The following is a 55,917-nucleotide window of genomic DNA, read 5'->3' on the forward strand; positions in this document are numbered from 1 at the left end:
CGCATGTGGATGCGGGCGCTTACCAAGTATTGTTCGCCTTGAAATCCTTGAGCGCCGCGTGCAGACCCTGCTGGATCTCGTCGTTGAAGCCGCCGGTCGAGTCGATCTTGCTGAGCAGCTCGGCCTGCTGGGACTTCATGTAGCCCTGCAGCGCCGCCTCGAAGTCGACGACCTTCTTGACGTCGACGTCGTCGAGGTAGCCCTCGTTGGCGGCGAACAGCGAGACGGCCATCTGGCCGACGCTCATCGGCGAGTACTGCGCCTGCTTCATCAGCTCGGTGACGCGCTCACCGCGCTCGAGCTGCTTGCGGGTGGTCTCGTCGAGGTCGGAGGCGAACTGCGAGAAGGCTGCCAGCTCACGATACTGCGCGAGTGCCAGACGGATACCACCGCCGAGCTTCTTGATCGCCTTGGTCTGGGCCGCGCCACCGACTCGCGACACCGACAGACCGGCGTTGATGGCCGGACGGATACCCGAGTTGAAGAGGTCGGTCTCGAGGAAGATCTGACCGTCGGTGATCGAGATCACGTTGGTCGGAACGAATGCCGAGACGTCACCGGCCTGGGTCTCGATGATCGGCAGCGCGGTGAGCGAGCCGGTCTTGCCCTTGACCGCACCGTTGGTCGCCTTCTCCACGTAGTCGGGATTGACGCGCGCGGCGCGCTCGAGCAGACGCGAGTGCAGGTAGAAGACGTCACCGGGGTAGGCTTCGCGACCCGGCGGACGACGCAGCAGCAGCGACACCTGACGGTAGGCCCAGGCCTGCTTGGTGAGGTCGTCGTAGACGATCAGCGCGTCCTCGCCCTTGTCACGGAAGTACTCACCCATCGAGCAGCCAGCATAGGGCGCGATGAACTGCATCGCGGCCGAGTCGGAGGCGCTGGCGGAGACGATGATGGTGTGATCCATCGCGCCGTGCTCTTCGAGCTTGCGCACCAGTGCCGCGATGGTCGAGTTCTTCTGACCGACCGCGACGTAGATGCACTTAACGCCGGTGTCCTTCTGGTTGATGATCGCGTCGAGCGCCACCGCGGTCTTACCGGTCTGGCGGTCGCCGATGATCAGCTCACGCTGGCCACGACCGACCGGCACCATGGCGTCGATCGCCTTGAGACCGGTCTGCATCGGCTCATCGACCGACTGACGGGCGATGACGCCGGGGGCCTGCTTCTCGATCGGCGAGGTGGCTGCGGCCTCGATCGGGCCCTTGCCGTCGATCGGGTTGCCGAGCGCGTCGACCACGCGGCCGAGCAGGCCTTCACCGACCGGCACCTCGAGCACGCGCCCGGTGCAGCGCACCCAGTCGCCCTCGGAGAGGTTGGTGTAGTCGCCGAGCACCACCGCGCCGACCGAGTCGCGCTCGAGGTTCAGCGCCAGGCCGTAGGTGTTGCCGGGGAACTCCAGCATCTCGTAGTACTGAGCGTCGGACAGGCCGTGGATACGCACGATGCCGTCGGTCAGGCTGACGATGGTGCCCTCGGTACGGGCCTCGGTTTGAAGATCGTATTTCTCGATCTTCTGCTTGATGAGATCACTGATCTCGGATGGATTCAGTTGCATGGCGGTGTCCCGTTCAGAATTGCAATGCGTTGGCGAGTCGGTCGATCTTGCCGCGGACCGTGTCGTCGATCACCAGGTCCCCGGCACGGATCTCCAGCCCACCAATCAGCGCGCTGTCGGTCTCGACCGTGAGCTCCACCTGCCCGCCAAGACGCGAGGACAGTGCAGTGGCGAGCGCCGCGCGTTGCGCCTCGTCGATCTCGAACGCACTGCGTACGGTCACGCGCCGCATGCCCTCGTCGGCGCTGCGGCTGACTTCGAACAGTCGGGCGATCTCGGGGACGGCCGCCAGGCGTGCGTTGTCGGCGAGCAACCGGAGCAGGTTGGCAACCTCCTCCGGCAGGTCCTCGCCACAGACTTCGAGGGTGATGTCGCGGATGGTCTCGCGGGACACGTTGGGGTTGGCGATCAGCGCGACCATCTGCGGGTCGCCGGCCACCGCGGCCAACCGCCCGAGTGCGTCGGACCATGCCTCGACCTGTCCGGTTTCCTTCGCGCGCTCGAAGGCCGCTTCGGCATAAGGCCGTGCGATGGTGGTGATGTCTCCGGCCATGGGTATTCCCTAGAGCTGCTTTGCGAACGAGTCGACGATCGACTTGTGGGCGTCGACGTTGATCTCCTTCTGGAGGATCTTCTCCGCTGCCGCGACGGCGAGCGTGGAGACGCGCTCACGCAGCTCTTCGCGTGCGCGGTTGGTCTCCTGATCGATCTCGGCGCGCGCCGCGGCGAGCAGCCGATCGCCCTCGGTCCGGGCGTCGCTCTTGGCCTCCTCGACGATGTCGGTGGCCCGCTTCTGGGCCTGACCGACGATCTCGGCGGCGGAGACCTTGGCCTCCTTCATCAGCTCGAGTGCGCGTTGCTCCCCGAGGGCCTGCTCCTGATGGCCACGTTCGGCGGCGGCGAGGCCTTCGGCGATCTTGGCCTTGCGCTCCGCCAACGCGTTGACGATGGGCGGCCACACATACTTCATACAGAACCCGACGAACACCGCGAAGGTGATCATCTGGGCAAACAGAGTCAGATTGATATTCATACCTATGCCTCTTGCCTGAGCCTCATGTGGGCGAGGAGTCTTCTCGGCCCGCGGGAGGGAGCAGGATGCGCGCTAGGCAGCGAACATCAGGAACAGACCCATGGCGATCGCGATGACGGGCAGTGCGTCGACCAGGCCCATGACGATGAAGAACTGGGTGCGCAGCATCGGGATGAGCTCGGGCTGACGGGCAGCGCCCTCCAGGAAGCGACCGCCGAGGACGCCGATGCCGACGCCGGCGCCGACTGCGCCCAGACCCAGCATCAGGCCAGCGCCGATGTACTTGATGACCTCTGCGAATGCTTGTGCGACTTCGAGTTCCATAGTTCTCTCCAGGATTGAAGGTCAGAGCCTTGATTGAAGGTCAGAGCCTTGAAAAACGGGGTTTAGTGATGCTCCTGGTGTGCCATGTCGAGATAGACGATGGTCAGCACCATGAAGATGAACGCCTGCAGCGTGATGATCAGGATGTGGAACACGGCCCACACGAACTGCAGAACGCCGCCGGTGGCGTTGAGCACGAAGCTGCCACCGTAGAGCAAGGCGATCAGGATGAAGATCATCTCGCCGGCGTACATGTTGCCGAACAGTCGCAGGGCGAGCGAGATCGGCTTGGAGATCAGACTGATCCCTTCGAGCACCAGGTTCGCGGGCATGCCCCACTTGCCGAACGGCTGCAGGGTCAGCTCGCCGAGGAAGCCACCGACGCCTTTCATCTTGACGCTGTAGTAGAGCACCATGATGAAGACCATCAGGGCCATGCCGAAGGTGGCGTTGGGATCGGTGGTCGGCACGATCTTGAGATAGACATGGTGCGGATCGGCGCCGAACAGGGCCATGAACTGGCCGAACAGATAGGGCACCAGATCGACCGGCAGCAGGTCCATCAGGTTCATCAGGAAGACCCAGGCGAAGATGGTCAGCGCCAGCGGGGCGACCATCGGGTTCTTGCCACTGAAGGAACCGCGGACGTTGTCCTCGACGAAGTCGACGATCCACTCGACGAAGTTCTGCGCCGCACCCGGCACGCCGGCGCTGACGCGTTCGGCCACACCCTTGAAGAACCAGAGGAACAGGCCGCCGAGCAGGATCGAAAAGAACATGGTGTCCAGATTGATCGCCCAGAAGCCCATCTCCGCGGCCTCCGCGCTGTTGTGCGCGAGCCCCAAGCCGTGCTCGGGGTGTAGACCGAAGGTGAGGTTGGTCAGATGGTGTTGAATGTATTGTTCAGCGGTGAGCGTTTCGGTAGCAGCCATCGATCATTCTCACTTCGTGTTTCGTTTGGCCTGTTGGGCCGCGATCAGGATCGGCATCACTTGCATGAGGAAGTAGGCCCCCAGCAATGCCGGTATGTTCAGGTCGTCGAATGTTGCGAAGGCAACGACGAACAAACCCAGGACCAACGCGATCTTTGCGACTTCGGCACGATAAAAACGCATGACCAAACGCTCAGGCGCCTGGGCGCGATAGGCGCGAAAGACCCAGGCCGCGAGCATGGCGTTGGCCAGCAGGCAGGATCCAGAACCTATGAGGACCGATAGTGCAACGGAGCGACCGAACGGCAGGGCGAGTAGCACCGACACCAGGCTGAGGATCGTCTGTATTTTCAGGACGTTCCCGGCCTGAAGCGCATCCGGCTGTTGCATCAGATCATCGTGGTTTGGTTGAGCGCGTCGCTCACCGGACGCGAAGTATAGGGGATCGCTAATATCGGGTCAATGTAACCGCGGGGTGCCCGGAGCCTTGCGCGGCGCGGGTTTCGGGCCGATGACGAAGGTCTCGACGAACCCGTTCCCGGGGCTGGATCCCTTTGATCGAGCCGGTGTTTCAGCATCCTTCTCGGGGGGGCGGCCTCGCCCGGCACACTGCTCAACGGATATGGCCGAGGATGCCGTCGAGCTCGTCGAGGCTGGTGTAGCTGATCACCAGCTTGCCGCTGCCGCGGCTGCCGTGCTGGATCCGCACCTCGGCGCCGAGCCGGTCGGTGAGATCGTTCTGCAGTCGGCGGATGTCGGGGTCGGTCACTCCCTTCCGATCCGCTGCCGCCACCGGGCTCTCGCCCTGCTGTTGCCGTCGCACCAGTCGCTCGGTGTCGCGCACCGAGAGACCGCCGGCGACCACCTGTCGGGCGAGCGCGCACTGCATCTGGCCCTTGACCCCGAGCAGGGCGCGGGCGTGGCCCATCTCCAAGCGGCCATGATCGAGCTGGTCCTTGACCTCGGGCTCGAGTTCGAGCAGGCGCAGCAGGTTGGAGATGGTGGTGCGCGACTTGCCGACCGCCTCGGCCACCTCCTGATGGGTGAGCTCGAACTCCTCGACCAGACGGTGCAGCGCGGTGGCCTCTTCCAGCGGATTGAGATCGGCGCGCTGGATGTTCTCGATCAGCGCGATGGCCAGCGCGCTGGTGGCGTCGAGTTCGCGCACCAGTGCCGGGATCTCGCTGAGGCCGGCCTGCTGACAGGCGCGCCAGCGCCGCTCGCCGGCGACGATCTCGTAGCGCCCCTCGGCCAGCGGTCGCGCCAGGATCGGCTGCAGCACGCCCTGGGCGCGGATCGACTCGGCCAGCTCGCGCAGCGCCTCGGGGTCGAAGTCGCGGCGTGGCTGATAGCGCCCGCGCTGCAGCTGCTCGAGCGGCAGGCGCACGATGCGATCGCCGGGCTGAGCGGTGGCGACGGCCCCGGACTGGGAGGCGGTCTCGGCACCGCCACGGGTGGCGCCGAGCAGGGCGTCGAGTCCGCGCCCCAGCCCCTTCTTCTTGTTCGGTCGGGTGGTTTCCTGGTCCATGTCAGGCGGCGTTGCGGCCCTTCTGCTGGCGGCGCAGCACCTCGCTGGCCAGCGCCATGTAGGCGATCGCGCCCTTGGAGGACGGATCATAGAGCTGGGCCGGCATGCCGTGGCTGGGGGCCTCGGCGAGGCGCACGTTGCGCGGGATGATGGTGCGGTAGACCTTGTCCTTGAAGTGCGCGATGAGCTGGGTCGAGACCTGGTTGGCGAGGTTGTTGCGCGGGTCGTGCATGGTGCGCAGGATGCCCTCGACACGCAGCGTCTCGTTGCGGTTGGCACGGATCTGCTCGATGGTGTCGAGCAGCGCCGAGAGCCCCTCGAGGGCGTAGTACTCGCACTGGATCGGGATCAGCACCCCGCGCGCGGCGACCAGGGCGTTGACGGTGAGCATGTTGAGCGAGGGCGGGCAGTCGACGATCACCAGCTCATAGGCCTGGGCGGCGCGCTCGAGCACCCGCGCCAGACGGTGCTCGCGGTCGGGCGAGTCGATCAGCCCGACCTCGGCGGCGGTGAGATCGGCGTTGGCCGGCAGCAGGTCGAAACCGGGCGAGGGCTCGGTGATGCGCTGCAGACAGTCGGCGATGGGGATGTCGCTGAGCAGCAGGTCGCAGCTCGAGTGCTCGAGCGCGTGCTTGTCGACGCCACAGCCCATGGTGGCGTTGCCCTGGGGGTCGAGATCGACCAGCAGCACGCGTCGCTTCATCGCCGCCAGACAGGCGGCGAGGTTGACCGCGGTCGTCGTCTTGCCGACTCCGCCCTTCTGATTGGCGATGGCGATGATGTTGACCATGCTCGACTCAGTCGCTCCGAAATTTCGATCCGTTAGCCAGCCGTTGCGATGAGTGCGCGCCCCATGGTGGCGGTCGGATCAAGGCTCGTGCCGCGTTTGCGGTAGATGCGAGGCAATGGTACTGAATTTTCAGCTCGCCCGGTATCCGGGCTTGGAACGCACTTCAAGTCATCGCCACCTCCGCCGCCTGGCCGAGGGGGGAGGGCTAGGAGTTCGTGTGTCGGCGCCCGGCCTAGTGTGGTGCCGTGGCGGGATGCTGGCGATACCACTCAGCGAAGGCGCCTCCGGTCATCGGCTTGCCGAGGCGGAAGCCCTGAAGATGGTCGCAACCCATCGCGTGGAAGAACCGCTGATCGGCCTCGCTCTCGATGCCGACGACGGTAACGTCGAGTCCTAGGGCCCGCCCGAACTGGATGATGGTGTCGATGATGGCTGGCATGCCGCGCGCCGTGTGTAGCTGTCGTACCAGCGCTTGGTTGATCTGGAGTCCGGTCAAGGGTAGTTGATCGAGCTTGCTGAGGCTTGAGCAGCCCAGGCCGAAGTCGTCAATCACTAGCTTGACACCGAGAGCCCTGAGAGCGGCGAGTTGATCTGCGCTGCCGTCTGGGTAATCGAACAAGGTAGATTCACTTAGGTGTAGCACTAGCGCGGAGGGCTCTGTCCCCGCGTCTCGGCAAGCGTCGCATAGTCCTTGAATGAAGTGCGGATGAAGAAACTCTCGTGTCGAAACATTTACTGAGATTGGTATCGGGGGTAACCCCGCAACTCGCCATGACTGATGTTGTCGGCACACTTCCCGGATGACCCAAAGTCCGATCTCATGGGTGAGGTGGAGTGATTCGGCTACAGGTAGAAAGGTTGAGGGTGGGATTGGTTCCTGGTCGTGCTGCGGCCATCGCAGTAGCGCTTCAGCCCCATGCAGACACCCTTGCTTCAAGTCCAGGACCGGTTGATAGACGACACGAAACTCTTCCTTGGCGATTCCTTGACGCAGCTGTCTTTCCAGCGTGGCACTGCTCATTACCTGCTCGTTGAGCGCAGCAGTGACGAATTGATAGTGTCCCGGGCGGATTTGTTTTGCGTGGTACATGGCCAAATCGGCGCTTTGCATGAGCTGCTCGATCGTCTCGCCATCTTGTGGATATAGGCTGATACCGAGGCTGGGTGCGCAGTGTAGTTGCAGCTGACCGATAGTATACGGAGGCGCCAGGGTCGCGATGGCCTTGCCCGCTGTGCGAGCGACGTCCGTGGCGTCGTCGATCTTGCTTAGTACGGCGACGAACTCATCGCCCCCCAGGCGGGCGACGATATCCTCTGCTCGGAACAGTGTCAGCAGTCTCTGGGCCACCGCTTGCAACAACAGGTCGCCGACCGCGTGACCGTACATGTCGTTAACCGCTTTGAAATCGTCTAGGTCGAAGAACAGTACCGCCAGTTGGCGCTTGCTGCGCCTTGCGCTCACTAGCATTTGATTGGCCAATTGGTCGAGTAGTCGACGTGTCGGCAGGCCGGTCAGTGGATCGTGCTGGGCCAGGCGGAGTGCGTGTAGTTCAGCCTCCTTGCGGCGGGTGATGTCCTGCTGCGCCAACAGGATACGCTGATATGTGTTGTTGGCGTCCTGGATGACCTCGGGTCTGGCCTGGAGCCAGCGGTAGGCACCATCCTTGCGGCGTAGCCGATATTGTACTTCGCACGATTCTCGGTTGGCAGCGAAGCCACGCAGCTTTGCAAGGCTGGGCTCGCGATCATCAGGGTGTAGCAGTTCGGCCCAGTCGTCGAAGTTCTTCGGCAAGGCGCCCTGGTCGTACCCCATCTGCCGCTGCCACTCTAAAGGAAATATCACTTGGTTGGTGTGCGGCGTCCATTCCCAGAACGCCAGCTCGGCGAGTGTTGCTACCAAGTGCAGCCGTGCCTGGCTATCGATGATCTTTTGTTCATCACGCTTGCGGATGGTGATGTCCGTCATGATCAGGCGCCAGTCGTGATGAGCCGTGTCGGTGGTCGTCTCTGGCACCAAGCACGCATCCAGGCTGACCCAGATGATCGGTGTGGCTGTTGATGGGCGAAGGCGAAGCTCGTAGTGCTGAGTCCTTCCTGTCGACCACAGCGCACGCCGGTGCTGATAGTGGATGTCTTGGTCTTCGGGGAGGATGAATTGCGACAAGGGTTTTCCGACCAAGCCGGCGCGTGATAGTCCCAGCAGGGTTTCTGCGGCAAGGTTTGCCTGCTGGATAATACCTGTCTCACTCAGGGTGAGATAGCCGACGGGGGCGAGGTCGTAGAGGTCGAAGTAGCGGGCGCGGGACAACTCTAGGGCTTCTTGCGTCCGTCGCAGTTCTTCGTTCTGCAGCTCGAGTTCGATCTGATGGACCCGTAACTCGTGATTGCTTTGATTGTCGGTTACAAGTGCTGCGTCACGGATAGCGCAGAGCTGCGCTTCGGCGCGTTGACGCAGCTCTTTGAGGGGAATCGGTACCTCTGGTGGAGGGCGCGCCGGCTGTTCTCGATCTGTTCGATCAGGCATGGATGCAACTCCCTCGAATTAAGCAAAAGACTGGAATCCTCTTTTATCTACGTGTTTGATGCTTAGAAATATAAGGTTGTGCTTGATGGTGCGGTGAGTTGGCGCCAGGTCTTGATGGAGACGGGCCTGACTTCTGCCCTCAACACACGACCAAGAGAGCTGTCGTCGCTGCGTTCGGACTCTTTCCTGTCTATGGCGATTTGGGCGTGTCCACTCGGGGCGAGGTGTCCTTGATGGTGATCAAGACGTTGTCGTGATCGGCGTCTGGATGGACGATCCGTCTAGCGTTGAGGCTGAGAGAGCACGACCCGGTTGCCGCCGACTCATAACCAATCACATGGTCTTCTAGTGCCTTTCCTTTAGCGATAGTCTCCAAGAGTTGCCGACGCAATTCAGGATCGTTCCAGCGGTGCTCGTCAAGGTCGCTTAGTGGTTGATCGATGATCTCGGACTGGGGCAGTTGGAAGAATTGCTGAAACGCATGATTGGCCGAGATCACGTGAAGGTCTCCGCTCAATACCAGTAATGGTTCGCGCACGGCGTCTACGATCCCTTCGGCAAAGGCGCGTGCCTCCTTCAGACTCTCCTCCATTTTTCTGCGTGCGGAGATGTCCATGAAGGTGATAACTGCCCCCTCGATGACATTGTTAAGAGTGCGATATGGACCGATCCTTAGGACATACCAGTCTCCCTGCCTGGTGCGGACCTCTTTTTCCGCAGGCTGCAGGGTATTGAGGACCTGTGCTAAATCCTCTGTCAAATCATCGTAGTTTGTCAGATTGGAGACAATATCCCCCACCGGTCGCCCAACATCGGACTGGATCAGGTTGATCAGCCTGGTTGTTGCCGGTGTGAAGCGGGTGATCCTGAGCTGATGATCGACGAACAGGGTGGCAACACCCGTGCCGGCGAGCAGATTGTTCATGTCGTTGTTGACCCGGGACAGGTCGGCCACCTTGGCTTGAAGCTCCGTGTTGACCGTTGCCAGTTCCTCGTTGACCGATTGCAGCTCTTCTTTTGACGTCTCCAGTTCCTCATTGGTCGATTGCAACTCCTCGTTGACCGACTGCATCTCTTCGTTGGTCGACTTCAATTCCTCGTTTGATGTCTCCATCTCCTCCAGCGTGGTCTGGAGGTATTCCTCCTTGGTCCGCAACTCTTGCTCCAACTCGGCGATTCGCGAATCGGATTCTCCTGTTTTCGACCTTTTTTCAATGTTTTGGCCGGTTCCGTCCTCGACGGAGCCTGTGATCTCCAGGATCGCAAGATACAACGGTTCTGTATCAACGTGGCCTGTCCGTTGCTCGGGATGCACGCTCAGATCGGCCAGGGTGAAGTCGCCGTTTGTCTTGACTCTCAGTCCCTTCAACCGTACTGAATCCCCGGTCGTGACGACGCGCTGTAGGGCGTTCCTCATGGCATGACATAACCCTTCTCGAGCCATGCTGAAGACATTCATTGTTGGATCCCCCGGTGCCGGCTCGAGGAATTGCCCTGTGCGACCGTAGATATAGCGGATGTCGCCGCGCCCGGTGACCAACAGGGCCGTTGGGTCATAGTGACGAAGCAGCGCCTGCTCGGTTCGTTTCCGTAGATCGGACTTGCCTTTGCTGCGTGACATGCTTTCAGGATCGGAGGAGGGTGTATGGGGGCTGGAGATGGAAAGCATGTGCCTCTGAGGCAACAGGGGCGTCAGGGTAACGTCTTGCTGTTCCTTGGTGGCGAAAAGCTTCCATTTGCGGTCGACCGGCGTGAACAGTGGATGAGCGTCACCGATGGTTTCAGAGTTTCCCAGGAACAGGAAGCCGCTGCTTTTCAGTGCATAGTGAAAGAGAGGTATCAGGCGTCGCTGTAGATCTCCGTTTAGATAAATCAGCAGGTTTCTGCAGCTGATCAGGTCAAGCCTGGAGAAGGGGGGGTCCTTGATCAGATCCTGCTCGGAGAATACCAGTAGATCGCGGATTTCCTTGTTGATGCGGTAGCAGCCTTGCTCTTGGCTCATGACAAAGAAGCGTGCTAGCCGTTCGGGAGAGATATCGGTCGCAATATTAGCGGGGTAGATACCGGAACGTGCCCGCTCGATCGCATTGGCGTCGATGTCGGTGGCGAAGATCTGGAGCCGATAGTCTTGCTTCAGGGTCTCCAGATGCTCCTTGAGCAGGATTGCGATGGAGTAGGCCTCTTCGCCGGTGGAACAGCCGCAGATCCATACCCTGACTGGTGACCCGGCCGGTTTCTCATGGAACAGCCGAGGGATAACCTCGTGCTCTAAGATGGCGAAAGCCTCGGGGTCACGGAAGAAGCTGGTGACCCCGATCAGCAGGTCATGGAATAGCGCATCGATCTCCAGCGGATTGTGTTGGAGATATCGTACGTAATCGCGTTGTTGCTCGATCTGGTGTAACGCCATGCGCCGTTCGATGCGCCGTATTAGCGTACTCTGCTTGTATTGCGAGAAATCGTGGCTGCTCTTGTCTCGCAGCAGCAGGCAGATCTTCGTCAGCGTATCCACGCTTTTGGATGAAGGCTCAGAGGTATGCGCTTCCCTGCCGAAGGCATGGGTCACATAGGCCATGAGCTGTGCCGGCATTTCCGCGGGTGGGAGCACGAAATCGACCAATCCGGTGGCGATGGCACTACGTGGCATGCCGTCGTAAGCGGCGGTCTTGGGCGCCTGGGCCATGACCATCCCGCCCTCGCCCTTGATCGCTCTGGCACCGAGCGTGCCGTCACTGCCGGTGCCAGAGAGCACCACACACAAAGCCCGCTCGTGTTGATCCTGCGCCAGTGAGCGGAAGAAGAAGTCGATCGGTAGTCGCTGTCCGCGTGGCGCCGCTGGCTCCAGTAAATGGAGGAGGCCATTGAACAGAGCCATGTCGACATTGGGTGGGATGATGTAGACGCAATCGGGCTTGATGCGCAAGCCGTCAACGATTTCATGCACCTGCATGCAGGTGTGGCGCTTGATTAGTTCGGCGAGGATGCTCTTGTGGTTGGGGTCCAGGTGCTGAACGAGTACGAAGGCCATACCGGTCTGTGTGTCCGGTGGAATGGCGGAGAAAAATGCCTCGAATGCCGCCAGTCCCCCAGCCGATGCGCCGATGCCGACGACCGGAAAGCTCAACTCCGCGGGCGATGCGGACTGTTCCGCCTCGGGTTGTGGTGACTGGGCGGCTGGATCGTCCGCCGTCTGGGGTGCTCCTGCGGGGGGTATGTTCATCATCGATCCTTGGTGGCCGATTGGGCGGAGTACTCGATCGAAGGGATCGGTCGCGTTATGTCGATCGGCGTTCCTTGGTGACGAGACGCGGAGCATGCTGCGACGTGTCGTCTGATCTCAGATCAGCATGGCACATGTCGTCGCATCTCGCGTTGCGGCTTGTGGCGGCGCGGGCGAATGATGGTGGGTTGATCGTCGAGCGTCGTTGCCTGTTTGTGCGGTGTCTGCGGCGGGTCGCCGTCTTGGCTGGGACGCTCAATTAATCGTTACGGATCTCGACCAAGTGACGCGGTTCATCGAGGAAGGGGACGCGCAAGACATGCACGTGGCTGTCTCCGGTCGCGTGCGTGGCCGGGAGTGGGGCCTCTTCGGGGTGGCGTCCGCGCATCAGCAGCATCCGTCCGGGTTGTTCGAGCAGGCATCTCTCCGTGGCGAGCAGTACGTCTGCAGCCGTCACCGCGCGGCTCACGATCGTTTTGAAGCCGTGGCCGGGCCGATAGTCGTCGCTGCGGGCCTGAACCGGTTCGACGTTGGTGAGTCCGAGCTCGAGCACCGCCTGACGCACGAAGCGCACCTTCTTGCCGTTGCTGTCGAGCAGCCAGAAACGGCGCCTGGGCTCCATGATCGCCAGTGGTATCCCCGGTAGACCAGCTCCGGTGCCGATGTCGAGCAGGGTGTCGCCGAACAGGAAGGGGCGGATTGCCAGGCTGTCGAGCAGGTGACGCACCACCATCTCGTCGGGGTCGCGCACCGCGGTGAGGTTGTAGGCGCGGTTCCAGCGCAGCAGCAGCTGCAGATAGTCGATCAGTTGCTGGTGCTGGGCCGCCGTCGGCCCGATCCCCAGCGCCGCGCAGCCGGCCTGCAGCCGCTCGCCGAGATGGGTGCGCTGGTCCGGGGTGAGTTCGGTGGTCGCGGTGTTCATGCCGGGTGTCGCTTGAGGTGGATCAGCAGCAGCGACACCGCCGCCGGGGTCACCCCGGGGATGCGCGCGGCCTGGCCGACGGTGGTGGGGCGGGTGCGGCAGAGCTTCTCGCGCACCTCGGCGGAGAGACCGCGCACCGCGGCGAAGTCGAAGGTCTCGGGCAAGGGCTTGTCCTCCTGGGCGCGCTGACGGGCGATCTCGTCGCGCTGGCGAGCGATGTAGCCGGCATAGCGGGTCTGGATCTCGACCTGCTCGGCGACCTCGGGAGCGACCGGGTGATCCGCGGTATCGATCAGGACGTTGACCCCGGCGTGATCGACGCCGGGACGGGCGAGCAGGTCGAGCGCGCGCGCCTCGCGCCGCAGCGGCTCGCCGAGCACCGCCTGCATGGCCGCCGGGTCGGCCCGGTCGGGACGGACGATGGCCGCGGCGAGGCGCTCGCGTTCGCGCTCGATCGCCTCGCGCTTGGCCGCGAAGCGCGCCCAGCGTTCGTCGTCGACCAACCCGAGCGCGCGCCCGGTCTCGGTCAGGCGCAGATCGGCGTTGTCCTCGCGCAGCATCAGCCGGTACTCGGCGCGGCTGGTGAACATGCGATAGGGCTCGTTGGTGCCGCGGGTGACCAGATCATCGACCATCACCCCGATGTAGGCCTCGTCGCGACGCGGCACCCAGGGCGACTCTTCGCGCAGCCGGCGCACCGCGTTGATGCCGGCGAGCAGCCCCTGGGCGGCGGCCTCCTCGTAGCCGGTGGTGCCGTTGATCTGACCGGCGAGGAACAGCCCCTGGAGCTGGCGCGTCTCCAGCCCCGGGGCGAGGTCGCGCGGATCGAAGAAGTCGTACTCGATGGCATAGCCGGGGCGGGTGATGTGGGCCTGCTCCAGCCCCGGGATCGAGCGCACCAGCGCCTCCTGCACGTCGTAGGGCAGGCTGGTGGAGATGCCGTTGGGATAGACCTCGTGGGTGTCGAGCCCCTCGGGCTCGAGAAACACCTGGTGCGAGTCCTTGTCGGCGAAGCGCACGATCTTGTCCTCGATCGAGGGACAGTAGCGCGGGCCGATGCTGTCGATCACCCCGGTGTAGAGCGGCGAGCGCGACAGCCCGGCGCGGATGATCTCGTGAGTGCGGTCATTGGTGTGGGCGATGTGACAGCTCACCTGCGGCGGGTGTTCGGCGGCGCTGCCGAGGAAGGAGAACACCGGCACCGGGTCGTCGCCGGGCTGCTCGGCGAGCCGCGCGTAGTCGATGCTGCGCGCGTCGATGCGCGGCGGGGTGCCGGTCTTGAGCCGCTCGATTCGCGGCATCAGTTCACGCAGTCGCGCGGCCAGGGCGTTGGACGGTGGATCTCCGGCGCGCCCGCCCTCATAGTTGCTGAGACCGATATGGATGCGCCCGCCGAGGAAGGTGCCGACGGTGAGCACCACCGCCCGGGCGCGAAAGCGCAGCCCCATCTGGGTGCTGACCCCGGCGACCCGCTCGCCCTCGACGATGAGGTCGTCGACGGTCTGCTGGAACACCCGCAGTCCGGGCTGGGACTCGAGCGCCGCGCGCACCACGGTGCGATAGCGGATGCGGTCGGCCTGGGCGCGGGTGGCGCGCACTGCCGGACCCTTGCTGGCGTTGAGGGTGCGGAACTGGATCCCGGCGCGGTCGGTGGCGCGTGCCATCAGCCCGCCGAGGGCATCGATCTCGCGCACCAGATGGCCCTTGCCGATACCGCCGATGGCGGGGTTGCAGCTCATGTTGCCGAGGGTGTCGATGTTCTGCGTCAGCAGCAGGGTGCGTGCACCCGCGCGCGCCGCCGCGAGCGCCGCCTCGGTGCCCGCGTGACCGCCTCCAACCACGATGACGTCGTACTGATCGCTCGCAAACATGTCAGGGAACCCGATCCGATGAAGCCCTTCAGTTTAACCCATATCCACGCGCGCGCGGCGGCGCCGGGAGCCTCGCCATGAACCGACCCGAACCCCGCCCCGTCCCCGCGTCGCCGGTCGATCGCTGCGGCGCGGTGCTCGAGGCCGCCGCCGCGGTGATCCTCGGCAAGGAGCACGAGTTGCGCCTGGCGCTGACCTGCCTGCTCGCTCGCGGCCATCTGCTGATCGAGGATCTGCCCGGGGTCGGCAAGACCACGCTCGCGCACCTGTTGGCGCGACTGCTCGGGCTGGACTACGCGCGCATCCAGTTCACCAGCGACCTGCTCCCGGCCGACGTCATCGGGGTGGCGGTCTATGACCGCGCCAGCGAGTCCTTCCGCTTCCACCCGGGTCCGGTGTTCTCCCAGCTGGTGCTCGCCGACGAGATCAACCGCGCCACCCCCAAGGCGCAGAGCGCGCTGCTCGAGGCGATGGAGGAGCGTCAGGTCACCGTCGAGGGCGAGACCCGCGCGCTGCCCGAGCCCTTCTTCGTCATCGCCACCCAGAACCCGCTCCACCAGATCGGCACCTTCCCGTTGCCCGAGTCGCAGCTCGACCGCTTCCTGATGCGTATCGAGCTCGGCTATCCGGCCGCGCACCAGGAGAAGCGGCTGCTCGCCGGCGAGGACCGTCGCGCGCTGGTGGCGCGCCAGGCGCCGGTGCTCGTCCCCGCCGAGCTCGCCGCCCTGCAGGAGCTGGTGGTGGCGGTGCATGCCGCCCCGGCGGTGATCGACTACGTCCACGACCTCCTCGCCTTCACCCGCGCCTCGGGGCGCTTCGCCTACGGGCTCTCGCCGCGCGCCGGGCTGGGGCTGGTGCGCGCGGCCAAGGCCTGGGCGCTGCTCGGCGGGCGTGACTACGTGCTCCCCGAAGACGTGCAGGCGGTGCTGCCGGCCTGTTGCGCTCATCGTCTGGTCGGCAGCGGCGAGGGTGGCGTGCTCGACGCCGCCCGGGTTGATGCCGAGATCCTTGCCCATGTCCCGGTCCCCTGAGCGCCCCCGCTGGCGTGCTTGGCTCGCCGCCCGCTTCGACGCCATGCTGCGCCGCGCCCGCAGCGATCCCGACGGCGTGGTGCGCATCGGCGCGCGCCAGATCTATATCCTGCCCACCCGCTTCGGGCTGGTGTTCGGCGCCGTGCTGCTGGTGATGCTGCTCGGCTCGCTCAACTACCAGAACAACCTCGGGCTGCTGTTCACCTTCTTCCTCGCCGCGGTGGCGCTGCTGGCGATGCACCACGCCTGGTTCAATCTGCTCGGGCTGGAGCTGCAGGCGCGCCCCGGGGCGGCGGTGTTCGCCGGCGAGTCGGCGCGCTTCACCCTCAGCGTGCGCGGGCGCGGTCGTCGCACGCGTGCCGACCTGCGTCTGAGTGGTGCCGAGGATGCCGCCGCGCCGCTCGCCGTCCCCGCCGGTGAGCAGAGCGGCTGCGCTCTGGTCGTCACCACCAGGCGCCGTGGCTGGCAGCCGCTCGGCGAGGTGCGGGTCGAGACCTGCCACCCGCTGGGGCTGTTCCGCGCCTGGTGTCACACCCTGCCGCGTGCCGCATCGCTGGTCTATCCGGCGCCGGCGTCCCTCGCGCCGCCGCCGCCCGGCGCCGGTGCCGGCGCGCGTGCCTTGCCCCGGGGGGCGGGGGCCGGGCTCGAGGACTATGCCGGCGCGCGCGACTATCGTCACGGCGACTCGCCACGCCATCTCGACTGGAAGGCCTATGCCCGCGAACGCGGTCTGTTGACCAAGCAGTTCGAGGGTGAACAGGGGCATGAGCTGTGGATCGACTGGGCGGCGCTCGCCACCGTCGATCCCGAGACGCGGCTCGCCGAGCTCGCCCGTCAGTTGCTCGATGCCGCGGCCGCCGGGGCGCGTTTCGGACTGCGCCTGCCCGGGGTGGAGGAGCCGCTGGCCGCCGGCGAGGCGCAGCTGCAGCGCTGTCTCACCCGTCTCGCGCTGTTCGGCCTGGAGGGCGGCGATGGCCACTGAGCGCGCACACTGGCCCGAGCCCGTCCCGGACCGTCTCCAGCGGCTGTGGTTGACCCTGCTGGTGATCGCCGGCGCCCTGCCGTTGCTGCCCCGGCTCGACTGGCGCATCGGCGCCTTCGCCAGCGCGCTGTTCGCGTTGCGTCTGCTCGCGCTGCGCTGGCACGGGGTGCAGCCCGGGCGCTGGCTGCTGGTGCTGCTCACCCTCGTCGGCATCGCCAACTGTCTCCATGTCTACGGCAGTCTCAGCGGGCGTCAGGGCGGGGCGGCGCTGTTTCTCACCATGCTCGCGCTCAAGCTGCTGGAGCTGCACGCGCGGCGTGACCTGCAGATCGCGGCGATCCTGCTCGGCTTCCTGGTGGTGGTGCAGTTTCTCTTCGACCAGTCGCTCGGCCTCGCGCTCTATCTGGCGCTGGTGGTCGGGGCCATGCTCACGCTGCTGGCCGACGTCAACGCTACGACAGGGGGCGGGCGGCTGCGCCCGGCGCTGACCACGACCACGCGGCTGGCGCTGCAGGCGCTGCCGCTGACCCTGGTGCTCTTTCTGCTCTTCCCGCGCCTGAGCGCGCCGCTGTGGGACCTCGGGCTCGATGCCGAGCAGGCCCGCACCGGCTTCTCCGACACCATGGAGCCGGGTGCGGTCAGCGAGCTGGTGGTCAATGGCGAGCTGGCCTTCCGGGTGCGCTTCGATGCCACCCCGCCGCCGCCCGATCAACGCTACTGGCGCGGTCTGGTGTTGTGGCAGACCGATGGGCGGCGCTGGACGGTGGGCGAGCCGCCGCGCACCGGACCGGCCTCGCTGGCGCTCGCCGCCGCGGCCGATCTGCTCGACTACGAGGTGGTGCTGGAGCCGACCGACCGGCGCTGGCTGTTCGCGCTCGACCTGCCGGTCGCGGCCGAGGGGGTGGTGCTCGCGCCCGATCATCTGTTGCGTGCCAGCCGCGCGGTGGAGAGTGCGCTGCGCTATCGGGTGCGCTCGGCGCTCGACGCTCGCACGCCCGCGCCGAGCGCGGCGCTGCGTGACTATGCCCTGCGCCTGCCGGCCGGCACCATCACCCCGCGGATGCGCGCCCTGGTGGCGAGCTGGCGTGGCGAGGGCGCGGACGACCAGACGGTGGTGAGACGCGCGCTCGCCCACTTCAACCGCGAGGCCTTCCACTACACCCTGCTGCCGCCGCCGCTCGGGCCGAATCCGGTCGATGCCTTCCTGTTCGAGACCCGGCGCGGCTTTTGCGAGCACTATGCCAGCAGTTTCGCGACGCTGATGCGGCTGGCCGGGATCCCGTCGCGGGTGGTGCTCGGCTATCTCGGCAGCGAGCCCAACGCCATCGGTGGCTATCACATGGTGTGGCAGTCCGATGCCCATGCCTGGGTCGAGGTGCTGCTGCCCGGGCGCGGCTGGGTGCGGGTCGATCCCACCGCGGCGGTGGACCCCTCGCGGATCGACAACCAGAGTGCCTCGCGACTGCTCGGCGCCGGCAACCCGGTGCGCTTCGAGCTGGCCCAGGATGCGTGGCTCGCCCGGCTGGCGCGCGGTGCACGCCAGTTCGCCGACAGTATCGATGCGGCCTGGCAGCAGTGGGTGCTCGACTTCTCGGCCGAGGACCAGCTCGGCCTGCTGCAGCGGCTCGGGCTCGGTGGGCTGGGTGAGTACGGGCTGGCGGTGCTGATGGTCGTGACCTTCTCGCTGACCCTGGGCGCGGTGCTGCTGGGGCTGGTACGCGCGCCGCGCGAGCCCGATCCGCTGGTCGCGCGTCATGCCCGTTTCTGTCGCCGGCTGGCGCGTATCGGGCTGGCGCCGCACCCCGGCGAGGGCCCGCAGGACCATGGCCGACGGGTGATCGCCGCGCGTCCCGACCTCGCCGCCCCGGTCTCGCGCTTCCTCGCGCTCTATCTGCCGGCGCGCTTCGGTCCTGCGCCCGACCCCCGGACCGTGGCGCGGCTCGATGCCCTGTTGCGCGGCTTCCGTCCGCGCCGTCGTCGCTAGTCGCGCGGTGCGGGGACGCGTTCGACCAGCTCGCCGAGCAGGGCGTCGGCGCTCACCCCCTCGATCTCCAGCTCGGCGCCGAGCCGCAGCCGGTGGCGCAGTACCGCCGGGAGCATGCAGCGCACGTCGTCCGGGGTGGTGAAGTCGCGCCCCTCGATGAGTGCGTGCGCCCGCGCCGCGCGCACCAGCGCGATGCTGGCACGCGGCCCGGGACCGCTGTCGACCCCCGGCCAGTCGCGCGCGGCGCGCACCAGCGCCACCGCGTAGTCGAGCACGCGCTCATCGAGCCGAAGCGTGGTGGCGCTCAGCTGCAGGCGTTGCAGGGTCTCGGTATCGAGCAGCGGACGCACCGCCGAGGTGTCGAGCCGGTCGCCGATGCGCCCGCTGGTGGCGGCGCGCACCGCCGCGCGCTCGGCCTCGGCGCTCGGCGGCGCCACCGCGATCTTCAGCAGGAAGCGATCGAGCTGGGCCTGGGGCAGCGGGTAGGTGCCTTCCTGCTCGATCGGGTTCTGGGTGGCGAAGACCAGAAAGGGTGGTTCCAGCGCCAGCGCCTGGCCCTCGATGGTCACCTGTCCCTCCTGCATCGCCTCGAGCATCGCCGCCTGGGTCTTGGCCGGGGCGCGGTTGATCTCGTCGGCGAGCAGCAGGTTGCAGAAGATCGGTCCGCGGCGGATGCGGAAGGCCTCGCGCTTGAGGTCGAACACCGCGTGCCCGGTGACGTCGCTCGGCATCAGGTCGGGGGTGAACTGGATACGCGCGTAGCGCCCCTGTACCGCGGCGGCGAGCGCGCGCACCAGCAGCGTCTTGCCCACCCCGGGCACGCCCTCGAGCAGCGCGTGCCCGGCGGCGACCAGCGCCACCAGCAGCTCGCGGATGGCTTGGCGCTGGCCGCTGACGGCCTGGCCGATGTCCTGTTCGAGCCGGTCGAGCTGAATGACCGCCTCGGTCAGCGGCAGTGGGGTCTGGGTCATGGATCGGTGCTCTCGCGGTTGCCTCCGGGCGATCGGGCTTGCTGCTCCAGTCGCGCCAGGGTGTGGGTGAGGGTGATGAGCGCGCGGGCGCTGCGGGGTGTCTCCTCGAGCGCCTGGGCGAGGCGCGCGCGCGACTCGCCGCTGGCCGCGGCGAGTCGGGTCAGCCGCTGTTGGCGGGGTGCGCGCGCGAGTCCCGGCAGGCGCCTCGCCCACAGCCGCAGCACCCGGGCACGGCTGGCTGCGAGCAGCGCGCGGATCCGCCGATGGCGCCACAGAAAGCGCGCCCCGGCCTCGAGATGGACGAGCCGGTCGCGCGCCGGTGGCGGAGCCGGGGCGAGCGTCGGACCGAGCCGCGCGCCGAGCGACCACAGCCACACCGCCAGGGTGAGCGCTGCGGCGATCAGTGCCAGCGGCGCCCGCGCCCACAGCCGCGCGAGCAGCCCCGGCGGGGTCTCGGCATACAGCAGCCATACCGTGCCGCCGGGTGCGGGGGCGACCAGACGGGCGCCGAACAGGGCGTGGTCGCGCTCGCCGATGCGCTGGCGTGTGAGGATGTCGAGGTCGGCGAGCACGCTCAGCCGGCCGGCGCCGATCTCCCGATGCGTCAGCGGTTGTCCGCACCGCTGTTTGTCGCCATGGCTGACGCACAGGGTCCGCCCGGGGTCGAGGGCGACCTCGAGTGGCGGCGCCCCGGGCGTCGGGCGCAGCCGGACCGGCGTCGGTGGGCCCGACTCGGTCCAGCTCTCGGGGTGGATCCCGAAGGTCTCGAGCAGCGCGTGGCGTGGCCCCGTCCCCGGCGTGGTCACCAGCCGTCCGCCGGCGGCGATCCAGTCGCGTAGCCGGTCGCGTTGGCGTGTCGACAGCGGGCCGGGTGCGCGCACCACCAGGGTGTCGCCGGGGGGCGGTGGGGCGGCGAGCAGGCCATGATCGGGGCGACTCTCGACGGTGATGCCGAGCCCGATGAGGAAGCGCTCGAAGGCGAGCAGCGGGTTGGCTCGAGCCGCTGCCGAGGGACCGACCGGTACCTGTTCGACCCGGCGCTCGAAGTGGGTCAGGAACCAGCTCGCCAGCGCTGCCACGAGGACCAGCCCGGTGCCGCCGAGGGTGAGCGCGAGCAGGCGCTGTTCAGTGCGCATCGGTCCGTCCCTGCCAGCGACGCCAGTGGCTCAGCAGTCGCTCGACGTGCGCCGCGCTCGGGTCCCGATCGCCGTAGGCCGCGTGCTGGCGCGCCGCGGCGATCGCGGCGAAGGGGACCCCGACCCGGCGTGGCAGCCGGGCGCTCGCCCGCTGCACGCAGCTCCCCTCGGTGGCCCCCGGGGGGAGCGAGAGACCGAGCCGGTCGAGTCTCTCCAGGCTGGCGCGATAGAGCGCGCCGATGGCCGCGCCCCGCTCGCCGGCAGCGAGCAGGCGACGGATCTCGGTCTCGTGATCGATGGGCGATGCGCTGTGCGGCTCGGGCGCGGCCTCGTGCTCCGTCCTGGCCGATCTGGGCAGGCGTGGCGCGCGTTCGCGCCACAGTGCGCGGATGAGTATCAGCAGGGCGATCGCACCGAGCGTCACCAGTCCCCATTGGATGGTGCCGGCGAGCCAGGGGGGCGGGGTCGCCGACCAGGTTGCCTCGGCGTCCTCGGTGCTGCGCTGTGCGGGGTCGGCCACCGGTAGCCACAGTTCGACCTCGCGGGTGGTGCCGAAGTCGGGCGAGTCGAGCACCTCGGCGATGCGCGCGCGGGCCGCCTCGGGGGCCAGCCAGGTCTCGGCCTCGGCCGGTGGCGGGGCGAGCAGCAGCGGCGCGAGCAGCGCCAGCGCCGGGAGCACGGCGGCCGGTGGCGGCGGGGCGCGGCGGAAGGCGAGCTCGATGTCCCAGCCCTCGAGTTCGGTGCGGCGGCTGAGATAGAGCGCGAACCCGGCGCAGACGTAGAAGGGCGCGATCAACGAGCAGGCGAGCAGATAGCAGGCGCTGCTGATCCAGTAGGCCGGCGCGGCGCTGTCCTCGAGTGCGGCGATCAGGTCGATCCCTGGCAGCCCCTCGGGGATCAGCAGATAGAGCCCGAGCAGCATCCCGCCCCAGAGGATCGCCTCGAGGTGATAGCAGACCAGGGTCAGCCATCCGCTGGCGCTGCCCCCGGCGAGGGTGCGCAGCCGCGCCCGTCGCGGCAGCCCTTCGAGCAGCAGCAGCGGGAGCACGAGCGCGCGTCTCGGGCTCAGTCGGCGCCACAACAGCAGCGGCAACAGGCGCGGACGCAGCCCCGCGCCGAGCATCCCCGGGAGGGCGCCGCGTCGCGGGCGCTCGTCGAACAGCGCGCGGCTCGCCCACAACAGCAGCGGGGCCTCGTAGAGCGGCTTGCACCACCACAGCGCCAGCAGCCAGAGGTCGCTGTGGAGCCAGGCCAGCGCCAGCACGATCAGGGTCAGCGGTAGCGCGGTGCACCACCACAGCGCCCAGAGCGCCGGGAACCAGGCGCGGGCGAGGGCGAAGCCGAGATCGATCGCCTGCCAGGCGGGGCAGGGGCGCAGCCGGGCGGTGAGTCGCTCAAGACGCATCGTCGCCACGTCCGGCCAGGGCGATGTAGAGCGCGAGGAGGGTCCAGCCGGCGGCGCCGACGGCGTATTTCACCGCCACCGGCGCCGCGCCGGCCGACCAGAAGGCCTCGATCAGCGCCGCGCCAACGAGCATCAGCGCCGCGCCCGCCACCAGCACCAGGGCATCGCGGGCATTGACGCGCAGCGCCGCGAGCCGCGGCAGCCGTCCCGGGGCGAACAGCGCCTTGCCGAGCAGCAGTCCGGCGCCGCCGCAGATGGCGATCGCGCTCAGTTCGAAGGGGGCGTGACCGCTGACGAAGGGCCAGAAGGTGATGCCGTGACCGATGGCGCTGAGGTGACCGGCGGCGGCGCCGATGAACAGCCCGTTGAACACCAGGATGACCACGCTGCCGATGCCGAACAGCACCCCGGCGGCGAAGCTGCGAAAGCCGATGCCGACGTTGTTGCGGACATAGAAGCCGAACATCGCCAGATCGCTGTCGGCCGGGCGCACCTGCCCGGGATGATCCCGGGCCGGGTCGTAGAGCGCCTCGAGTTCGGCGAGCTGCTCGGCGTCGACCAGCGTCAGGATCAGCCCGGGGTCGTGATAGGCGCCGAGCGCCATCGCCGCCATCGGTACGAACAGCAGCGCGGCGGCGAGCCACAGCGGCGCGGCGTGACGGCGCAGCGCGCGCGGGAAGTCGCGTGCCATCAGCTGCAGTGCGCGGGCGCCGAGGCGCAGCGTGGGGCGGTGGAGCTGGGCGTGACCGCGCCGCACCAGCTGCTCGAGTTCGGCGATCAACCCGGGGGTGTAGCCGCGGGTTCGGGCCAGCGCATAGTGCGCGCACACTCGGCGATGCAGGCCGGGGAACTCGGCGAGCTCGGCGCCGCGGCGCCGGCGCTGCTCGAGCTGCTCGAGCAGCGTGCGATAGCGCGCCCAGTCGGCGGCGTGCTGTTGCTCGAAGCGCTGTTGTCTCATGCCGCACGTCCGTCGGGCGCGCCGCGGTCGAGCCAGGTCGCCCAAGCGGTGATCAGTGCGGGCGCGGCACCGCCGCGCACCCCGCGCGGGGCGGTCAGGACCTCGGCGAGTTCGATGCGCCGCGCCTCGGCGAGTGCGGGCGCGCGCTCGGCGAAGGCGAGGATCGCCGCCCGGGTGTCGGCGTCGAACTCGGGCGGCGGTCGCCGGCCGGTGGTCGACGCCGGGCCCCGGCGTGGCGCCGGGCGGTCGTCGTGCACCACCAGGGTGGCGGCGGCGAGGTCGCCGATGCGGCGGAAGTCAGGGTCGGCGAGGCTCACCACCAGCCCCAGGGCATAGCCGGCGGGGAGGAAGTCGACCGTCCGCAGCAGGTTGCGCAGGGTCGAGGCGGGGAGCCCGACCGGGGTGGCGTCCTCGTGCACCACGCGCAGCCCGAGTGCCCGCTTGCCGGGGGTGGCGCCGCGCCAGACCTCAAACACCACCGGATAGAACCACTCGATGGCGAACACCGCGAGCAGCGCCAACCCGACCCCGAGGTCGGCGAGTGCGAGCAGCGGGAGCAGCAGCAGATAGAGCCCGAGACGGATCAGCAGGTCGAGCGCCAGGGCGAGCGCACGCGGTACCGCTCCGGCGACACGCAGCCCGAGGTCGATGCCCTCGGGGGTTTCGCGCAGGCGCAGGGTGTCGAGCGGCGGTGGTGGCGTGGCAATGTCCCGGCGTGGCGCATCCATGGCACAAAGATGCGGGATTCGCCCGGCGCGGGCAAGCCGGTGGGATCGGTGGTGCCCGCGCCGCGCAGGCGCGCGGCACGGGGCGGGCGATGGTGCGTGATCAGATGCGCTGTGGCGCGCGTTCGAGTTCGGCGAGCTGACGCAGCGAGTGCCTGACCATCTTCAGCGGGATGCCGAAGAACCAGATCGAGGCGACCAGCACCATCACCGGGTCGGCGTAGCGGGCGAGGTGCGCCATCGGGGTCAGCTCGGTGAGCTTGGCGATGATGAACCCGCACATCACCGCGCCGCTGATCACGGTGTCCATCAGCCACTGCTTCTCCTCGGCGTTGATCAGCCCGGAGCCGCCCTGCTTGCGGTGCTTGGTGATGTACCACCAGCTCAGGGTACAGCCGATCACGTTGATCAGGCCGAAGAGGATGGCGAGATCGCCGTCGGTGTCGCGACCACCGTCGAGGATGGCGCGCACTGCGAGCACCAGCGACAGGGTGCAGAGCAGGATGATGACAGCACCCTTGAACAGGATCACCCGATGCTCGATACGGGCCGCGGCCTGGGTGTTGAGCAGTCGTGACTGGCGATGGATGTAGTAGAGGGCGAGCAATGACACCAGGGTCATGAACAGGCCGATCAGGGAGTACAGGCCGTCGAAGATGACCACCATCGAGTTGATCCAGAGACCCCAGATCACTCCCATGATGGCAAAGGCGAGGGTAGACAACATCGAGAAGATCAGGATCTGACGTTCTCTCCGAGTCTGGGCGGACATGATGACCTCAACAGAAAGATGATGCGTGTTTGATAGGTGAAGCGCGCGCCGGTCTGGTCCGGGTGTGGAACCGTGCGGCACACGTCAGGGTGCGAGCCTGTGGGGCGAGCGATGCGCGGTGCTGTCTCCATGCAATGATCCGGTGGTGTTGACGGTGATGACCTCCAGCGCGATGGCGCTGGAGGCCGGTGAGGCGGCCCCGGCACCGGTTGTCCGGGGGCGCTGGATATGGTCGTCGAGCCGTATCGGCGCGCTCGGGCACGGCCCTTCCGGGCGCGCTCGACGGATGGGGGTGCTGGCGTCAGCGTTGCGGTGGCGCGGGTCGCGACAGGACGGTCGGCGATGATGATGCGGACGCGCACGGGCGACCGCTCACCCTGGGGCGGGAGACGGCATCGGTGTCAGGCACCGATGGTATCGGCGGTGTTCGGGGCGCCGATCACGGGCTGGTGTGCTGGGGGGAGCGCGTGAGAAGCACACCAGTGCTTCCCGGGGTGCGAGCCATCACCGCGTCGCGTGTCGCGCGGGCGGCTGACCGCATTGATCTGGGGCGATGTCTGTATGCTCTAGGCTGCTTGCGAGTTGGCGGGGTGGTGCGTGACCACGCCCTGACCTCCCCATCTGCGTAGCGTCGGCAGGATCATGAACGTGTATTCATTCAAACACTTGTTCAAGGGCTTTGCAAACGTCGCCCGGTGAGCGGCACGCATCATCGCGACGCCCGTCGCCATGTGGCGGTGGGCGTATCGGCTCAGCGATAGAGCGCGAGGGGGAAGTACTCGGTGATCAGGATCACCGGGTGGCGCTCGATGATGATGCGGTAGGTGCGGTAGACCGCGCTCGGCTCGGCGCCGTCCTGGACCAGACCGACGTCGAGTACCTCGCGATAGCTCTCCAGTCCACTGTCGCGGATCAGCACGCCGATACCGATCTCGCGATCGATCAGGCGCTGGCGGAAGTCGGCGGGGATCAGGTCGGTGCGGATCAGCGAGAAGGCCTCGGCGAAGCTGCGGCCGCTGTCGTCGCCGCGCAGCCGCGCGTCGCGCAACAGGCAGCGATCGCCCTCGGCGACCTCGACCCAGGGGACCGTGGCGGCGGCGTGCTCGAAGCGTTGCTCGACGGTGTCGACCGTCACCGGTTCCCAGAAGTAGGCCTCGAGGATCTTGGTGACGGTACCGTCGGTAACCAGCAGGGCGCGCAGGAAGGGGGGCAGTGCGGCGAGCGCGAGGCTGGCGCCGTTCGGCGCGCGCAGCTGACCGTTGCGCAGGAAGCCGTCGCAGCGGAAGGTCGATTGTGCCGGGCCCTGGTCGGGGAGTCCGTAATAGCGGTGCATGGACGGGGCCTCAGCACGCGCGCCACGGGCGGGCGGTGAGGGGGAGGGGGGATGCGGACATGGATGCTTGCCTTGATCGGTTGGATGGTCTGTGGTCGCCGGCCACGGCGGTGGCGGAGAAAAATAGCAGAACTTGGCCGTGATGGGCTTGATGTTGAGTCATGCTTGACGCACTCTCAGAGCACGGCGTCCGGTCGCCTCTCTGGAATGGTGGGACCGGGGCCGGCACACTGGACCTTAAGGGTCAGAGACCACTTCGCCAACTCGGCCAGCCCCGGCCTCGGGACTGGCCGGTCCGCGCGCGGAGGTCAGTCCCGGGTAAATGTGTTATACCAACAAAGGCCTTGAGCCGATCAATGGAGACATTACCAATGACCAAGACCGTCAAGCTCGCTTCCCTGTCCCTCGCTGCTCTCCTTGGCGCATCGCTGCTCGGCGGTTGCGCGACCGACCAGACCGCTCGCGACATGGCGCAGCAGGCGCTCGACACCGCCAACAGCGCTCAGGCGTGCTGCAACGCCAACACCGAGCGCCTGGATCGCATGTATCAGAAGATCATGGGCAAGTAAGGCGCTTGATCTGAGTGCGTCCGGTGTCCCACGGCCCGTGGGACACCGGTGTTCTCGTCGATGGCGCGCTGCACCTCGCGCCAGTCGATCTCCACCCCCTCGGCCTCGGCGAGCGCAGTCGGGACCGCCTCGCGGGCCGTGACCCGCTTGCCCTCGCGATTGACGTGCACCTCCAGATAGAGATCGTCGCCGCGCCAGCCGAACTTGTAGGGCTGGTCGACGATGGTGACCTGGGTGCGCAGCTCGGTCAGCGAGAACAGCTCCTCGATCCCCTCCGGGTAGAGCCGGATACAGCCGGCGCTGACCTCCATCCCCAGCCCCCAGGGCTTGCTGGTGCCGTGGATCAGGTACTCCGGGTTGCTCAGCCGCATCGCGAACTGTCCCAGCGGGTTGTCCGGTCCGGGCGGCACCACCGCCGGCAGGATGTCGCCATAGGCGGCGTGGGCGGCGCGCACATTGGGGCCCGGAGTCCAGCTCGGGTCGCGCTTCTTCTCGATGATGGTGAAGCCGCCCAGCGGTGTGTCCATGCCCTCGCGACCGACGCTGATGGCGTAGGAGCGGACCTCTTCCGGGTCGTCCGGGGGATAGAAATAGAGCCGCTTCTCGGGGCGGTTGATGACGATGCCCTGGCGCGGCGCATCGGGCAGCACGTAGAAGGTCGGTACCATCACCTCGGTGCCCGCGCCCGGGACCCACATGTCGACCTCGGGGTTGGCGCTGCGCATGTCTTCGAAGCCCTGGTTGTTCTGGCGGGCGACATCGAGCAGGGTGTCGTCGGCGCGGGTGGTGAAATAGAACGGGAAGCCGATGACGCTGTCGCCCGGGTGTTCGAGCCGATAGGTCTCGGCGTGTCCGGCCCCGGCGATGGTCAGCGCCAGGGCGCCGGCGAGACTGGCCGCCAGTGTGCGACGAGCGTTGGTGAATCCCCGTTTCATCAAGACCTGTGTCTGCATCTGTATCCGCCCAAAGAAACCTCGATCGAGTGTTGAACGCCCGACTCGCTGGGGCCGGGGTGGCGCATCCTCTGCCAGTTCGCCTGCTCCCGCAAGCGGCATCCCGGCGCGACCGGCCCGGTCGCGGCGCTCGCCTGTTCATCAACATGGATCGTCCGGGGCGGGTTTTCGAGCATGCGTTGTCCGCCGCGCCCGTCGCCGGCCGATTGATCCCTCCGATCAGCCCGTTGCGCCCCGGGTTCCCCAGGGCGGTGGCGTCGGCGTGACTGCGGCGCAGGCACGGTTCGGGTTATGCTTCGATGATCGACCCGGCTCGATTGATTCGCAGTCGCAGCCGCCCCTCGTTATCGGTCCAGACCCATCAGCCATGTCGCATACCGTATCGCCCATCCCCCTGTCCGAACTCCAGCACGACACCCCGGCACGTATCGTCGAGATCCAGGGTGGACGTCACCTGACCCGCCGTCTGCTCGCACTCGGGCTGCGCCAGGGCAGCCAGCTCAGCGTGGTACAGCGCCGCGGGCAGGGACTGGTGCTCGCCACCGGCGGTGGTCGGATCGCCATGGGCTTCGGGGTGGCCGAGAAGGTGCGGGTGTGTGTCGACCCCGAGGCCCGCAACGACAACGACCTCGACTGAGCGCGCGATCAACACCCCGCGAGCCCCAACACCAGGATCGAAGCGATGACGGCGACCCTTACCCCTCTCGATGATCAACGTCCGGCCCCGCTGACCCTTGCCCTGGCCGGCAACCCCAACTGCGGCAAGTCGGCGCTGTTCAATGCCCTGACCGGGATCCGCCAGACCACCGGCAACTGGCCCGGGGTGACGGTCGAGCGCAAGGAGGGTGCGCTCGAACTCGATGGTCGGCGGTTGCGGGTGATCGACCTGCCGGGGATCTATTCGCTCGATGCCAGCTCGCTCGACGAGCGGGTCACCCGCGACTATCTGCTCGCGCGCGAGGCCGGGCTGATCGTCAACGTGATCGATGCCGCCAACCTCGAGCGTCATCTCTATCTCACCGTACAGCTCCTGGAGATGGGCGTCGACCTGGTGGTCGCGCTCAACATGATGGACGTGGCGCGCAAGCGCGGGGTGGAGATCGATGTCGCCGCGCTCGCCGCCGCGCTCGGCTGTCCGGTGGTGCCGGTGGTGGCGGTCACCCGCGAGGGGCTCACCGAGCTGCAGGCGCGGGTGCTGGCGGTGGCCGAGGGGCGTGAACCGGGTGGACACGCACTCGCCCAGGGTGACTGCGTCGAGGAGGCGATCGAGCGTCTGGCGGCGACCTGTGACCCGGCGCAGCCGCGCGCCAACGCCCGCTGGCTCGCACTCAAGCTGCTCGAGTCCGACCCCGATGCCGAACATGCCGCCACGCCCGAGGCGCGCGCACTCGCTGCGCAGGCACGCGCCGAGATCGCCGAACGCGTCGGCGACGAGGCCGATCTGCACATCGCCGACACCCGCTTCGGCCATGCCCACGCCCTGGCGCAGCGGGTGTCGCGCGCGCGCGGCGCGGCGGCACGCAACCTCTCCGATCGCATCGACCGGGTGGTGCTCAGCCGCGCCTTCGGTATCCCTTTGTTCCTGTTGATGATCTATCTGATGTTCATGTTCACCATGAACGTCGGTGGTGCTTTCATCGACTTCTTCGATCTCGCCGGCGGTGCACTCTTCGTCGACGGTACCGCCGCGCTGCTCGGCGCGCTCGGCGCCCCGGGCTGGCTCGAACTGGTACTCGCCCAGGGCATCGGCGGCGGGTTGCAGGTGGTCGGCACCTTCATCCCCATCATCGCCAGTCTCTACATCGTGCTCTCGATCCTCGAGGACTCGGGCTACATGGCGCGCGCGGCCTTCGTCATGGATCGCTTCATGCGCTCGATCGGGCTGCCCGGCAAGGCCTTCGTACCGTTGATCGTCGGCTTCGGCTGCAACGTCCCGGCGGTGATGGCCACCCGCACCCTGGAGCACGAGCGCGAGCGCAAGCTCACCATCCTGATGAACCCCTTCATGTCGTGCGGTGCGCGGCTGCCGGTCTATGCGCTGTTCGCCGCCGCCTTCTTCCCGCACTCGGGGCAGAACCTGGTGTTCGCGCTCTATCTCGTCGGTATCGCCGCGGCGGTGCTCAGCGGGCTGGCGATGAAGCACAGCCTGCTGCGCGGCGAGAGTGCCGGGCTGCTGATGGAGCTGCCGCCCTACCACCTGCCGACCCTGCGTGGCGTGGCGCTGCGTACCTGGGACCGGGTGCGGCTGTTCCTGCGCGGGGCGGGCAAGGTGATCGTGCTGATGGTGCTGGCGCTCAACCTGCTCTCGAGCGTCGGCAGCGACGGCAGCCTCGGCAACGAGGACAGCGACCAGTCGGTGCTCGCCGCCGCCAGCCGCGCCGCCACCCCGTTGTTCGCGCCGCTGGGGATCGAGGAGGACAACTGGCCGGCGGTGCTCGGGGTGATCTCCGGGGTGCTCGCCAAGGAGGTGATCGTCGGCACCCTCGACTCGCTCTATGGCCGGCTCGCCGAGGAGGAGGGCGCCGCGGCGGCGGCGGACGATGATACCTTCGCGCTCGGCGCCCGGCTCGGCGAGGCGGTGGCCAGCATCGGCGACAACCTCGGCGCGCTCGGTGCGCGGGTGCTCGACCCGCTCGGGCTCGACGTCGGCGAGCTGGCCGACAGCGCCGAGGCGGCCGCCGTTCAGGGGGTGCGGGATGCGACCTTCGGGGCCATGATCGAGCGCTTCGACGGCCAGGCCGGGGCCTTCGCCTATCTGCTGTTCGTGCTGCTCTACTTCCCCTGCGTCGCCACCATCGGCGCCATCGTGCGCGAGGCCGGGGCGCGCTGGGCAGTCTTCGTCGCCGCCTGGACCACCGGCGTCGCCTATCTGGTCGCGGTGATCTTCTATCAGGCCGCGACCTTCGCCCGCGATCCGCTCGGTGCCGGGCTGTGGATCGGCGGCGGTCTGACGGCGCTGGTGGCGGTGTTGCTGGGGCTGCGACGTTGGGCGGGGAGGCCGGAGATCAGTCGGCGAGCTGACGCGGCCGGGTGAGCGCGAGCAGATTGGCGCAGCCGGGTTCGAGCCGCGTCCAATCCGCCGGCATCTCCAGCCGGACGAGTGCCGCGGTGGGCAGCAGCTTGCCGTGTTCCGGCGGCTCGAGATCATCTCCGGCGAGATACTGGAGCAGCTGCTCGAGGCCGGGGTTGTGGCCGACCAGCAGCACCGTAGCGGCCGCTTGCGGACACTGTGCGAGGATCTCGAGCAGGGCGGGCAGGTCGGCCTCGTAGAGGCCCGGTTGCCAGAGGATGCGACGCTTGTCGAAGTCGAGCCGCTTGCAGACCATGATCGCGGTCTGGCGGGCGCGCTCGGCCGGCGAGCTGAGGACCTGATCGGGGACCAGTCCCTCGCGATAGAGCCAGGCGCCGATCCGCGGCGCGTCGCGTCGTCCGCGCTTGGCCAGGGGGCGGGCGAAGTCGGTGGCGGCGCCGGCGTCCCAGTCGGACTTGGCGTGACGCAGGATCAGCAATTCGCGCGGGGTACGGAAGGCGTCTTGATAGTTCAAGCCGGGGTCCAGGCCAGACTGCGGTGACTTGGGCGCACTTTTAACACAGTCGTCATCTCGACGACAGAGGGTGTGCGCAAGCGTCGACCGTTCAGCCCAGCTCGGCGAGCAGCTGCTCGATCATCCCCTGGGCCTGCTGGCGATAACCGCCGCCGAACAGGTTGAGGTGGTTGAGCACGTGATAGAGGTTGTAGAGGGTCTTGCGTACCGCATAGCCCGGCGCCAGCGGCCAGGCCTCGCGGTAGGCGGCGTGGAACGCCGGACCGAAGCCGCCGAACAGCTCGGTCATCGCCAGGTCGGTCTCGCGATCGCCGTGATAGACGGCGGGGTCGAAGATCACCGGGGCGCCGTCTGCGGTGGCGCCGATGTTGCCGCCCCAGAGGTCGCCGTGCAGCAGCGAGGGTGTCGGTGCGTGATCGAGCAGGGCGTCGACCCCGAGCAGCAGGCGCTCGCCGGCGCGCTGCAGGGCGCCGCCGTGCCCCTGGGCGGCGGCCAGCTCGAGTTGCGGGCGCAGTCGTCGCTCGCGCCAGAACTCGGCCCAGTCGGCGCAGGGTGCGTTGTGCTGCGGGGTCGAGCCGATGGTGTTGTCGCGATGCCAGCCGTGGCGCTCGGCGCTGGTGCGGTGCAGCGCCGCCAGCCCGTGGGCGGCGCGCACCGGGTCGAGCCGACCGTCGAGCGCGAGGTACTCCATCGCCAGGAAGCTGTGCCCCTCGGCCAGACCGCAGCAGATCGGTCGCGGCACGCGGATCGCCGCGGCTCCGGCCAGGGTCTCGAGCCCCTCGGCCTCGGCCTCGAACATCGTCAGTCGCTCCGGGCTGTTGAGCTTGACGAAATAACCGCGTGCGCCGGATTCGAGCACCAGCGCATGATTGATGCAGCCGCCGTGCAGGGTGCGCCGGCGCTCGGGGTGGAAGGGCTGGCCGCTGGCCGCGCCGATGCGCGCGGCCAGCGCCTGCTCCAGGCTCAGGCTCACTGCGTCCCTCGCGTGAGGATGCGTCGGTGCAGCGGGCTGGTGCGTGGGAAGTGGGCGCGCAGGAACTCCATCTGATCGGCGAGGACGTGACGGCCCATCAGATAGATGTACTCGGCATGATTGGGGGTGAAGGGCACCGCCAGCAGCTCCATGCCGGCGTCCTCGGGCGAGCGCCCGGCCTTGATGTTGTTGCAGCGCATGCAGGCGGTGACGACGTTGTTCCAGTGGTCCTCGCCGCCCTTGCTGGTCGGGCGCACATGGTCGCGCGAGAGATGGCGTGTCGAGAAGCGCTGGCCGCAGTAGAGACAGATGTGGTCGTCGCGCTGGAACAGGGTGCGATTGGAGAGCGGCGGCACATAGTCGTCCTTCTGCTTGACCATCGCCTGATGATTGCCGTAGGTGGCGATGATCGAGTGGATCACCAATTGACTGCGCAACCGGGTATGCGCATTGACCCCGCCGTAGAGCCGGAACAGGGTGTGGCCGCAGGCATAGGCGACCTGCCCGAGATAATAGAGCCGGGCGGCGACGCGATAGTCGATCCACTCGAGTGGCATGCCTGCCAGATCCGTTCGCAGTACCTGTTGATTCAATGACAACATAGCGGGAATGCGGCTCGGAATTTGCCTGCATGATACAGACTTGATCGTCCTGCGCAAGTCATTGCGCGCAGACCGTTATCCTTTCTGCAAGCAAGGTTTTACCTCTTCCTGGGTGGATTGCCGGCTGGATCCAGAAGACGAGCCGACAGACGGTCATCTTCAATGACCTCTGGATGACCGAATGGTTGCCGACGCCAAGCATCCGTTGATCCACGGCGGACGAATGATTCGGGCGCGCTCGAGCGTTGTGCGCACTCATTGAAACGTCTGTCGTGCTGGGGATGAATGGCGCCACCGAGGTTGCTCAATGAGTGTGTCATGGGATGCTCTCCGACCCATCGCGGCGGCTCACTAGCGCCGTCGGGAGAAGACTTCATTCACAGAGCGGCGGGCTGGTGTCGGTCTTGATGATATGGTTGAGTTCATTTCCGGTAAAATTCACGAATGATTTTTAACTCAATGATTTTTAAGACAGTTTTTTTGATGGTCAAAATCTGTTCAAAACCCTCGGGTCACCGTGGTGATGCTGTTTGATAGGCGCTCGTCGCCGTCTGTCCCCAGACTTATCCACAGGTGCCGGGGCTGCGGAGCGACGCGGATCGATGAGGGTGACGAGTCGGTCGACGAGGTCGTGTCGTGACCGAGGCGAGGATCGCACGGGTGGCGTTGCCCGGTCCGCTCGACGAACTGTTCGACTATCTGCCCGGCGCGATGGGGCAGCCCGAGCCGGGGACCCGGGTGCTGGTGCCCTTCGGTCGTTCACGTCGGGTCGGCATCCTGGTCGAGTACGCCGCCGAGTGTGGCTGTGACCCGAGTCGGCTCAAGTCCGTCGAGCGCGCGCTCGACCCGCGACCGCTGTTCGCGCCAGCCGATCTGACGCTGATCCGCTGGGCCGCCCGTTATTATCGTCACCCGCTCGGCGATGCCCTGTTCACCGCGCTGCCGGCGCGGTTGCGTGAGTCCGGTCCGCTGCTCGCGAGTGGTGTCGCCGGTATCCGTCTCACTGCCGCTGGTGCGGCCCTGACACCCGCCGAGCTGGCACGGGCGCCGCGTCAGCAGGCGCTGCTCGCGCGTCTGCTCGAGTCACCCGAGGGCCTCGCGCAGCGCAACCTGGAGGAGGAGCTCGGCGGCATCACCAGCGCGCTGCGCGCACTGCGCGCCAAGGGGTTGGTCGAGTCCTGTCGGCTGGAGCCGGGTGCGGTGGCGTCGGCGGACTCGTCTGCGGTGCTGGCGGCCCCCGAGCTCAACCCCGAACAGGCCGCGGCGCTGGCGGCGGTGAGCGAGGCGCTCGGCGGCTTCCGCCCCTTCCTGCTCGACGGCATCACCGGCAGCGGCAAGACCGAGGTCTATATCCGCGCCATCGCCGAGGTGGTGGCAGCCGGAGGCCAGGCGTTGGTGATGGTCCCCGAGATCGGACTCACGCCGCAGCTGCGCGAGCGCTTCCGTACGCGTCTGCCGGGGCCCCTGGCGGTGTTGCACTCGGCGCTCGCCGCCGGCGAGCGCGAGCGCGCCTGGCACCAGGCGGCCAGCGGTGATGCGCCGGTGGTGCTCGGTACCCGTTCGGCGGTGTTCGTGCCGCTGCCGCGGCTGGCGCTGATCGTGGTCGACGAGGAGCACGACCCCTCGCTCAAGCAGCAGGAGGGGTTTCGCTACTCGGCGCGCGACCTGGCGGTGCGCCGCGCCCAGCTCGTCGGCTGTCCGGTGGTGCTCGGCACCGCCACGCCGGCGCTCGAGACCCTGCACAACGTCACCGCCGGTCGCTACCATCGTCTGGCGCTGCCGCGCCGCGCCGGCGGTGCGCGACCGCCCACCATCAACCTGCTCGACATCCGCAACCAGCCCTTGCGCGCCGGGCTCTCGCCGGTGCTGCGCGAGCGCATGCACGCAGCCCTGGCGACGGGCGGTCAGGTGTTGCTGCTGCTCAACCGCCGCGGTTATGCCCCGGTGCTGACCTGTCACAGCTGTGGTTGGGTCGGCGTCTGCCCGGATTGCGACGCGCGCATGACCCTGCATCTGGGCGAGCGGCGGCTGTGGTGTCATCACTGTGGTCGGATCGAATCGGTACCGCGCGACTGTCCGCAGTGCGGGGGGCCGGATCTGCGCATGCTCGGGCGCGGCACCGAGCGGCTCGAGGAGGGGCTGACCGAGCTCTTCCCCGGTGTGCGGATCGCGCGCATCGACCGCGACAGCACCAGACGCAAGGGCGAGCTGACGCGGTTGCTCGCCGCGGTGCATCGCGGCGAGGTGCAGATCCTGCTCGGCACCCAGATGCTGGCCAAGGGGCACGACTTCCCCGGGGTGACCCTAGCCGGGGTGATCGATCTCGATCACGCCCTCTATGCCAGCGATTTTCGTGCCCCGGAGCGCACCGCCCAGCTGATCGTCCAGGTCGCCGGTCGCGCCGGGCGGGCCGAGCGCGCCGGCGAGGTGGTGCTGCAGACCCGCCACCCCGAGCACCCGCTGCTGCAGTCGCTGCTGCGCGAGGGCTATGGCGGCTTCGCCCGCGCCGCGCTCGCCGAACGCGAGGCGGCGCAGTTGCCGCCCTTCACCTATCTGGCGCTGTTGCGCGCCGAGGCCCCGGAGCAGGAGGCCGCGCTCGCCTTCCTCGCCGCGGCGCGCGCACACGCCGAGCCCTTGTGCTCGTCCGAGGTGGAGCTGCTCGGTCCGGTGCCGGCGCCATTGTCGCGTCGCGCCGGACGCCATCGCGCCCAGCTGCTGGTCCAGTGCGCGCAGCGTCCGGCGCTGCAACACTTCCTCGCCCACTGGACCCCGACGCTGCGTGCCCTGCGTCGCATCAAGGGGGTGCGCTGGTCGCTCGACGTCGACCCGCAGGAGATGGTCTAGGAAGGGATGTCAGCCTTCAGCCGCCAGCTTCCAGTGGGAGTGCTCCCTCGATCCTGCTCGCGCAAGATGAAGCGCGACGCCTATCCTCGCTGGCTGGCGGCTGGCGGCTGGCGGCTGGCGGCTGGCGACTCAGGGCAGGGTGGGGCGGTTCATGCATTCGAGCACCGGGCCGTTGGCGCCGTGGCGGATACGGGTGATCCCGGCGTAGTCGGTCTTGGTGCGATACCAGTCGTGCGGACCGAGTCCGAGTACCTCGCCGAGGATGGCGCGGGTGGTCCCCGAATGGCAGACGATCAGCAGGTGCTCGCCGGGGTGGCGTTCGAGCCGGGCGCGATAGGCGCTGACGACCCGGTCGAGGAAGGCCTCCAGGGGTTCGGCGCCTTCTGGGCGGCAGCCGACCGGGTCGTTGCGGTAGGCGCGATGACGCTCGGGCTCGCTGACGGCGATCTCGTGATGGGCGCGTCCTTCCCATGCACCCATGCCGACCTCGGCAAACTCGGGGACGATCTCCAGCGGCAGGCGATGATGCTCGGCGAGTTCGCGGGCGAAGGCCTGACAACGTTGCAGCGGCGAGCTCAGGACCCGCGTCCAGGGCGCGGCGTCGCCGACGGCGTGGCGCATCTGCTGCCAGCCGGTCTCGGACAGGGGGTCGTCGACGCCACAGCCACGGTAGCGCCGTCCGCCCACGGGCTCGCCGTGGCGGATCAGGTCGATGAGAGTTGCGGACACGCTTGGGGATTCCTCGGGAACGGACGGGCGCGCCGCTGGTGAACGGGCGCGCGGGAAAAGCCCTCAATTCTAGCTCGACTCCATGGCGATGGCATCAGGGGCGAAGGCTGGCGGCTCGGCACCTGACAGCGCTCAGCCGATTGAGCCGTCAAGCGCGCGAAGATGAGGAAAGGCTTCCAGCCTTCAGCCGCCAGCCGCCAGCCGCCAGCCGCCAGCCGCCAGCCGCCAGCGGGCGTTTTTCCTCACCGTCGCCGCGAACATCAGGCGTCATCGACGTAGGATGGGCAAAGCGCAGCGTGCCCATCGTGGGATTGGCGATCAGCGCCTAGCCTTCAGTCGCCAGCTGCCAGCCTCCAGCGAGGGGGCTGGGTTGTCTCGTTGCGTCGCGGTTGACCGCACACCGACACCGGGGGCTGTTTGCTGGAGGCTGGTCGCTTTCTTCGCGTCCTTTGTCTCTTTGCGGTTCCATCTTCATTGAGCCGCAAGGCGCCAAGAGCGCGAAGATGAAGAAAGGCTTCCAGCTGCCAGCCTCCAGCGAGGGGGCAGGGTTGTCTCGTCGCGTCGCGGTTGACCGCACACCGACACCGGAGGCTGTTTGCTGGAGGCTGGTCGCTTTCTTCGCGTCCTTTGTCTCTTTGCGGTTCCATCTTCATTGAGCCGCAAGGCGCCAAGAGCGCGAAGATGAAGAAAGGCTTCCAGCTGCCAGCCTCTAGCGAAGGGGGCAGGGTTGTCTCGTCGCGTCGCGGTTGACCGTACGCCGACACCGGAGGCTGTTTGCTGGAGGTTGGTCGCTTTCTTCGCGTCCTTTGTCTCTTTGCGGTTCCATCTTCATTGAGCCGCAAGGCGCCAAGAGCGCGAAGATGAAGAAAGGCTTCCAGCTGCCAGCCTCCAGCGAGGCGGGCAGGGTTGTCTCGTCGCGTCGCGGTTGACCGCACACCGACACCGGAGGCTGTTTGCTGGAGGTTGGTCGCTTTCTTCGCGTCCTTCGGGTCTTTGCGGCTCAATCTCCTGGCCGCTGGCCGCTGGCCGCTGGCCGCTGGCCGCTGGCCGCTGGCCGCTGGCGACTGGCGCCCCTTTGCGGTTCAATCGTCGCTGACCACCGATTCTCAATCCAGCAAGGGATCACGCCATGTCTGTCAAACGCTATGCCGGTATCCACAATGAACTCCAGGGCGGGATGACGCCGACGGCCAACATCATCCGCGACGCCTGGGTGTTCGGCCTGATCCCCGAGGAGGAGACCTGCGAGGGCTGGACGGTTCAGGGGATCGATGACCTCTATGACAAGGTCAGCGCGGCCTGGGCGCCTTATGGGCATCTGGTCTCCAACCTGCCCGCGGAGCTGCGCGAGCGTCATGCCCGGATCTACGAGGTCGCGGTGAGCCGGGCGCGTGCCGCCGGCTGGGACCCGGACCAGCTCGAGGAGGATTGAGACATGGACAGTTCCGGGCCTGGTTTCGTCTTTTATCGGCCCGGGACCGTGATCGCGCGTGAATCGACGACCCTGCCCGCGCCGCTGCACAACGCCCTGCAGCTGCGCCGCATGCACAGCGGTATGGATCGGGTGCTGCTGCCGATCCGCTCCATGCAATATCTCGTCCTGATCGAGCGTGCCGAGATCGCCTTCGTCGACGTCCAGAGCCGCTACGACGAGGGTGGCGGGACTGGTGGTCGTCCCATCCGGGTCGCCTGGCGGCCGCTGGCCGGCCGATGCTCGCTCACCGACCCCGTTGGCTATGAAATTATCTATTATTGCAGGGACATGGCGCAGACCCAGCACCGTCTGATCGCGGAGCTGGGAAAGCTGCTCCTGGCCGGGGGGACCGGCAGAGGTCACGCGACCCGCTGTCCCGTGCTGCCCTTCCCCGGTGCATGAGGTTGGTGCCACGCCAGACCCGTCACGCCAATCAAGAGTCTCGCAAAGGGACCCGTTCGAATCGTCTCGTTGTCCAGTTTGTGGGGCTGTGCGCCGTCGTCGGCGCGCATCGGGTCAAGGGTATGGCGATCGCACAGTGCCGCTCGGGCGCCGGCGGTGCGTCCGCAATCATGACGAGAGGCCCTTATGTCCAAGCTACCCAGGTGGCGAGAGGAGTGGTCGTTGAACATCGACGTCATCGATCAGGAGCATCGTGCGCTGATCGAGCGCCTCGCCGACCTCTGCCTGAGGTTCTGTCCCGAGGCCACGCCGACACGCAGCGGCGAGGCCCATGCCCTGATCGAGGCGCTCGCCGAGCTCGGCGAGCAGGCGCGCGCCCACTTCCAGCACGAGGAGCGGTTCATGCGGGCGATCGGCTTCGATGAGCTGCCCGAGCACCAGCGCGAGCACGCCCTGATGATGGCCGAATACACCGCGTTGCTGCGCGAGTGGCGCGCCGAGGGGGTGGAGGTGTTCACGCCTGCGATCCAGGAGACGGTGCGTGAGTGGTTGCTGGCGCACATCCTCGGCGCCGATCGCGAGTTCGCCCGCGCCTATTTTCAACTCTGCGGCGGTGACGACCCGGTCGCCCCCAGGCCGTCGCGGAATCTCCAGCTGGGGTGAGCGCGCGGCACGGATGCCGGACCGGGTCAGGACGACCCGAACAGGTCCTTGAGCGCCTGGATCGTGGTCTGACGCCCGAGTTCGCCGATCGCGGTGGTCAGCGGGATCGCCTTGGGGCAGACCCGTACGCAGTTTTGGGCGTTGCCGCAGTCGCTCAGCCCGCCCTCGGCCATGATCGCGTGCAGCCGCTCGGTCTTGTCATGACGCCCGGTGGGATGGGCGTTCATCAGTCGCACCTGCGCCAGCGGCGCCGGGCCGACGAAGTCCGCGCCGGCGCCGAACTGCGGACAGGCGGCCATGCAGCAGCCGCAACTCATGCAGCGGCTGTAGAGATAGTCGGCGGCCCATTGTTGCGGGGCGATGCGCGGCGGCGGTTCGTGGGTGTCCCAGGCGCCGTCGATCTCGATCCAGGCGTGGACCTTGCGTAGCCCGGCGTCGATGGCGCTGCGATCGACGAGCAGGTCGCGTACCACCGGGAACTTGGGCAACGGTTCGAGCGCGATCGGCTGTTCGAGCTGGTCGATCAGCGCCGAGCAGGCCGGACGCGGAACCCCGTTGATCAGCATCGCGCAGGAGCCGCACACCTCCTCCATGCAGTTGTGATCCCAGCACACCGGATCGACCCGCCGCCCGTCGTGGGTGAGCGGGTGCTCGCGCAGTGCCATCAGCACCGAGACCACGTTGTGATCGGGCGCGTGGGGCAGCACGAAGGTCTCCCAATAGGGCGGCGTGTCGGGGCCGTCCTGACGACGGATACGCAGCTCGATGGTGGAGGGTGTTTCGCGCATGACGGGGACTCTCACTCTCAGCGGTAGTCGCGCGGCTCGCTCGGCGGGCAGACGCTGAGGTCGACCGCCTGGTAGTGGATGCGCGGGCGCGGCGCGGCGTACTCGGCCAGGGTCGTCTTGAGCCAGCGCGTGTTGTTCTCGCGCCAGCGGGCGCGATAGTCCTCGAACTCGGGGTCGCCCGGGAAGCTGCCCTCGGGGATGGGGAGTTCGAAATCCGGTTTGTGATGGGCGCCGCGACACTCGTCGCGGGCCAGGGCGCTGGCCGTCACCGCCTTGGCGAGCACGATCATGTCGGCGAGCTGGCGGGTGAAGATCAGGGTCTGGTTGGCCCAGCGGTTGGCCTCGCCGAGACCGATCCGCGCCAGTCGCGCCTCGAGCCGGTCGAGTTCGTCGAGGGCCTGCTCCAGCCCGGCGTTGTCGCGCACCACCCCGACGCGCTCGGTCATCAACGCCCCCAGCGCCTGGTGCAGGGTGTAGGGGTTTTCCTCGCCGTCGGCGCCCAGCAGGCGCTGGTTGATCGTCTCCTGGCGGCGCCGCTCGGCTTCGATCACCGTCTCGGCCAGCGCCGGTCGCGCCGGGTCGAGCCCACGCAGATAGTTGGCCGCCGCCTCGCCCGCGACCCGCCCGGAGAAGCTCGCCGAGAGCAGCGAGTTGGCGCCGAGTCGGTTGGCGCCGTGATAGGCGTAGTCGCACTCGCCGCAGGCATAGAGCCCGGGGATATTGGTGGCATGGTTGCGTGCGCTGCCCGGGCGCATGCCGCCGTCGGCATCGCGCTCGAAGTCGACCCACAGCCCGCCCATACCGTAGTGGGCGGCGGGGAAGATCTCCATCGGGGTGTCGAGCGGGTCGCTGCCGGCGAACTTGCGATAGATCTCGAGGATGGCGCCGAGGCGGGTGGCGACGAAGCGCCGATCGAGATGGGTGAGGTCGAGATAGACCCGGTCGCCGCCGCCGATGCCCAGCCCGAGTTCGCGGGTGACGCGCCAGATCGCGCGCGAGGCCTCGTCGCGCGCCACGGTGTTGCCGTAGGCGGGGAAGAACTCCTCGAGGAAGTAGAAGCGTTCGCGCTCGGGGATGCGGGTCGGGTCACGGCGGTCGCCCGGGGTACGCGGCACCCACACCCGACCGCCCTCGCCGCGGGCCGCCTCGCTCATCAGCCGGGTCTTGTCGTGCCCGAGCATCGCCGTCGGGTGGAACTGGAAGAACTCGCCGTTGGCGAACCAGGCGCCCTGCTGATAGACGCGGCTGGCGGCGGCGCCGGTGGAGTTGGTCGAGGTGGTGGTCTTGGGCGCGTAGAGCTGGCCGAAGCCGCCGCTGGCGAGCACCACGGTCTCGGCGGGGAAGGCGCGCACCTCGAGGCTGCGCAGGTCCATCGCGAGGATGCCGCGACAGCGCCCGTCGGCGTCGATGAGCAGTGACAGGAACTCCCACCACTCGAACTTCTCCACCCGTCCCAGACTCTCGAGCCGGCGCACCTGCTGGTCGACGCCGTAGAGCAGTTGCTGGCCGGTACTGGCGCCGGCGAAGCAGGTACGCCGATGCTTGACGCCGCCGAACAGACGCAGGTCGAGCCCGCCCTCGGGGGTGCGCGAAAAGGTCACGCCCATGCGCGCGAAGGTGCCGATCAGCCCTGGGGCCTGCTCGCACAGACTCTTGATCGGCGGCTGATTGGCGAGGTACTCGCCGCCCTTGATGGTGTCGAGGATGTGCTGCTCGATCGAGTCGCGCTCGCCCTTGGTGTCGAGCACCGCGTTGATCCCGCCCTGGGCGCACACCGAGTGGCTGCGCTTGACCTCGAACAGCGAGAACAGCCGTACCGGGAACCCGGCCTCGGCCAGACGCAGGCTCGCCCACAGCCCGCCGAGCCCGCCGCCGACGACGATCGCTCCCGGTGCGCTCATGACAGGAACCCCAGCATGCCGTGCACCCCGAGCGCGGCGAGCAGCACCCCGAACCCGGCGCAGGCCCAGGCGAAGCGCCGTTGCGCCGCCGCCGAGGTGGTCAGTCCCCAGACGATGGCCATGGTCGACAGGCCGTTGGCGAGGTGGAACACCGAGGCGAGCAGCCCGACGAGATAGAGGGCGAAGAACCCGGGGTTGGAGAGCAGGGTCTGCATGTGGCCGTAGAGATCGTCGCGGATCGCCGGCGTCCACAGCCCCTGGATGCGGGTCATGCCGACATGGAGGAGGAGGAAGAGGAGGATCACCACCCCGGAGAGACGCTGCAGCCAATAGGCCCAGTTGCGTGCATAGCGGTAGCGGATGGGCTCGGCGCGCATCTCGCGGGTGATCGCCAGCCCGATCACCGCGTGCAGCAGCAGCGGCAGCGCGATCACCAGGAGTTCGATCGGCACCAGATAGTTCAACCCCTGGAGCGCCTCGAACACCTCGCGGTTGTAGTGCTCGGCGCCGAAGCGCGACTGCGAGTTCTCCCACAGATGGAAGATCAGGAAGGCGCCCACCGGGAGCAGCCCCAGCAGCGAGTGCAGCCGGCGCAGCACGAAATGGCGGTTTCCGATGGAGGCGGTCATCGTGCGGCCCGTGGTTGGCATCCGAGTCCAGAAGATAACGCGATGGGCCGGTTGCGGGGTTGATCAGGCTCAGTCGCGGTGCGCGCGACCCGGGGCGGGTCCGCGCGGCGACACTCAGCCCTGTTTGTCGTCGTCGTTGCGGTCGTCGCGGTTGCGGCTGCGGTACTGGGTATAGACCAGCCAGCCGACCAGACCGAGGAACAGTGTCAGTTCGAGCGCGGCGAGCGAGCTGCCTTCCATCGTTGATCTCCTTGAGCGCAGTGGGGGGCGAACCCCGTTTGTGTTGGTTGGCCTCAGATGGCGACGCCGGGCGCGAATGGCAACGCCCGGGGTGCTCTTGCCCTTGGGTTGCGCGGATCTGTTACAGTTCCGTACCCATTCTTGTCGTGCTGTACCATGTCCCGTCGTCGCGTATCCAGGTCCCGCTCCCGTACCCGCTCATCCACGCCTTGGTCCTCGATCCTCGCCCGGTTCAGACGCCTCAGTGGCCGTGCGCGGACGCTGCTGCTCGCCACGGCTCTGGTGTTCGCCGTCTCGCTGCTGCCCCAGTCCTGGGTCGAGCGGTTGCCCGAACATGCCCGCGAGGCGGTGGCGATCACCGTCGACATCCGCGAGCTCGCCGTCGGCCTGGTCGCCGACGCCGGCAGCTGGGCCGGTGGGCTGGTGGCGGTGGTCGCCGGCTCGACCGCCGATCAGCTGCTCGCCCTCGTCGACCGTCTGCCGGTAGAGCCGCCGGCCTGGTGGCCGGAGTCGGCGGCGGTGCCCGCGCCGCCGGCGCTCGACAGCCTGCCGCGGGTCGCCGGCAGCTTCTCGACCGCCAAGCGCTGGCTCTACGAGGACATCTATGCCGATCATCGCGAGACCTTCTACTGCGGCTGTCGCTATGACACCGAGGCCCAGGTCGAGCTCGGCAGTTGCGGGCTCGATGCCCTGGCCGGCAGTCGCCGGGCGCGCCGGGTCGAGGCCGAGCACGTCTTCCCGGCCGCGCAGTTCGGCAACTTCCGCCAGTGCTGGCGCGAGCCCGAGCGCTTCGCCGAGTGTCGTACCAGCAGTGGCCGCCAGCTCTCCGGGCGGGCCTGCTGCGAGCGCGTCGATCCGGTGTTCGAGGCCGCGCACAATGATCTCTACAACCTCTACCCGGCGGTGGGGCAGATCAACGGCGAGCGTTCGGACTTCAACTGGGGGATGGTCAGTGGCGGGGAGCGTTACGGCACCTGCGAGATCCGTATCGACGCCGAGCATCGCCGGGTGGAGCCGCCGACGCGGGTGCGCGGCGACATCGCGCGTACCATGTTCTACATGCGCGATACCTACGGGTTGCGGTTGAGTCGTCAGGACGAGCAGCTCTACACCGCCTGGAACAACGCCGACCCGCCGGATGCCTGGGAGCGCGAGCGCTCGCGCCGGATCGCGCGCATCCAGGGGCGCGAGAACCCCTATATCAGCAGCTATCGGCGGCTCTGACTCAGGCGCGCTCGACGCGATCGCGCCCGTTGCGCTTGGCGCGGTAGAGCGCCTCGTCGGCGCGCGCGAGGATACCGTCGGGGCCGTCGTCGTCGTGGCGGATCTGGGTGCAGCCGATGCTCACCCGCACGGTGATGAGCGCCTCCTTGTGCTCCACCCGCAGTGCGGCGACGTGACGTCTGAGCCGCTCGGCGAAATGACAGGCCGCGGTGAGATCACTGCCCGGCACCAGCACGGCGAATTCCTCGCCGCCGAGCCGCCCCGCGCAGTCGGTGCTGCGCAGCTCGGCGCGCAGCACCTCGGTGAAGGCGCGCAGCACCGCATCGCCGCCGCCGTGTCCGTGGTGGTCATTGATCCGCTTGAAGTGATCGAGATCGAGCATCAGGACCGCCGCCGGGGTTTCGTGACGGCGGATACGATCGAGTTCGCGCTGCAGTTCGGCGAAGAAACGCCGACGGTTGGGCAGGCCGGTGAGGTCGTCGGTCTCGGCGAGTTCGCGCAGTCGTTGCTCGAGACGCTTGCGCTCGGTCAGGTCGGTATTGGCGCCGGCGACCCGGATCGGGTGTTCGTCGGCATCGCGCTGGATGAAACCGCGCGAGAGCACGGGGACATAGTGACCGTCGCGGTGCAGCAGTCTGAACTCGACCGAGTAGGCGTTGGTGGTGCCGTTGAAGGCCTGATCGAAGACCTGCTGGACCCGTGCCTGGTCCTCGGGGTGGATCAGCAGCTGCCACAGATAGCGGTTGGTCTCCAGCGCCCCCTCGTCATAGCCGAGCATCTCCCACCAACGCGTCGAGTAGGACACCCGGTCGCTGCTCAGATCCCAGTCCCACCAGCCGTCCTCGGTACCGCGCAGCACCAGTGACAGACGCTCCTCGCTGATGCGTAGCGCCTCGCTGGCGCGGGTGCGCTCGATGGCGATGCTGGCGAGATTGGTGGCCAGCTCGATGCGTTCCAGATCCTCTCTGTCGGGCCCCTGAGGGTGGTCGTGATAGATGGCGAAGGTGCCGAGGATATGTCCGTCCGAGGCGCGGATCGGCTCCGACCAGCAGGCGGCGACCCCCGCCTGTCGCGCCAGCGCACGAAATGGCCGCCAGTAGGGGTGGGTGGCGATGTCCTCGACCACTACCCGCTCGCCGGTCGCCGCGGCGCTGCCGCAGGAGCCGATGCCTGGGCCGATCGCGAGCCCGTCGATCGCCCGGTTGTAATCGGGTGGCAGGCTCGGTGCCGCGGCGGTATAGAGACGTTTGCTGTCACGGTCGAGTTCGAGGATGCTGCAGCGCCCGGAACTCTCCTGTTCGAAGCCCTCGACGATGACCTCGAGCACCGCCCTCAGCGGGGCGCCGGCGACGAGTTGCTCGAGCACCCGGTTGCGCAGCCGCTCGCGCTGCTCGAGGCGGCGCTGTTCGGTGGTGTCGCGCCCGACCGACTGGATCTCGATCAGCTGTCCGCCGGCGTCGAAGATGGCCTGGTCGACCCACTGCACCCAGCGCCGCTCGCCGTCGGCGCGCACCACCCAGTGCTCGCTGATCATCGCCGGATTGTCGGCGTTGCAGCGGCTCATCATCGAGTCGACGAGGGCGTGTTCCTCCTGCGGCACCAGGGTCATGAAGCTTCTGCCGATCAACTCGGCACGACTGTATCCGAAGAAGGTGCAGTAGGCCTCGTTGGCGAAGGTGATGGTGTTGTCCGGGAGGAAGCGACAGACCAGGTCGCTCTGTAATCCGACGATGGCGCGATAACGGGTCTCGCTCAACCGGAGGCGTTGCTCGCGGGTCTTGAGGTCGGTGATCTCGGTGATGATGAGATCCCAGTCCTCGCCGTTGGCGCCGGGGTGGGCGTTGAGCCGGATCCAGCGCAGCGCGCCGGCGCTGTCGCGGATACGACAATCCTGCTGCCAGGGCTGGCGCCCACCGCCCGCTCCGTCGAGCCGCTGCAGCAGGGCGGCGCGATCCTCGGTGATGACCGCCTCGATCCAGCGCGCGTCGCCATCCCGGCTCGGGGCGCTGGTGTCCGGTGGCGAGAGCCGGCAGAGCGTCCAGCGTCCGTCGGCGTCGACCGAGAGCCTCAGCCAGGCGCCGGCCGGCTGCATGCACTGCGCCTCGAGACTGTTGCTGCTGTCCGTGGCGGCAGGGCCGTGGTTGGTGCTGTCTGGTTCGCTGCTGTGGCCTGGGCGACGAGGCATGATGATCGCCTGGCGAGGGAGCACACCGCGCGTTCGTCGTGTCTCCGGATGACGGCGGGCGGTGCGTCTCGCGCATGACTGGAGGGCTTGGGTGGATGCTCTCAGGTTAGCCGGTCGCGAGGGCGATTCAAGCGACGCTGGTCGCCTCGGCGAAGCAGTGTTCGACCAGTGTCTCGATCTCGTCGGTCTGGCGCTCGAGGTCGGCGACCAGGGCGAACTGGACGCGCGCCTTGCGCAGGTTGTCGCCATGACGGCGCACGCGGAAGTAGCGGTCGCCCTGGAGGTGGTCGGTGAGGAAGCGTATCCCCAGCTCGAAGGGGACCAGCCGGAGCGCCTGCGGGATCAGTGCGCGCTCCTCGGCATCGAGCAGTCCGTCGGTCGCGGCGGCATAGCCGCCGAGGATGGCGGCGGCGAGGGCGAGGTCGAAGCGGGCGCTCGCGCCGCCCTCACCGGCGCGGTTGCAGCACGAGCGCAGACAGTCGCCGAGGTCGTGGTGGATCAGCCCGGGCTGGACGGTATCGAGGTCGATCAGCGCCACCACCCGGGTCGCATCGGTCGAGAACAGCAGGTTGTCGAGCTTGGGGTCGCCGTGGACGACGTGCTCGCCGATCCGCCCCTCGGCGCGGGCGGTGGCGAGCGTCGCGGCGAGCGGGGCGCGCTGCGCGACGAAGTCGAGCGACTCGGCGAGCGTCGGATCGCGCCGCGCCGTCGGGGTGTCGAGTCGTCGTAACCCGGCGAGGTAGGCCGGGGTGTCGTGGAAGCCGGGCAGGGCGGTCTGCAGCGGCAGTGGGGCGTGCCGGGCGAGGGTGCGATGGAAGCGCCCGAGCGCCTCGCCCACCGCCCTGGCCTGGGCGGGATGATCGAGTCGGGCAAGACTGCGGCTGGGGGCGATGAAGCGGGTCAGTCGCCAGCACGCGCCGCTGTCGTCGTGGAGGGCGAAGCCGCCGTCACGAGTTGGCAGGGGGGCCGGGATGTCGAGCCCGGGGGCGTCCCAGACCGCGGCGAGCGCGGCCTGGTTGGCGATCACCCGCGCCGGGTCGGGAAAGACCCGGGCATTGATCCGTTGCAGCACGTAACGCCGCTCATCGAGCCGCACCGCGAAGCTGTCGTTGATCAGACCGCCGCCGAGCGGGGTGATCGCGGCGCGGTCGGGATCGCCGGCGAGGGCGAAACCGGCGAGCAGCGCGTGCAGCCGCACCGGTTCAGTCGGCACGACGCACCTCGAGCACATCGGGGAGCTGGCGCAGCCTGACCAGCACCCGGCCGAGCTGCTCCTGGTCGCGGACCTCGATGGTGAAGCGCATCGAGGCGGTGTCGGTGGTGCGCTCGGAGTGGGTCTCGACACCGAGCACGTCGAGGTCGTCGTCGACGAACACCGAGGAGACGTCGCGCAACAGCCCCTTGCGATCGGCGGCGATCACCAGCAGATCGACCGGGTAGCTGGCCTCGACCGGGGCATCGGCCCAGCGCACCGAGATCAGCCGTTCGGCCTCGTCCGGGGGCAGATGGCGGACGTTGCTGCAGTCGCGCCGGTGGATGGTGACGCCGCGACCGCGGGTGACGAAACCGATGATCGGGTCGTGCGGGACCGGTTTGCAGCACTGCGCCATCTGCGTCATCAGGTCATCGACGCCCTCGACCACCACCGCGCTGCTCGGCTCGCTGCGCTGGCGCTGGGGGTGATGACGCGGCTTGTGTTCGGACTCCTTGCTGTGCTCGGCGCGTGGCTCGCCGACCTGGCGCGCGACCTGGCCGACCGGCACGTCGCCGCGCCCGATGGCGGCCAGCAGATCCTCGCCGCGCTTGAAGTTGAAGCGCTCGGCGAGCGCCTCGAGCTGGGGCTTCTCGACGATCCCCAGACGGGCGATCTCGCGCTCGAGCAGGCCCCGGCCCTCGTGGGCGTGCTGCTCCAGGTCCTGTTGCTTGAACCACTGGCGCACCCGGTTGCGCGCGCGCGCCGTGGTCAGGTAGCCGTGGTGGGGGCTGAGCCAGTCGCGGCTGGGGGTGGCGTTCTTCTGGGTGAGGATCTCGACGGTGTCGCCGCTCTCGAGCCGCTGGTGCAGCGGCACGATGCGACCGTTGACGCGCGCCCCCCGGCAACGGTTGCCGACCTCGGAGTGGATGGCGTAGGCGAAGTCGAGCGGGGTCGCTCCCTTGGGCAGCTCGATGACCTTGGCGTGCGGGGTGAGCACATAGATGTGCACCGGCTCGAACTCCTGGCGGAAGCGTTCGAGCACCTCGCCGGGGTCCTCCAGCTCGCCCTTGAGTTCGAGCCAGTTGCGCATCCATACCAGGCGACGCTGGAAGGCCGCGTCGTGGCCCTTGGCCTCCTTGTAGGCCCAGTGCGCGGCGACGCCGAACTCGGCGTGGCGATGCATCTCATAGGTGCGGATCTGCACCTCCAGCGACTTGTCGCCGGGGCCGATCACCGCGGTGTGCAACGACTGATACATGTTGCCCTTGGGGGTGGCGATGTAGTCGTCGAACTCCTTGGGGATGTGGCGCCAGAGCCCGTGGACGATACCGAGCGCGGCATAGCAGTCGGCGACGGTCTCGACCATGATGCGCACCGCGCGCAGGTCGAAGATCTCCTCGATGTCGACGCCCTTGCGGCGCATCTTCTTCCAGATGCTGTAGATGTGCTTGGGTCGGCCGGTGATCTCGGCGCTGATGCCACTGTTGGCGAACTTCTCGCTGAGGACCTCCATCACCGAGGCGATGTAGTGCTCGCGCTCCTCGCGCCGCTCGGCCAGCAGCCGGGCGATGCGCTTGTACTCCTCGGGCTGGAGATAGCGCAGGCTGAGGTCCTCGAGCTCCCACTTGAGCTGCCACACCCCGAGGCGGTTGGCCAGCGGTGCATAGACGCGCTCGGTGTCGCGCGCAATGCGGGTGCGACGGCGGATTTCGAGGTCCTTGATCGCGCGCATCAGATGCACCCGCTCGGCGAGCACCACCAGCACCACGCGCACGTCCTCGGCGATGCCGAGCAGCAGGCGGCGCAGGTTCTCCTCGTGCTGCGACTGGTCCTTGGCGGCGATGATGGCATCGACATTGGCCAGCTGCCCGATCCGCGACAGGTCGTCGACCATGCGCGCGACATTGGCGCCGAAGCGTTGCTCGATGTCGGCGAGGCTGGTGGCCTGCGCCTCCAGGCTGCCGTTGAGCAGCGCCGCCACCAGGGTCTCGTCGTCCATCTCCAGGCCGACCAGGATGTCGGCGGTGGAGAGCAGGTGACGCACCCGGGTCTCGCCGGTCTCGATGCGCTGATCGCCGTGGATGCGGGTGAGCATCGCGCAGGCGCCGGCGACGGCCTCGAGGCCGGCGGGCTGATAGCGCCCCTCGAGGCTCTCGAGCCAGTGGCGGATCGCGTGTTCGTCGTCGCCGCGGTCGGCGGGCAGGTTGTAGGTGGGTCTGACCATCGTCTTCGGTTGTCGTCTTCCGTCGTCTTGCAGTGTCAGTCCAGGACGTGGCTCACCAGTCCGTCGGCGAGCTTGGGTTCGAACCAGGTGGACTTGGGCGGCATCACCGCGCCGGCGTCGGCGACGGCGAGCAGCGATGCCATGGGAGTGGGGTGAAGGGCGAGCGCGAGCGCCATCTCGCCGCTGTCGACGCGTTGCTGCAGCCCGTCGAGTCCGCGGATGCCGCCGACGAAGTCGATGCGCGGATCGCGGCGCGGGTCGTCGATGCCGAGCAGTGGCTCGATCAGGTGTTGCTGGAGCAGGCTGACATCGAGGCTGGCGACCGGGTCGTCGGCAGGGATCAGCCCGGGGTCGAGTCTCAGCCGATACCAGTGTCCGGCGAGATAGAGCCCGAACTCGCCGGGGCGTGCGGGCGCGATCGGGGTGTCCGCCGGGTCGACGGCGAAGCGCTCGGCGATGGCCGCGAGCAGCGTCTCCGGGCTGTGGCCGTTGAGATCGCGCACCACCCGATTGTAGTCGAGGATGCGCAGCTGATCGTGGGGGAAGATCACCGCGAGGAAGGACTCGTGCGCGCCGCCCGGCGCGGTGCCGGCCTCGCGGCGGGCTGCGGCCACCCGCGAGGCGGCCGCCGAGCGGTGATGGCCGTCGGCGACGTAGAGCACGTCGATCGCGGCGAAGGCGGCGTCGATTGCGGCCACCTGCGCTGGTTCGCCGAGCCGCCACAGCTCGTGGCGCACGCCGTCGGCGGCGGTGACGTCGACCTCGGGTGGCTGCTCGGTGGTCGCGGCGAGCAGGCCGTCGACCGCGGCCTGGGCGCGGTAGGCGAGGAACACCGGACCGGTCTGGGCGTCGAGCGCCTCGATCTGGCGCACCCGGTCGTCCTCCTTGGCCGGGCGGGTGAACTCGTGGCGCTTGATCCGACCGTCGTCATAGGCCGCCACCGAGGCGGCGGCGACCAGTCCGGTCTGGCGGTGTCCGTCCATGGTCAGCCGGTAGACGTAGTAGCTTGGGGTCGGGTCGCGTCGCAGCACCCCGGCCGCGAGCATGTGCTCGAGGTTGGCGCGAGCCTGGGCATAGACGCTCGGGTCATGGGGATCGGTGCCCTCCGGCAGGTCGACCTCGGCACGCGAGATGTGCAGGAAGCTCCAGGGGCGCTCGCGTACCAGCTCGCGTGCCTCTGCGACGTTGATGACGTCATAGGGCGGGGCGATGACGGCCTCGGCACGATCGGGTGCCGGACGCAGGCCGGTGAAGGGCTTGATCAGGGGCATGGGTGCTCTCGCTGTTGGATGGTCCGGGGGATGGTGGCCTCGTCAGCGGCTCGGCGGCGCGTAGAGGATGCCGCCGTCGCGCCAGAGCGCGTTGAGGCCGCGCCTGATCCCGAGCGGCGAGTGAGCGCCAAGGTTACGCTCGAACAGCTCGGCATAGTTGCCGACCTGGACGATGATGCGCTGGCGCCAGCCCGGTGTCAGACTGAGTCGGGCGCCGATCCGGGCATCGTCTTCCGGTGACGGCATGGTCGGGGGCAGCTCTGTCGTGGGCGTGGTGAGGCTGTGGCTGTCGATGCCTTGCTCCTCGGCATCGATCAGCACGAACAGCGTCCAGCGCACGATGTCGAACCAGCGTCGATCGTCGTCGCGTACCGCCGGCGAGAGCGGCTCCTTGGAGATCACCTCGGGGAGAATGCGATGCCCGCTGTTGCCCTGTGGCAGCATCGAGCGTATCGCGAACAGCTGCGACTGGTCGGTGCTCAAGACCTCGCACTGGTGATCCTGATAGGCCTGGGTGGCGCTGCGGCTATCGGCGCTGATGACGAGCCGCGCGCGCATCCGGTGGCGCGCGAGATAGCCCCTGATATTGCCCGGCCCCGTGCCCCCGGCAATCACGCAGATCGACTGATCGTCGAGTTCGAGGGCGCTGTGGACGGGGCTGTCGTCATGGACCATGAAGCCCTGACCGTCGTGATAAAGGATGCCGACGAAGGTGATGCCGGGCTCGGTATCGCGCGTCAGGGTCCAGGTGGTGTTGCGCGCCAACAGGTCGAACTCGCCGTCGCGCAGGCGTGCGAGACGGTCGTTCGGCGAGGTGGCGACGAAGCGCACGCGCCGGGCATCGCCGAGCGTGGCGGCGGCCACCGCGCGACAGAAGTCGACGTCGAGTCCGTGCCAGTGGCCGTCGGCGTCGCGGTACGACAGCCCTGGTACATCCTGATTGACCCCGCAGCTTAGCTCGCCGCGTGCGCGGACCTCGTCGAGGGTGTCGGCGCTCCCCGGGGCGAGGATGGTGGCGAGGATCAGGCCGATGAGCCATTGCTGTCGAATCCGCATCGCAAGTCTCCGCTGGACGGTCGCTCGGAGGAGGTCTTCAGCGTCCGGACCGACGATCGCCTGGGCGTCCGGAGCGGGTCGCTGTATCCGCTTGCGGCGAGCCTGACGGCGCTGGCCGTTGTCGACGCGTCGCCGAGCAGGCCATCACCACCGGGTGCGAGCCGTCTGGTGGCTGAGTGTGGGCGTGGACGGCGATCTTCGGGCGGTGGCCAGCGACCACCGGGCAGGGTGGCGCGGATCGGTCCATGTCTTCAGCAAGCAGCCACGCCGATGCCATGGGTTGGGGGCCTCTCGTTGTCTGGCATCCGCATCCTTTCTCCGGTCTGGATGTGACCGACTATCTTTTCAGTATCGTCCTCGCGGCGCAATGCCCAGGGCTCGCCCGAGGCTGTTTGCAGCCTAGCGACGAAGAACCACTGTTCAGGTTTTGTCCAACCTTTGAGAATCTCCTCGGCACCCTGTCATCTCGCGATGGAGCGACTTGGGTTGCCCTTGGTTGATTTGTTCAAGTAACTGTTTTTAAAAAATAAAAAATCAGTTATCAGCTTCGCCTATGGTTGTTATCGAAAGATACGATCCCTAATTAACCGCTCGGATCTTGTCCCTATGCCGATGCTTGCCTAGAGTCTGATTGAACTTTTGTCGTGCTCCTGTCTCCAAATCCGCGGCAAAAGTGCTGGCATATTCCTTAGCGTACTGCTAGGATAATTATCCAAGCTTACAACTCAGGTATTGGACTATGGCGAAGGATCTCACTCTCGTGCCTACTGGCACCATCGATGCCTACATCAGCGCCGCGTACCAGATCCCAGTCCTGACCGCAGAGGAAGAGCGCTCCCTGGCCGTGCGGCTGCGCGATCATGGGGATGCCCATGCCGCCAAGCGGTTGGTGACCTCGCACCTGCGCTTCGTGATCCGCATCGCTCGCGGCTATCTCGGCTACGGTCTGCCGTTGCCCGACCTGATCCAGGAGGGGACCGTGGGCCTGATGAAGGCGGTGCGTCGCTTCGAGCCCGACATGGGGGTGCGTCTGGTCTCCTTCGCGGTGCACTGGATCCGCGCCGAGATCCACGAGTACATCCTGCGCAACTGGCGCATCGTCAAGGTCGCCACCACCAAGGCTCAGCGCAAGCTGTTCTTCAACCTGCGTAGTGCCAAGAAGCGTCTGGGCTGGTTCACCCGTCAGGAGGTCGAGGACGTGGCCGCCGATCTCGGGGTCAAGCCGGAGACGGTGTTGCAGATGGAGTCGCGTCTGGCCAACCAGGACCTGTCGTTCGACGGTCTCGACGACGATGACGACGACGCCCCCTCGGCGCCCTCGACCTATCTGCCCGACAACAGCATGGAGCCGGGCCGGTTGCTCGAACGCGAGGACTCCGAGCGCAATCAACGCGAGCGTCTCTATGCCGCACTCCAGGGACTCGATGAGCGCAGCAAGACCATCCTGCGCGAGCGCTGGCTCTCCGAGCGCAAGCAGACCCTGCACGAGCTGGCCGAACAGTTCGGCGTCTCGGCCGAGCGCATCCGCCAGATCGAGAAGAACGCGATGAAGAAGCTGCGCCTGCAGTTGGAGATATGATGAGCCCGGGCGCGCTGGATGCGCGCAGCCCTCACCGAGGCCCGCCAAGTGCGGGCCTTTTTCATGGTGGGGAGAACGAAAAAGGCCCCGTCGACGGACATCGACGGGGCCTTTCGAAGATGGTGCCCAGGGACAGAATCGAACTGCCGACACGGGGATTTTCAATCCCCTGCTCTACCAACTGAGCTACCTGGGCAGGTAGTTCGTGTGCAAGCATGCTGCTTGGCTTGAGCGCAGTATTAAACCAACGGAATTTTGGTCCGTCAAGTCTTTTTTCAAGCTCTCAGCCGCCAGTCGCCAGCCGCCAGCGGATTGAACCGCAAAGCCGCGAAGGACGCGAAGAAGGAAAGAGCTTCCGGCGATCAGCCTCCAGCTGCCAGTGGCTGTCTGCCTTCGAGTGTTGGCACGCCACCCGGTGTGCCGACAGTGAATGGAGCGTGGCGCTATCGTCGAGGGCGTCCCTCCACTGGCGGCTGGCAGCTTGAATCACTTCGCGCCCTTCGCGGCTTTGCGGTTCAATCTCCTGGTCGCTGGTCGCTGGTCGCTGGTCGCTGGTCGCTGGTCGCTGGTCGCTGGTCGCTGGTCGCTGGTCGCTCAACTGCCTGGCGGCACGTACCCCTCGGGCAGTTCGGCGCCGTCGCCGAAGAAGAAGTGTTCCATCTGGGTCTCGAGGAAGCGGCGGGCCTTGGGGTCCATCGGGCTCAGTCGGTTCTCGTTGATCAGCATGGTCTGGTGACGCAGCCACTCCTGCCAGGCCTGTTTCGAGACCTGTTCGAAGATGCGTGCGCCCAGCGGACCCGGGTAGGGTTGGCGATCGAGTCCCTCGGCCTCCTGGCCGAGTCTCACGCAGTGCACGGTACGGCTCATGCTTGGCTCCTGTTGCTGCGGATGCCGGAGGGCGCGTCGTTCAGTCTTGGTCGAGGATGCTCGCCACCGGCGCCGGCAGGCCGAGCGTGGCGCGCTCCTCGGGACCGACCCAGCGGCGATCGGCCTCGTTCACGGTCGTGGCCGGGGCCGACAGCCGGAGCTGCACGACCTCGATCTCCAGCACGAAGTGAGTAAAGGTGTGACGGCGTCCACGCAGGGTTTCAACCGTGTCGGGGGTGCTGTTGAAGCGCGCCAGGCACCAATCTGCCGGATCGTGCCCGGGGTCGGTCTCGGGCAGGCTCCAGAGCCCGCCCCAGATACCGCTCGCGGGACGGCGCTCGAGCAGGACGGCGCCGGTGTCGTCGCGGACCACCAGCATCCGGGTGCGGCGTTCGGGCAGCGTGCGCCGCGGGCGCGGGGCCGGCAGCTCGCGCTGGCGCCCCTGGTGCAGGGCCTGACAGCGCGCGGCGAGCGGGCAGCGCGCGCAGTCCGGGGTGGCACGGGTACAGCGGGTGGCGCCGAGGTCCATCATCGCCTGGTTGTAGGCGCCGGTGCGCTGGTGCGGGGTGCAGCGCTCGCTGAGTTGCCACAGCCGCTTGAGCACCGCGCTCTGTCCCGACCAGCCGTCGACGGCGAAGCAGCGCGCCAGCACCCGCTTGACGTTGCCGTCGAGGATCGGATGGGGCTGGCCGTCGGCGAGCGAGAGGATGGCGCCGGCGGTGGAGCGACCGATGCCGGGGAGCGCCTCGACCGCCGCCAGGGTGTCGGGGAAGCGCCCGCCGTGGCTCTCGACGACGGTGCGCGCGGCGCGGTGCAGGTTGCGCGCGCGGGCGTAGTAGCCGAGCCCGGACCACAGCGACAGCACCTCGTCGAGCGGGGCTGCGGCCAGGCTCGACAGGTCCGGAAAGCGCGTCATGAAGCGCGCGAAGTAGGGGATCACCACCGCCACCTGGGTCTGCTGCAGCATGATCTCCGAGACCCACACCCGGTAGCGGGTCGGCTCGTGCTGCCAGGGCAGGTCCTTGCGTCCGTGCCGGTCGAACCAGTCGAGCACGGCGGCGGCGAAATCGGTCGATGGCCAGGGGGCAGGGGGCTCGCTGGCGAAGAGGTCGGGTGTGCTCATTCGGGGTAGGGGGTCGCGCAGTTCCAACACAGGGCGAATCCGGCCTCGACCTGCTCGCCGCAGTGCGGGCAGGTCCAGGCCGGGGTCGGGTGGCCGCCGAGCCCCTCGCGGAGGAAACGCGCGAGTACGGCCTCGGCACGCTCACGATCGTCGTCGTCGATGAGCCAGAGGGTCGGATGGATGTCGAGCGGCAGCTCGCCCGCGGCACCGGCAAGGGCGTCGCCGAGGATGACGGTACGGATCAGATGGCGATCGAGCAGATCGTGGAGGAGCTGTGCCTCGATGCGGTCGCCTGCTTGATAGAGTGGACGCATAGAGGACTGGGGAGTGGAGCGGGTGATGGGAATCGAACCCACGTCATCAGCTTGGGAAGCTGAGGTTCTACCATTGAACTACACCCGCATTCGTCCCCGATTGTATGCGTTCAGCCCCGCTCAGGCAAGCTCCGAGTCCTTGTACATGTGCTCGATGGCGTCCTGGTAGCGCTCGATCACCTTGTTGCGCTTGACCTTGAGGGTCGGTGTGAGCAACCCGTTCTCGATGGTCCAGGGCTCCAGGGTCAGGGTGACGCGCCGGATCTTGGCGTAGCCCGGGAAGTCGCGCAGCGCCGTGCGGATACGCTTGACCGCCTCCTTGTGCAGCTTGGCGTTGGCGAGGCTCGTCGGGTCCTCGGGATCGAGTCCGAGTTCGAGCGCCAGCCCCGGCCAGAGATCGGGGTTGAGCACCAGCAGCGCGCTGAGATAGGACTGCCCCTCGCCGAGTACCACCACCTGATCGAACAGCGGGTCGAGCGCGATGGCCAGTTCCATGTCGCCGGGCGGCACCTTCTCGCCGTTGGAGAGCACCAGGATGTCCTTGATGCGCCCGGTGATATGGATG

49 protein-coding genes and 2 tRNA genes (1 of these 51 only partly in view) are annotated in these 55,917 nt (G+C 67.7%); 12 read left to right on the top strand and 39 right to left on the bottom strand.

Translation table 11 applies throughout. From position 1 onward, the window contains the following. Positions 1 to 19 precede the first annotated feature (19 nt). The 12 genes from atpA to mnmG form a co-directional block, all read right to left on the bottom strand. Entirely contained in the window at positions 20 to 1,561 is a 1,542-nt protein-coding gene (atpA, locus tag EBL85_RS04580) for a F0F1 ATP synthase subunit alpha (protein WP_123139191.1), read from the bottom strand. Positions 1,562 to 1,574: 13 nt separating this feature from the next. Then, positions 1,575 to 2,114, bottom strand: a complete 540-nt coding sequence (locus EBL85_RS04585) for a F0F1 ATP synthase subunit delta (protein WP_062272110.1) — start codon at positions 2,112 to 2,114, stop codon at positions 1,575 to 1,577. A gap of 9 nt (positions 2,115 to 2,123) precedes the next feature. Beyond that, positions 2,124 to 2,594 carry a F0F1 ATP synthase subunit B gene (locus tag EBL85_RS04590; protein ID WP_005222006.1) on the bottom strand — a complete coding sequence of 157 codons (471 nt, stop codon included), beginning with the start codon at positions 2,592 to 2,594 and terminating at the stop codon, positions 2,124 to 2,126. Positions 2,595 to 2,666: 72 nt separating this feature from the next. Continuing rightward, on the bottom strand, positions 2,667 to 2,918 hold the full coding sequence (gene atpE / locus EBL85_RS04595) for a F0F1 ATP synthase subunit C (protein ID WP_005222005.1): 252 nt from the start codon (positions 2,916 to 2,918) through the stop codon (positions 2,667 to 2,669). Between the two features lie 62 nt (positions 2,919 to 2,980). Then, positions 2,981 to 3,850, bottom strand: coding sequence for a F0F1 ATP synthase subunit A (atpB, locus tag EBL85_RS04600; protein ID WP_062272106.1), 870 nt, complete (start codon positions 3,848 to 3,850; stop codon positions 2,981 to 2,983). A gap of 9 nt (positions 3,851 to 3,859) precedes the next feature. After that, positions 3,860 to 4,240 carry an ATP synthase subunit I gene (locus EBL85_RS04605; protein ID WP_123139192.1) on the bottom strand — a complete coding sequence of 127 codons (381 nt, stop codon included), beginning with the start codon at positions 4,238 to 4,240 and terminating at the stop codon, positions 3,860 to 3,862. Between the two features lie 223 nt (positions 4,241 to 4,463). Then, on the bottom strand, positions 4,464 to 5,378 hold the full coding sequence (locus EBL85_RS04610) for a ParB/RepB/Spo0J family partition protein (protein WP_123139193.1): 915 nt from the start codon (positions 5,376 to 5,378) through the stop codon (positions 4,464 to 4,466). Between the two features lies 1 nt (position 5,379). After that, positions 5,380 to 6,168 (bottom strand): ParA family protein, encoded by a 789-nt coding sequence (locus EBL85_RS04615; RefSeq protein ID WP_123139194.1) that lies wholly within the window; start codon positions 6,166 to 6,168, stop codon positions 5,380 to 5,382. A 232-nt stretch (positions 6,169 to 6,400) separates the two neighbouring features. Beyond that, complete coding sequence (locus EBL85_RS04620; protein ID WP_123139195.1) at positions 6,401 to 8,692, bottom strand: bifunctional diguanylate cyclase/phosphodiesterase; 2,292 nt, start codon at positions 8,690 to 8,692, stop codon at positions 6,401 to 6,403. Positions 8,693 to 8,882: 190 nt separating this feature from the next. Next, positions 8,883 to 11,912: a chemotaxis protein CheB gene (locus EBL85_RS04625; protein WP_223806064.1), complete on the bottom strand. Its 3,030-nt coding sequence runs from the start codon at positions 11,910 to 11,912 to the stop codon at positions 8,883 to 8,885. Positions 11,913 to 12,171: 259 nt separating this feature from the next. Further along, on the bottom strand, positions 12,172 to 12,834 hold the full coding sequence (gene rsmG / locus EBL85_RS04630; protein WP_123142286.1) for a 16S rRNA (guanine(527)-N(7))-methyltransferase RsmG: 663 nt from the start codon (positions 12,832 to 12,834) through the stop codon (positions 12,172 to 12,174). Continuing rightward, entirely contained in the window at positions 12,831 to 14,705 is a 1,875-nt protein-coding gene (mnmG, locus tag EBL85_RS04635; protein ID WP_123142287.1) for a tRNA uridine-5-carboxymethylaminomethyl(34) synthesis enzyme MnmG, read from the bottom strand. Before mnmG ends, rsmG begins: the two co-directional genes overlap by 4 nt. Positions 14,706 to 14,782: 77 nt before the next feature. Between mnmG and EBL85_RS04640 the strand changes: the two genes are divergently transcribed. Genes EBL85_RS04640 through EBL85_RS04650 form a run of 3 tightly spaced genes read left to right on the top strand, consistent with a single transcriptional unit; the run spans position 14,783 to position 18,702 of the window. Next, positions 14,783 to 15,736, top strand: coding sequence for a MoxR family ATPase (locus EBL85_RS04640; RefSeq protein ID WP_123142288.1), 954 nt, complete (start codon positions 14,783 to 14,785; stop codon positions 15,734 to 15,736). Then, positions 15,720 to 16,718 (top strand): DUF58 domain-containing protein, encoded by a 999-nt coding sequence (locus EBL85_RS04645; RefSeq protein WP_123142289.1) that lies wholly within the window; start codon positions 15,720 to 15,722, stop codon positions 16,716 to 16,718. The genes EBL85_RS04640 and EBL85_RS04645 overlap by 17 nt, the downstream gene beginning before the upstream one ends. Further along, positions 16,708 to 18,702, top strand: a complete 1,995-nt coding sequence (locus tag EBL85_RS04650; protein ID WP_123142290.1) for a DUF3488 and transglutaminase-like domain-containing protein — start codon at positions 16,708 to 16,710, stop codon at positions 18,700 to 18,702. The genes EBL85_RS04645 and EBL85_RS04650 overlap by 11 nt, the downstream gene beginning before the upstream one ends. Here the strand turns inward: EBL85_RS04650 and EBL85_RS04655 are convergent. The 7 genes from EBL85_RS04655 to EBL85_RS04685 all read right to left on the bottom strand — a co-directional run bounded on the left by EBL85_RS04655 (position 18,699) and on the right by EBL85_RS04685 (position 26,002). Then, positions 18,699 to 19,673, bottom strand: a complete 975-nt coding sequence (locus EBL85_RS04655; RefSeq protein ID WP_123139202.1) for a MoxR family ATPase — start codon at positions 19,671 to 19,673, stop codon at positions 18,699 to 18,701. The two genes, EBL85_RS04650 and EBL85_RS04655, sit on opposite strands and share 4 nt — an antisense overlap. Next, complete coding sequence (locus tag EBL85_RS04660; RefSeq protein ID WP_123142291.1) at positions 19,670 to 20,809, bottom strand: DUF4350 domain-containing protein; 1,140 nt, start codon at positions 20,807 to 20,809, stop codon at positions 19,670 to 19,672. Before EBL85_RS04660 ends, EBL85_RS04655 begins: the two co-directional genes overlap by 4 nt. Further along, positions 20,799 to 22,214 carry a DUF4129 domain-containing protein gene (locus EBL85_RS04665; protein ID WP_123142292.1) on the bottom strand — a complete coding sequence of 472 codons (1,416 nt, stop codon included), beginning with the start codon at positions 22,212 to 22,214 and terminating at the stop codon, positions 20,799 to 20,801. The genes EBL85_RS04660 and EBL85_RS04665 overlap by 11 nt, the downstream gene beginning before the upstream one ends. Further along, complete coding sequence (locus tag EBL85_RS04670) at positions 22,204 to 23,172, bottom strand: stage II sporulation protein M (RefSeq protein ID WP_123142293.1); 969 nt, start codon at positions 23,170 to 23,172, stop codon at positions 22,204 to 22,206. The genes EBL85_RS04665 and EBL85_RS04670 overlap by 11 nt, the downstream gene beginning before the upstream one ends. Continuing rightward, positions 23,169 to 23,900 carry an RDD family protein gene (locus tag EBL85_RS04675; protein ID WP_123142294.1) on the bottom strand — a complete coding sequence of 244 codons (732 nt, stop codon included), beginning with the start codon at positions 23,898 to 23,900 and terminating at the stop codon, positions 23,169 to 23,171. The genes EBL85_RS04670 and EBL85_RS04675 overlap by 4 nt, the downstream gene beginning before the upstream one ends. A 100-nt stretch (positions 23,901 to 24,000) precedes the next feature. Beyond that, positions 24,001 to 24,669: a cation transporter gene (locus EBL85_RS04680; RefSeq protein ID WP_123142295.1), complete on the bottom strand. Its 669-nt coding sequence runs from the start codon at positions 24,667 to 24,669 to the stop codon at positions 24,001 to 24,003. Between the two features lie 751 nt (positions 24,670 to 25,420). Further along, positions 25,421 to 26,002 (bottom strand): chorismate pyruvate-lyase family protein, encoded by a 582-nt coding sequence (locus EBL85_RS04685; RefSeq protein WP_123139208.1) that lies wholly within the window; start codon positions 26,000 to 26,002, stop codon positions 25,421 to 25,423. 371 nt (positions 26,003 to 26,373) lie between these two features. Here EBL85_RS04685 and EBL85_RS04690 point away from each other — a divergent pair, with 371 nt between their 5' ends. Further along, a complete protein-coding gene (locus tag EBL85_RS04690) occupies positions 26,374 to 26,571 on the top strand; it encodes an alanine-zipper protein (RefSeq protein WP_005221977.1) in 198 nt (65 codons plus the stop codon). On the opposite strand, the gene EBL85_RS04695 is transcribed toward EBL85_RS04690, so the two are convergent. Next, positions 26,550 to 27,524: a L,D-transpeptidase family protein gene (locus tag EBL85_RS04695; protein ID WP_123139209.1), complete on the bottom strand. Its 975-nt coding sequence runs from the start codon at positions 27,522 to 27,524 to the stop codon at positions 26,550 to 26,552. The two genes, EBL85_RS04690 and EBL85_RS04695, sit on opposite strands and share 22 nt — an antisense overlap. A gap of 367 nt (positions 27,525 to 27,891) precedes the next feature. Here EBL85_RS04695 and EBL85_RS04700 point away from each other — a divergent pair, with 367 nt between their 5' ends. Beyond that, entirely contained in the window at positions 27,892 to 28,161 is a 270-nt protein-coding gene (locus tag EBL85_RS04700; RefSeq protein ID WP_123142296.1) for a ferrous iron transport protein A, read from the top strand. A 45-nt stretch (positions 28,162 to 28,206) separates the two neighbouring features. Continuing rightward, positions 28,207 to 30,558, top strand: a complete 2,352-nt coding sequence (feoB, locus tag EBL85_RS04705; RefSeq protein ID WP_123139211.1) for a Fe(2+) transporter permease subunit FeoB — start codon at positions 28,207 to 28,209, stop codon at positions 30,556 to 30,558. On the opposite strand, the gene EBL85_RS04710 is transcribed toward feoB, so the two are convergent. The 3 genes from EBL85_RS04710 to EBL85_RS04720 all read right to left on the bottom strand — a co-directional run bounded on the left by EBL85_RS04710 (position 30,530) and on the right by EBL85_RS04720 (position 32,644). After that, positions 30,530 to 31,069, bottom strand: coding sequence for a histidine phosphatase family protein (locus EBL85_RS04710; RefSeq protein WP_123139212.1), 540 nt, complete (start codon positions 31,067 to 31,069; stop codon positions 30,530 to 30,532). The two genes, feoB and EBL85_RS04710, sit on opposite strands and share 29 nt — an antisense overlap. Before the next feature lie 91 nt (positions 31,070 to 31,160). Next, positions 31,161 to 32,042 (bottom strand): fructosamine kinase family protein, encoded by an 882-nt coding sequence (locus tag EBL85_RS04715; protein WP_123139213.1) that lies wholly within the window; start codon positions 32,040 to 32,042, stop codon positions 31,161 to 31,163. Beyond that, positions 32,039 to 32,644 (bottom strand): HNH endonuclease, encoded by a 606-nt coding sequence (locus EBL85_RS04720; RefSeq protein WP_123139214.1) that lies wholly within the window; start codon positions 32,642 to 32,644, stop codon positions 32,039 to 32,041. The genes EBL85_RS04715 and EBL85_RS04720 overlap by 4 nt, the downstream gene beginning before the upstream one ends. A 636-nt stretch (positions 32,645 to 33,280) precedes the next feature. Between EBL85_RS04720 and EBL85_RS04725 the strand changes: the two genes are divergently transcribed. Next, a complete protein-coding gene (locus tag EBL85_RS04725; protein ID WP_123142297.1) occupies positions 33,281 to 35,488 on the top strand; it encodes a primosomal protein N' in 2,208 nt (735 codons plus the stop codon). Between the two features lie 129 nt (positions 35,489 to 35,617). On the opposite strand, the gene EBL85_RS04730 is transcribed toward EBL85_RS04725, so the two are convergent. Continuing rightward, a complete protein-coding gene (locus EBL85_RS04730; RefSeq protein WP_123142298.1) occupies positions 35,618 to 36,217 on the bottom strand; it encodes a histidine phosphatase family protein in 600 nt (199 codons plus the stop codon). A 1,129-nt stretch (positions 36,218 to 37,346) separates the two neighbouring features. Here EBL85_RS04730 and EBL85_RS04735 point away from each other — a divergent pair. The 3 genes from EBL85_RS04735 (at position 37,347) to EBL85_RS04745 (ending at position 38,756) form a co-directional block, all read left to right on the top strand. Beyond that, positions 37,347 to 37,649 (top strand): hypothetical protein, encoded by a 303-nt coding sequence (locus EBL85_RS04735; RefSeq protein WP_123139217.1) that lies wholly within the window; start codon positions 37,347 to 37,349, stop codon positions 37,647 to 37,649. A 3-nt stretch (positions 37,650 to 37,652) separates the two neighbouring features. Continuing rightward, positions 37,653 to 38,093, top strand: coding sequence for a hypothetical protein (locus EBL85_RS04740; RefSeq protein WP_123139218.1), 441 nt, complete (start codon positions 37,653 to 37,655; stop codon positions 38,091 to 38,093). 186 nt (positions 38,094 to 38,279) lie between these two features. Further along, positions 38,280 to 38,756 (top strand): bacteriohemerythrin, encoded by a 477-nt coding sequence (locus EBL85_RS04745; protein WP_123142299.1) that lies wholly within the window; start codon positions 38,280 to 38,282, stop codon positions 38,754 to 38,756. Positions 38,757 to 38,782: 26 nt separating this feature from the next. On the opposite strand, the gene sdhB is transcribed toward EBL85_RS04745, so the two are convergent. The 4 genes from sdhB to EBL85_RS17545 form a co-directional block, all read right to left on the bottom strand. After that, on the bottom strand, positions 38,783 to 39,544 hold the full coding sequence (gene sdhB / locus EBL85_RS04750) for a succinate dehydrogenase iron-sulfur subunit (protein ID WP_123142300.1): 762 nt from the start codon (positions 39,542 to 39,544) through the stop codon (positions 38,783 to 38,785). Between the two features lie 17 nt (positions 39,545 to 39,561). Then, positions 39,562 to 41,445 (bottom strand): succinate dehydrogenase (quinone) flavoprotein subunit, encoded by a 1,884-nt coding sequence (gene sdhA / locus EBL85_RS04755; RefSeq protein WP_123142301.1) that lies wholly within the window; start codon positions 41,443 to 41,445, stop codon positions 39,562 to 39,564. Further along, positions 41,442 to 42,074, bottom strand: a complete 633-nt coding sequence (locus tag EBL85_RS04760) for a succinate dehydrogenase (protein ID WP_123142302.1) — start codon at positions 42,072 to 42,074, stop codon at positions 41,442 to 41,444. The genes sdhA and EBL85_RS04760 overlap by 4 nt, the downstream gene beginning before the upstream one ends. 114 nt (positions 42,075 to 42,188) lie before the next feature. After that, positions 42,189 to 42,314: a hypothetical protein gene (locus EBL85_RS17545; RefSeq protein ID WP_255419372.1), complete on the bottom strand. Its 126-nt coding sequence runs from the start codon at positions 42,312 to 42,314 to the stop codon at positions 42,189 to 42,191. 156 nt (positions 42,315 to 42,470) lie between these two features. Between EBL85_RS17545 and EBL85_RS04765 the strand changes: the two genes are divergently transcribed. After that, complete coding sequence (locus EBL85_RS04765; RefSeq protein WP_223806065.1) at positions 42,471 to 43,538, top strand: endonuclease; 1,068 nt, start codon at positions 42,471 to 42,473, stop codon at positions 43,536 to 43,538. Position 43,539: 1 nt separating this feature from the next. Here EBL85_RS04765 and EBL85_RS04770 read toward each other — a convergent pair whose 3' ends face one another. From EBL85_RS04770 to EBL85_RS04790, 5 genes are all read right to left on the bottom strand, one after another. Further along, entirely contained in the window at positions 43,540 to 45,723 is a 2,184-nt protein-coding gene (locus tag EBL85_RS04770; RefSeq protein WP_123139223.1) for a diguanylate cyclase, read from the bottom strand. 127 nt (positions 45,724 to 45,850) lie between these two features. After that, positions 45,851 to 46,936 (bottom strand): phosphotransferase enzyme family protein, encoded by a 1,086-nt coding sequence (locus tag EBL85_RS04775; protein WP_190288037.1) that lies wholly within the window; start codon positions 46,934 to 46,936, stop codon positions 45,851 to 45,853. Next, on the bottom strand, positions 46,926 to 49,142 hold the full coding sequence (locus EBL85_RS04780) for a bifunctional (p)ppGpp synthetase/guanosine-3',5'-bis(diphosphate) 3'-pyrophosphohydrolase (RefSeq protein WP_123142305.1): 2,217 nt from the start codon (positions 49,140 to 49,142) through the stop codon (positions 46,926 to 46,928). The genes EBL85_RS04775 and EBL85_RS04780 overlap by 11 nt, the downstream gene beginning before the upstream one ends. 35 nt (positions 49,143 to 49,177) lie before the next feature. Then, a complete protein-coding gene (locus EBL85_RS04785) occupies positions 49,178 to 50,413 on the bottom strand; it encodes a DUF1015 domain-containing protein (RefSeq protein ID WP_123142306.1) in 1,236 nt (411 codons plus the stop codon). A 42-nt stretch (positions 50,414 to 50,455) separates the two neighbouring features. Next, a complete protein-coding gene (locus EBL85_RS04790) occupies positions 50,456 to 51,469 on the bottom strand; it encodes an amino acid ABC transporter substrate-binding protein (RefSeq protein WP_123142307.1) in 1,014 nt (337 codons plus the stop codon). 739 nt (positions 51,470 to 52,208) lie between these two features. On the opposite strand from EBL85_RS04790, the gene rpoH reads away from it, so the two are divergent. Then, positions 52,209 to 53,048, top strand: coding sequence for an RNA polymerase sigma factor RpoH (gene rpoH / locus EBL85_RS04795; RefSeq protein WP_123139228.1), 840 nt, complete (start codon positions 52,209 to 52,211; stop codon positions 53,046 to 53,048). A 120-nt stretch (positions 53,049 to 53,168) separates the two neighbouring features. On the opposite strand, the gene EBL85_RS04800 is transcribed toward rpoH, so the two are convergent. The 6 genes from EBL85_RS04800 to EBL85_RS04825 form a co-directional block, all read right to left on the bottom strand. Further along, positions 53,169 to 53,244: transfer RNA gene (locus EBL85_RS04800), tRNA-Phe, on the bottom strand. 398 nt (positions 53,245 to 53,642) lie between these two features. Continuing rightward, the gene (locus tag EBL85_RS04805; protein WP_123139229.1) at positions 53,643 to 53,915 is read right to left on the bottom strand and encodes an oxidative damage protection protein; all 273 of its coding nucleotides are present in this window, start codon (positions 53,913 to 53,915) and stop codon (positions 53,643 to 53,645) included. A 40-nt stretch (positions 53,916 to 53,955) separates the two neighbouring features. After that, positions 53,956 to 55,038 (bottom strand): A/G-specific adenine glycosylase, encoded by a 1,083-nt coding sequence (mutY, locus tag EBL85_RS04810; RefSeq protein ID WP_123142308.1) that lies wholly within the window; start codon positions 55,036 to 55,038, stop codon positions 53,956 to 53,958. Then, the gene (locus tag EBL85_RS04815; RefSeq protein WP_123139231.1) at positions 55,035 to 55,352 is read right to left on the bottom strand and encodes a putative signal transducing protein; all 318 of its coding nucleotides are present in this window, start codon (positions 55,350 to 55,352) and stop codon (positions 55,035 to 55,037) included. The genes mutY and EBL85_RS04815 overlap by 4 nt, the downstream gene beginning before the upstream one ends. A gap of 14 nt (positions 55,353 to 55,366) precedes the next feature. Beyond that, positions 55,367 to 55,440, bottom strand: a tRNA-Gly gene (locus tag EBL85_RS04820). A gap of 32 nt (positions 55,441 to 55,472) precedes the next feature. After that, positions 55,473 to 55,917: the 3' portion of a long-chain fatty acid--CoA ligase gene (locus EBL85_RS04825; RefSeq protein WP_123142309.1), read on the bottom strand. 1,379 nt of this gene lie beyond the right edge of the window; only the last 445 of its 1,824 coding nucleotides appear in the window; its start codon lies beyond the right edge, outside the window; its stop codon occupies positions 55,473 to 55,475.

The organism is Marichromatium sp. AB32, from assembly GCF_003718675.1.
Lineage (GTDB): Bacteria > Pseudomonadota > Gammaproteobacteria > Chromatiales > Chromatiaceae > Marichromatium > Marichromatium gracile.

Coding starts and splice junctions, on each gene's coding strand:
- atpA (WP_123139191.1), bottom strand. CDS start 1,561: ATGCAACTGAATCCATCCGAGATCAGTGATCTCATCAAGCAGAAGATC.
- EBL85_RS04585 (WP_062272110.1), bottom strand. CDS start 2,114: ATGGCCGGAGACATCACCACCATCGCACGGCCTTATGCCGAAGCGGCC.
- EBL85_RS04590 (WP_005222006.1), bottom strand. CDS start 2,594: ATGAATATCAATCTGACTCTGTTTGCCCAGATGATCACCTTCGCGGTG.
- atpE (WP_005222005.1), bottom strand. CDS start 2,918: ATGGAACTCGAAGTCGCACAAGCATTCGCAGAGGTCATCAAGTACATC.
- atpB (WP_062272106.1), bottom strand. CDS start 3,850: ATGGCTGCTACCGAAACGCTCACCGCTGAACAATACATTCAACACCAT.
- EBL85_RS04605 (WP_123139192.1), bottom strand. CDS start 4,240: ATGCAACAGCCGGATGCGCTTCAGGCCGGGAACGTCCTGAAAATACAG.
- EBL85_RS04610 (WP_123139193.1), bottom strand. CDS start 5,378: ATGGACCAGGAAACCACCCGACCGAACAAGAAGAAGGGGCTGGGGCGC.
- EBL85_RS04615 (WP_123139194.1), bottom strand. CDS start 6,168: ATGGTCAACATCATCGCCATCGCCAATCAGAAGGGCGGAGTCGGCAAG.
- EBL85_RS04620 (WP_123139195.1), bottom strand. CDS start 8,692: ATGCCTGATCGAACAGATCGAGAACAGCCGGCGCGCCCTCCACCAGAG.
- EBL85_RS04625 (WP_223806064.1), bottom strand. CDS start 11,912: ATGAACATACCCCCCGCAGGAGCACCCCAGACGGCGGACGATCCAGCC.
- rsmG (WP_123142286.1), bottom strand. CDS start 12,834: ATGAACACCGCGACCACCGAACTCACCCCGGACCAGCGCACCCATCTC.
- mnmG (WP_123142287.1), bottom strand. CDS start 14,705: ATGTTTGCGAGCGATCAGTACGACGTCATCGTGGTTGGAGGCGGTCAC.
- EBL85_RS04640 (WP_123142288.1), top strand. CDS start 14,783: ATGAACCGACCCGAACCCCGCCCCGTCCCCGCGTCGCCGGTCGATCGC.
- EBL85_RS04645 (WP_123142289.1), top strand. CDS start 15,720: ATGTCCCGGTCCCCTGAGCGCCCCCGCTGGCGTGCTTGGCTCGCCGCC.
- EBL85_RS04650 (WP_123142290.1), top strand. CDS start 16,708: ATGGCCACTGAGCGCGCACACTGGCCCGAGCCCGTCCCGGACCGTCTC.
- EBL85_RS04655 (WP_123139202.1), bottom strand. CDS start 19,673: ATGACCCAGACCCCACTGCCGCTGACCGAGGCGGTCATTCAGCTCGAC.
- EBL85_RS04660 (WP_123142291.1), bottom strand. CDS start 20,809: ATGCGCACTGAACAGCGCCTGCTCGCGCTCACCCTCGGCGGCACCGGG.
- EBL85_RS04665 (WP_123142292.1), bottom strand. CDS start 22,214: ATGCGTCTTGAGCGACTCACCGCCCGGCTGCGCCCCTGCCCCGCCTGG.
- EBL85_RS04670 (WP_123142293.1), bottom strand. CDS start 23,172: ATGAGACAACAGCGCTTCGAGCAACAGCACGCCGCCGACTGGGCGCGC.
- EBL85_RS04675 (WP_123142294.1), bottom strand. CDS start 23,900: ATGGATGCGCCACGCCGGGACATTGCCACGCCACCACCGCCGCTCGAC.
- EBL85_RS04680 (WP_123142295.1), bottom strand. CDS start 24,669: ATGTCCGCCCAGACTCGGAGAGAACGTCAGATCCTGATCTTCTCGATG.
- EBL85_RS04685 (WP_123139208.1), bottom strand. CDS start 26,002: ATGCACCGCTATTACGGACTCCCCGACCAGGGCCCGGCACAATCGACC.
- EBL85_RS04690 (WP_005221977.1), top strand. CDS start 26,374: ATGACCAAGACCGTCAAGCTCGCTTCCCTGTCCCTCGCTGCTCTCCTT.
- EBL85_RS04695 (WP_123139209.1), bottom strand. CDS start 27,524: ATGCAGACACAGGTCTTGATGAAACGGGGATTCACCAACGCTCGTCGC.
- EBL85_RS04700 (WP_123142296.1), top strand. CDS start 27,892: ATGTCGCATACCGTATCGCCCATCCCCCTGTCCGAACTCCAGCACGAC.
- feoB (WP_123139211.1), top strand. CDS start 28,207: ATGACGGCGACCCTTACCCCTCTCGATGATCAACGTCCGGCCCCGCTG.
- EBL85_RS04720 (WP_123139214.1), bottom strand. CDS start 32,644: ATGTTGTCATTGAATCAACAGGTACTGCGAACGGATCTGGCAGGCATG.
- EBL85_RS04735 (WP_123139217.1), top strand. CDS start 37,347: ATGTCTGTCAAACGCTATGCCGGTATCCACAATGAACTCCAGGGCGGG.
- EBL85_RS04740 (WP_123139218.1), top strand. CDS start 37,653: ATGGACAGTTCCGGGCCTGGTTTCGTCTTTTATCGGCCCGGGACCGTG.
- EBL85_RS04745 (WP_123142299.1), top strand. CDS start 38,280: ATGTCCAAGCTACCCAGGTGGCGAGAGGAGTGGTCGTTGAACATCGAC.
- sdhB (WP_123142300.1), bottom strand. CDS start 39,544: ATGCGCGAAACACCCTCCACCATCGAGCTGCGTATCCGTCGTCAGGAC.
- sdhA (WP_123142301.1), bottom strand. CDS start 41,445: ATGAGCGCACCGGGAGCGATCGTCGTCGGCGGCGGGCTCGGCGGGCTG.
- EBL85_RS04760 (WP_123142302.1), bottom strand. CDS start 42,074: ATGACCGCCTCCATCGGAAACCGCCATTTCGTGCTGCGCCGGCTGCAC.
- EBL85_RS17545 (WP_255419372.1), bottom strand. CDS start 42,314: ATGGAAGGCAGCTCGCTCGCCGCGCTCGAACTGACACTGTTCCTCGGT.
- EBL85_RS04765 (WP_223806065.1), top strand. CDS start 42,471: ATGTCCCGTCGTCGCGTATCCAGGTCCCGCTCCCGTACCCGCTCATCC.
- EBL85_RS04770 (WP_123139223.1), bottom strand. CDS start 45,723: ATGCCTCGTCGCCCAGGCCACAGCAGCGAACCAGACAGCACCAACCAC.
- EBL85_RS04780 (WP_123142305.1), bottom strand. CDS start 49,142: ATGGTCAGACCCACCTACAACCTGCCCGCCGACCGCGGCGACGACGAA.
- EBL85_RS04785 (WP_123142306.1), bottom strand. CDS start 50,413: ATGCCCCTGATCAAGCCCTTCACCGGCCTGCGTCCGGCACCCGATCGT.
- EBL85_RS04790 (WP_123142307.1), bottom strand. CDS start 51,469: ATGCGGATTCGACAGCAATGGCTCATCGGCCTGATCCTCGCCACCATC.
- rpoH (WP_123139228.1), top strand. CDS start 52,209: ATGGCGAAGGATCTCACTCTCGTGCCTACTGGCACCATCGATGCCTAC.
- EBL85_RS04805 (WP_123139229.1), bottom strand. CDS start 53,915: ATGAGCCGTACCGTGCACTGCGTGAGACTCGGCCAGGAGGCCGAGGGA.
- mutY (WP_123142308.1), bottom strand. CDS start 55,038: ATGAGCACACCCGACCTCTTCGCCAGCGAGCCCCCTGCCCCCTGGCCA.
- EBL85_RS04815 (WP_123139231.1), bottom strand. CDS start 55,352: ATGCGTCCACTCTATCAAGCAGGCGACCGCATCGAGGCACAGCTCCTC.